Raw genomic sequence first — 56636 nt, 5'->3', positions numbered from 1 at the left:
CCTGATACGCACCGCAATTCAGGCCATGCAGATAGTCTCTTTGCGCAACCGTCTCCACCCCTTCAGCCACCACCGTCAGCTTCAGCGCATGGGCCATGGCAATGGTGGCACTGACGATGGCACGGTCGCTTTCGTCTTCGGGTAATCCGGTAACAAAAGACCGGTCAATTTTGAGTTTGGAGATGGGAAACTTCTTCAAATACGACAGGCTGGAGTAGCCCGTGCCAAAGTCGTCAATCGCCAAGCGCACGCCCAACTGGTGCAATGCAAACAAGCGGGGCAAAGCCTCATTGGCATCGTGTACCAGAATGGATTCGGTCAGCTCCAACTCCAGCAAGTCTGCATCCAGCGCCGCTGCAGCCAGGCACTGCGCCACTTGCTCCACAAAGTCCACCTGCTGAAACTGCAACGCCGACACATTCACGGACACGCACAGGCGCAAACCCATCTGCTGCCAAAGGACTGCCTGCGCTACGGCGGTTTCCATCACCCAGCGGCCAATGGGCACGATCAGGCCGGTTTCCTCGGCGAGGGGAATGAACTCTGCGGGCGACACCGTACCCAACGCGGGGTCCGTCCAGCGCAACAAGGCCTCCGCACCGACCATACGGCCGTCGGACAACGCAACCTGCGGCTGGTAGTGCAGCCGAAACAGACCCTGCTCCAAGGCGCGGCGCATCGCGTGGTCCATCCGCATGCGAGAGAGCAAATCCACATTCATTTGCGGCTGGTAGAAGCGGAAATTGCCCCGCCCCCGCTCTTTGACACGGTACATGGCGGTATCCGCGCACTTGATCAAATCATCCAGTGTGCGGCCGTCATCCGGGTACAGCGCAATGCCGATACTGCAACCCAGCACCAAAGGAATGTTGTCCAGCGCATACGGCTGGGCCAGCCCAGCCAGAATGCGGCGCGCGGCTGTCTCTGCGCCCGCGGCATCGGCGTCCTGCACGAAGGCAACAAATTCGTCGCCCCCCAAGCGGCACAGCGTATCTACATCGCGCATGCCGTTGCCGATGCGTTCGGCAACCTCCATCAACACACGGTCGCCGAACGAATGCCCCAATGAATCGTTGATGTTTTTGAAACGATCGAGGTCCAAAAACATGATGGCAAACCGCCCGTGGTTGCGCTCCGCCAGGCGCAAGGCGAACTCCACACGCTGGCCTAGAAGGGTGCGGTTGGGAAGCCCCGTGAGTACATCGCGAAACGCGAGTCGCTCAATATGGCTCTGCGCTTCCAGGCGCGCCGTCATGTCACTAAAGTGCCCTACGGTATGGGCAATACGCCCCTGCGCATCCTGCAACGCCACCCAGGACACCTCCACGGCCATGGGAATGGCTCCCAGCTTGCACCAGACCTCGCCGGACCAGTGCCCTTGCGCGACGAGCGCCATTTCAATGTCCGCAAACAGTTCAGGCCGCTGCGGGTCGTAAAACAAAGCGGCAGCGGTCTGGCCGTGCAAGAGGTCCGAGGTATCGCCGCTGCCCCAGCCCGTCAGCGTGTGAAACCTCGGATTCACCTGCACGACCCTATATGCAGCGTCGGTGATAAATACGGCGTCAGGGCTGGACTCAAACACCTTGGCTGCAAGCCGCAAAGCCGCTTGGTCGGCCAGATGACGGCTGATATCGCGAAACGTATGCACCTGCCCACAAACCCGGTGGCGGCTGATTTGGGGCACGGTGCGGTGCTCCAAGACCCGCCCGCTATGCAATGTGACCATGCCCGGGGGTAGCTCATCGGGCGCACCATGTTGGCTGCTAGCGGCAGAAGTCCACATCGAGTGAAAAGCGTCGGGATGTTGCACCTGGGCCTCCATGGCGGTCAATAAACCCGCAAACCCGTTAGCCTCCAAAGCAGGTACATCCAAAGACCACAGCTGCGTAAACACATGGTTCACATGACGCACACGGCCCTCCAAGTCGAGCACCAGAATGCCATCGGCCGAGGACTCCAATGTGGCGCGCATCTCGGCCATGCGGGCCTCTAGCTCATCGGCAGCGGCACTTGCAGCCCGCAAGTCTTTCAGGGCCACCAAGTACACAGGAGCCTGCTCATCAAGCACCACACGACTCACCTTGCGCTCTACCGGCACGGCGTCGCCATCGGCACTGCGCAAAAGGGTGTGGGAGTGGATGGAGTCCGCCAGCCCCGCTGCCACGTCCTCCCAAAAAAACATGTCTTCCGGCGTTGCGGTGAGCTCAATGGCGGGCAGCCCGACCAAGGCATCGCGCGCTAAACCGGTGAGCGCGCACGCCGCCGTGTTGACCCCCACGATACGCAAGCTCAACGGGTCCACCAACCACACCGCCTCCAGCAGCCCTTCCAAGCAGCCGCTTAGCGCATCCAGCGTCATGCAGCAGGCTCTGCGGGCCACTCGGGTTCAATGGCTTGCTCAAAAAAGTAGGCAATCCGCTGGCGTGGTGCCAGATAGTCCAGCGCAGCCGGCGGCAGATTGACCGGCTTGAGGCTGCGGCGTATGCCCAATTGCGGTGCTTTTTCCAGGTCGAGAATCAAGGCCTCGTACTTCGGGATGGCCGGGTCGTGCACCACGACCTTGGGCTTCAAGGGGCGCGAGGAGTTGACGGACACCACCATGGCATACCGGTCGTCAATCAGCTGCACCACCGAGCCGGGCGGGTACACCCCCATCATGCGAATGAAGGCGCTCAAGGTCGCAGAGTCAAATCGGGATTTGAGCTGCGCAAAAATAAGCGACAAGGCCTCGTGCGGCGTCAGCGCCGAGCCCGGGCGGCTCGGGTTGCAGAGGTTGTCGTAGCGATTGACCAGCGACAAAATACGCCCCCCCACCCCGCTGGCATCTCCTTTGAGCCGGGCCGGGAAGCCACTGCCATCCGCCAGCTCATGGTGCTGTTGCATGGCCACCACCGCAGGTGCCTGCAGCTCCATGGCCTTGGCAATCGTGACGCCCTCTGCCACATGGTCTTGGTACATGCGGAACTCGGCCGACGAAAAGCTGTCTTCCATCCACCGCACCCGGTCCGGCAGCTTGACTTTGCCGATGTCGTGCAGATAAGCCGCCATGCCCAGATCGTGCAGATCGCTGCGCGACAAGCCCATGGCCTTCCCCAACAAGAGCGCAATGATGGTGACATTGACCGGATGCATGGACGACTTGTCCCCCGCAGCCTCCGACAACAGGCGGATCGAGGCTTCGCCTTTGTCCAGCATGTCGTTCACATACGTGGTCACCATGGCGCCGCAGGGGCCTGCGGCTTGCTTGGGCTGGGTTTGCACCAGCTCCATGGTTTTGCGGTACAGCCGCACCGACTCGGCAAATCGGCGCTCACAGGCCACCAAACTGCGCTCCTGCGCGGCCAGCATCGACGCACGCAGCTGCCGCTGCTCCCGCTCACGCGCCTGTGCCAGCAAGAGCGCCTGCTGGGCGGTGGATTGCGCGTTGTCCTGAGGGGTCTCGGGTGGCGCGTCATCGGGCAGCGCATCACTCTTGCCGGGCACGTAGCGGACCTGCTCACGCCCCAGCCCCCGGATGACTTCGACTTGCTTGTGTGTGCTGATTTTGAAACTACTGGTGGGAAACGGATGCGCCATCCACCCCACGTCCAACTCAACGTAATGCCCTACCCGCAACAGTGCTACATCAATCCAAACGGAGTCTTCAGATTTCATACTTTAAAGGTGGCTCGTGCCACCGGAATGCCGCGCCGTGAGCGGCGGGTGTCGTGAAGAGTTAACACAAGTCAAAAAACAGAAGATCAAGAATACCCCAGCCGCCAGGCCCTCCAGCCAAACCACCGACGGTTTGTGCATATCTGCAACAGCCACCACACAAATAAAAAAGCCCGCTTTAAGCGGGCTCCATGTCATAGACCAGCGAGGCTTAGCCCATGTGCAAGCCGCCGTTAACCGAGAAGTCCGCGCCAGTGGCGTAGCCGCCTTCGTCAGATGCCAACCAAGCAATGATGGACGCGATTTCCGAAGGTTCACCCAGGCGTTTGACGGGCACCGTCGCCACGATCTTGGCCAGCACGTCTTCACGGATGGCTTTCACCATGTCGGTACCGATGTAACCAGGGCTCACGGTGTTGACCGTCACGCCCTTGGTAGCCAGCTCCTGGGCCAAAGCCATGGAGAAACCGTGCATACCGGCTTTGGCAGCCGAATAGTTGGTCTGACCCGCCTGACCTTTTTCACCGTTCACGCTGGAGATGTTGATAATGCGGCCCCAACCTTTTTCCACCATGTCCGGCACCACTTGCTTGGTGACGTTGAACATGGAGTCCAGGTTGGTGCTCATCACCGCTTGCCAGTCTTCGCGGCTCATCTTCAGGAACATGCGGTCACGGGTGATACCGGCGTTGTTCACCAGCACGTCGATGCTGCCGTGCTCGGCCTTGGTCTTGCTGAAGGCTTCGACGGTGGAATCCCAATCACCCACGTTGCCCACGGAGGCATAAAAGGTATAGCCCAGCTCTTTTTGCTCGGCCAGCCACTTGGCGTGGTCGCGGGTGGGGCCGCAACCGGCAATCACCTTGAAACCATCTTTGTGCAAACGCTGGCAAATGGCGGTCCCGATGCCACCCATACCACCGGTCACGTACGCTACTTTTTGACTCATATTGTTTCCTCTTTTTTAAAACTCGATTGCTATCAAATAGATAGCTGCTTGCGCACATTCTGTAAGCGCTAGCAGCCTAAAACACTTACAAATTAACGCTCCACCGCCAGCGCCACGCCCATGCCGCCGCCGATGCAGAGCGAGGCCACGCCCTTCTTGGCACCACTGCGCTGCATTTCGTGCAACAAGGTCACCAAGATGCGGGCACCGGACGCACCGATGGGGTGGCCGATGGCGATGGCGCCACCGTTCACGTTCACCTTGGCGGGGTCAATGTCCAGCAGCTTGTTCACGGCGCAAGCTTGCGCGGCAAAGGCTTCGTTCAGTTCGAACAAGTCCACATCCTGCGCCTTCCAGCCGGCACGTGCCAAAGCACGTTGTGTAGCAGACACAGGGCCCAAACCCATGATGGCGGGGTCCAGGCCGGTGGTGCCGAAGCTGGCAATGCGGGCCAAAGGCGTCAAGCCCAAGGCGGCAGCCTTCTTGGCGGTCATGACCACCACGCCGGCGGCGCCATCGTTGATGCCGGAGGCGTTGCCCGCAGTCACGCTGCCGGCCTTGTCGAAGGCGGGGCGCAGGCCAGCCAAGGCTTCTGCGTTGGTTTTCTTGTTGATGAACTCATCGGTATCAAACACGATGGGGTCACCCTTGCGCTGGGGAATGCTCACCGGCACGATTTCAGCCTTGAACTTACCGGCATCCTGCGCCGCAGACGCCTTTTGCTGGCTGGCCAGCGCTAAGGCGTCTTGCATGTCGCGGGTAATGCCGTTGGCCTTAGCCACGTTTTCAGCGGTAATGCCCATGTGGTACTGGTTGTACACATCCCACAGGCCGTCGGTGATCATGGTGTCCGCCATCTTCCACTCGCCCATGCGCTGGCCATCTCGGCTGCCAAGCAGCACGTGGGGGGAGGCGCTCATGTTTTCCTGGCCGCCGGCGATCACGATGTCGCTATCGCCCCAAGCCACAGCTTGCGCTGCCAGCATCACAGCCTTCAGGCCGGAGCCGCACACGGCGTTGATGGTCAGTGCGGGGGTTTCTTTGGCCAGACCAGCCTTCATCACTGCTTGGCGTGCGGGGTTTTGGCCCACGCCAGCTGCCAGCACCTGGCCCAGAATGACTTCGCCCACGGCGTCTACCGGTAGCCCGCTGCGTTCCAGCAGGCTCTTGATCACAATGCTTCCCAGCTCGGTTGCGGGGGTTTTGGCCAAAGAGCCACCGAATTTTCCAACTGCAGTACGGGCCGCAGCAACGATCACGATCTCTTCCATCAGGTGTCTCCTTCTCAATGAATCAAAAAATCAAGCTTTCGCCTGTACGTAGCGCCCTGGAGCCGCCTCTATAGCTTTGTATTTCCCCTTGCCATAGCCTTTGGGGGCAGCAATCTGCTTGCCAGCGTGGCCCTTGAGCCACGCGGCCCAATCCGTCCACCAGCTGCCCGGATGTTCGACCGCCCCCTCCAGCCACTGCGCATGCGTTTTGGGCAATTTGCCGTCTGCACGGATCCAGTGGCTGCGTTTGTTTTTGGCTGGCGGATTGATCACGCCTGCAATGTGGCCGGAGGCGCCCTGCACAAAGCGTTTTTTGCCCGGCAGCACTTGGGTGGAGGCATAAGCCCCCCCGATGGGCACGATGTGGTCTTCCCGCGAGCCGTAGATGTAAACCGGAATGTCCACAGCGCTCAAGTCCAGCTTTTCACCACACACGGTGAGCTTGCCGGGCTTTTTGAGGTTGTTTTCCAGATAGGTGTTGCGCAAGTACCAGGCGTAATAGGGGCCAGGCAGATTGGTGCTGTCGCTGTTCCAGTACAGCAGATCAAACGGCGGCGGGGTTTCGCCCTTGAGGTAGTTGCCCACCACGTAGTTCCACACCAAATCGTTAGGGCGCAAAAAGCTGAAGGTGCTGGCCAAGTCCTGGCCCTTCATCAGCCCGCCCTTGCCCAGCTCAGCCTCGCGGTACTTGACCATGGCTTCGTCGATGAACACATCGAGAATGCCGGTGTCCGAAAAATCGAGGAAGGTGGTGAGGAAGGTGGCACTGTCCACCGGCTGCTCACCCCGCGCGGCCAATACACCCAGCGCGGTGCCCAGCATGGTGCCGCCTACGCAGAAGCCCAGTGCATTGATGGTGGGCGAGCCACTGATGTCTTGGGTAACGCCAATGGCCTTGATGACGGCGTCCTGGATGTAGTCGTCCCACGTCTTGTGGGCCAAAGACTGGTCGGGGTTGCGCCAGCTCACCACAAACGTGCGGTGGCCCTGCTCTACCGCGTAGCGGATGAGCGAGTTGTCCGGCTGCAAATCGAGGATGTAAAACTTGTTGATGCACGGTGGCACCAACAAAAACGGCTTCTCGTAAACCTTGGCGGTGAGCGGCTTGTATTCGATGAGCTGGAACAGCTCGTTCTCAAACACCACCGCGCCTTCGGTAGTCGCCACGTTTTTGCCAACTTCAAACAGGCTTTCGTCCGTCATGGACACATGGCCTTGCTGCAGGTCGTGCACCAGGTTTTTCACACCCTTGGCAATGCTCTCGCCCTTGGTTTCAATCGCTTTTTTCTGCGCTTCAGCGTTCAGCGCCAGGAAGTTGCTGGGAGACGCAGCCGCCATCCATTGCTCTACCGCAAAGCGGATGCGGTTTTTGGTCTTGGCATCGGTCTCTACCGCCTCGGCCAAGCCCATCATGGTGCGGGCATTGAGCAAATAGGCTGCGGCTGCATAGGCCGCCACCGGGTTGTCGTGCCAGGCAGGGGCGGCAAACCGGCGGTCCGACAAGCTGGGCGCTTGCGTCATGCCCTGGGTGAAGAGCTCGAGGGCTTCGTCGGTATACGACTTTTGCAGGGCCTCCAACCGCTCGGGCGCAAACCGGATTTCGGGCAGCGCCTCCGGCAAAGCAGGAAATCCGGCCCCCGCACCGCCGACATCCAGCCCCTTGAAGGACTCCAGTGCCTTGGAAAAGCTTTGGGTGAATGCCTGTTGAAACTGCTCAGCCGCTTGGGCCATAAAGTCAGAAGAGGGTTGCGTCACGCCATCACCTTGAAATTTAGTGGGTCTAGTCTAACTGCCAAGTATGGCAGGCTTATGCTGCGATATCCTGACACGACTACCCCTCCGAAACCCTGATGTACATCATTCCCATTGCTTGGCTTTACGTGGCGCTCATGATGAGCGTGGCCGAGGCCACCAACACCACCGGCACTGTGCTGGGCGCCATCTTTACGTTTGTGCTTTACGGGCTGCTCCCTGTGGCGTTGATGATGTATTTCATGGGCACGCCGGGCCGCAAGCGCGCGCTGCGGGCCCAAGAAATGGCCGAGCGCGAAGCCGCCATTGCCGCCCACCAAGCCGCTGCGCAGGCTGCCACAGAGGCGGCCAACCCCAGCGTCAACTCACTCCAGCCAAATGCAAGCCGCCTGCCGGCCGCTGACCCGATCGCGCCGGTGGCTGAAAAACCGTAGCGGGTTGCCCACGGTACACCACGCGGTGCTGCCGTCGTTACCCCAAATGCTGCTCACACCGGCGGCCTGTAGCCGCTGACGCGCCAAACCCGGCAAATTCGCCAGCCACTTGCCATCCGGCTGAGGTGTAAAAAATTCTGCAGCTGCCGGCAGCGCCGCCACAAAAGCGCTGCGCACCTCCGCCCCCACTTCAAAGGCTTGCGGGCAGATGCATGGCCCGAGCCACGCTATGATTTCAGGAGCTGCTTGCGCATACTCCACGGGCGCTAGAGCCCTCAAAAACTCCAAAGTGGCTTCCAACACCCCGCGACCGCCCTCACCCACCAAACCGCGCCATCCGGCGTGGGCTGCAGCGACCTGGCGACCATCCGCCGTGGTCAGCAACACCGGCAAACAGTCCGCCACCATGATGGTGCAGACCACGCCGGGTGCGGTGGCGGTGCAGGCGTCCGCCACTGCGCCATCAGGGGTGTGAGCGTCCAACGCCAGGCAGTGGCTGCCATGCACCTGGTTCAAAAACACCGGGCGCCCGCCGACCGCATCCGCCAAGCGCTGGCGGTTGAGGTGCACCAAAGCGGCATCGTCTGCCACATGCAAGCCGAGGTTCAGGCTGTCGTAGGGGCTCGGGGATACACCACCTTGGCGCGTCGTGCATAAGGCCCGCACATTGCCGGGCGCGGGCCACGCGGGCACGATCCAGTCGGGGTGCGGGCTCCGGGCCTGCATCTCAGGCTTGGGCATCGGGGCAGGCCTCCGGCCGGGCGGCTTGGAAGGCGGGTAGTGCCATGCAAGCATCGAATGCCGACATGGTGCGAGGCAACCCATCCAGTGGCACGGCAAAACGCTGCGCATTGAAGATCAGCGGCACGAGGCAGCAATCTGCCAGCGTGGGAGCTGCGCCAAAGCAAAAGGTCTGCGGTGCATCCCCGCCGCGCTGGCGATGCCAGGCGTCAAGTGCCAGCAGTTGGTGCTCAAAGCTCTCCAGCCCGCTGCGCGTCCAGTGGTGGTACCAGCCGTTCTTGGCCGCCTCGTCTACGCCCAAGGGCCCGACCAGGTAGCGCAACACCCGCAGGTTGTTGAGCGGGTGAATCTCGCAAGCGATGGATTGGGCCAGCGCGCGCACCTTGGCGCGGGCCAGGGCGTCGCCCGGCAACAGGGGCGCTTGACGGTGGGTTTCGTCCAAATACTCCATGATGGCCATGGACTGGGTCAGCACCTCACCGGCATCCTCCGAAGCGGGCACCAAGCCATCCGGATTCAGGGTGCGGTAGTCCGGCTGCAATTGCTCGCCACGCACCAGGTGTACGGCGGCATAGTCGTAGGGCAGGCCCTTGAGTGCGAGTGCAATGCGCACCCGGAAGGCGGCGGAAGATCGAAAGTAGCTGTACAACTTCATGCCGCCGAGGATAAACCGATGCCGTTACCATTCCACCATTCAACCCCGATTTGGAGACACCATGATTCTTGAGCTTGCCGACATCCGCATCCAACCCGGCCAGAACGCCGCTTTTGACGAAGCCATTGCCCGTGGCCTGCGCGACGTGATCTCCAAGGCCAAGGGTTTTCAGGGCTACAAGGTCAACAAGGGCATTGAGAGCCCCGAGCGCTACATCCTGCAAATCTTTTGGGACACGCTGGAAGACCACACCGTGGGCTTTCGCGAGAGCGATCTGTTCACCCAATGGCGCGCCATCGTGGGGCCCTTCTTTGCGCAACCACCCGTGGTCGAACACTTTGACCTGGTGGTGAAATCGGTCTGAGCCCCGGCTTCGCCTACCGCGCTGTTTCTCTGCCCTTGCCTACCGGAGTTTGTTCATGAGCTTTGTCATTCCCCAGCCTGCCCCCGCCAGCGTCGCCGTTGTCGGCCAGGAGGCACGTTTTCCGGTGCACCGCATCTACTGCGTGGGCCGCAATTACGAAGATCACGCCAAAGAAATGGGCCACACCGGCCGTGAGGCTCCGTTCTTTTTCATGAAGCCGGCCGATGCGGTGCTGGCTGCAGCGCCGGGCGCGACAGTAGACATGCCCTACCCCACCCTCACTGCCAACCTGCACCACGAAGTGGAGCTGGTCGTGGCCATTGGCAAGGGCGGTAGCCATATCCGGGCGGCAGATGCCCACCAGCACATTTACGGTTACGCCGTGGGCTTGGACATGACGCGCCGCGACCTGCAAAACGACATGAAGAAACAGGGCCGCCCCTGGTGCATCGGCAAGGGTTTTGAGCACTCGGCCCCCATTGGCCCCATCACCCCGGCGGCGCAGGCCCCCGGCGCAGAGTCGGCGGCTATTGCGCTGCAAGTCAATGGCGCAGATCGCCAGCGCAGCACCGTGTCCAAGCTGATTTGGAACATTGCCGAAACCATCGAGCAACTCTCCGCCGCTTGGACCTTGCAGCCCGGCGACCTGATTTACACCGGCACCCCCGAAGGCGTAGGCGCTGTGGTGCGCGGCGATGTGTTGCATGGCACCGTGGAGGGCCTGGCGCCGCTCACGGTGCGGATCGTCTGACTCATGCAACGCGCCCCCATCAAACACTGCAAAGAATGCGGCACTGCCGTCGAATACCGGGTGCCGGACGACGGCGACACCAAGCCCCGCGCCGTTTGCCCCGCGTGCCACACCATCCATTACGAGAACCCGCTCAATGTGGTGGGTACCGTGCCGCATTGGGGCGACAAAGTGCTGCTCTGCAAACGCAATATTGAGCCGCGCTTTGGCAAATGGACGCTGCCCGCCGGCTTCATGGAGCTGAGCGAGACCACCGCCGAAGGTGCCGCCCGTGAAACCGATGAAGAGGCCGGCGCACAGTTCGAAATGGAAGGCCTGTTCACACTGCTCAACGTGGCGCGTGTAGGTCAGGTCCATTTGTTTTACCGGGCGCGGCTCACCAGCGACCAGTTCAACCCGGGCACCGAAACCATCGAGGCCAGGCTCTTCAGCGAAGAAGAAATTCCTTGGGACGAGATTGCCTTTCGCACCGTCAAGGAAACGCTGGAGCACTACTTTGCCGACCGCCGCAGCGGGCACTACGGCATTCACACCATCGACATCGCGTGAGCACCGCCCTACTGCCCAGCTATGTGGTGCTGGACCTGGAAACCACCGGTGGCAACGCTACCCTGGACCGAATCACCGAAATTGCGGCAGTACGTATCGACAACGGGGTAGAGACCGCACGCTGGTCCACGCTGGTGAACCCGGGTGTGCGCATTCCCCCCTTCATCCAGAGCCTCACCGGGATTACCGATGCGATGGTGGAAGACGCCCCCACCTTTGCCGAAGTGGCCAAGCCCCTGCTGGAGCTGCTGGATGGTGCGGTGTTCGTGGCCCACAACGTGCGTTTTGACCATGGTTTTGTGCTGAATGAGCTGGCGCGGCTGGAGAAACCGCTCAAGGTCAAAACCCTGTGCACCGTGCGCCTGTCGCGCCGCTTGTACCCGCAGCACAAAGGTCATGGGCTGGATGCCATCCTGCAACGCCATGGCCTGCAGACCCAAGCGCGCCACCGTGCAATGGGCGATGTGGATGTCGTGCTCGCGTGGCTGGACATAGCCACCCGCGAGCTTGGGACTGAGGCCGTACAGCGCGAGGCCCTGGGCCTGTTGCAAGGCAGCGCCGCCCTGCCCCCGCAACTGGAAACCGATGTGTCTGAGATTCCCGACACACCGGGGGTGTACCTGTTTTATGGCGAAGGCAGCATCCCGCTGTATGTGGGCAAAAGCGTCACCCTGCGCACAAGGGTGATGTCGCATTTCCAAGCCTCCAGCAAGGTGGCGCGCGAGATGCGCATCCTGCAGGAAATCCGCCGTGTCGAGTGGCGTGAAACCGCGGGCGAACTGGGTGCGCTGCTGCTGGAGTCCCGCCTGGTCAAAGAGCTGCAGCCCATCCATAACCGCCTGCTGCGCAAAGAAAAGCAGCTCATGGCTTGGAAGTTGCACGAAGACCCCACGGCCCGCCCCCAGTTGCAACTGGTGCGCATGGACGAAGTCAACGCTGCCGACATGGGGCAGTTGTATGGCGCCTACCGCTCCAAACGCCAGGCCCTGGACAGCCTTCGCGCCCTGGCCGATACCCACCTGCTCTGCCCTTTCGCGCTGGGCCTGGAGTCCGGCAAAGGCGCCTGCTTTGCCTGCCAGATCGGCCGCTGCAAAGGCGTGTGCGCCGGGCGTGAAACCCCTGCCTTGCACCGGGTGCGCTTGCAATTGGCGCTCACCGAGCATCAACTCCACGCGTGGCCCCATGCAGGTCGCATGGGCATCCGCGAGCACAACCCTCTCACGGGCCGCACGGATATTCATGTCTTCGACCAGTGGTGCCACGTGGCTACCGCGCACGACGAGGAAGGCTTGCAAGACGCCGTTTCTGCCCGCCAGCCCTTGGCGTTTGACCTGGACACTTACCGCCTGCTGGTCAAGCGGCTCACCGGCGCAGGCCTGCATTCGCGTGAAGTGATTCACCTCGGTGCTGCCCGGAGTAGCCATGAACACGCCAGCTAGCCCACTGCGGGTGCAACTGGCCAGCGCGCTGCTGGACCTGGTGGTGCACGTGCCCGAGAGCCATGAGGCGGAGCGACAAGACACCGCCCTCCGCGCCCATGCGATTGCCCGCAAGGCCGCCCGACAGGCCAGCATGGTGGCGGCTACCCTGTCTCTCCCGCCTGGATGGATGGGCTGGCTCACGGTGCTGCCCGAGATGGTCAGTGTGTGGAGGATTCAGGCCCAGATGGTGGCCGACATTGCTGCCCTCCATGGCCAACGCAGCAGCCTGGGCCAAGAGCAGATGCTGTATTGCCTGTTCAAACATGTGTCTGCCCAGCTGTTCCGCGACTTTGCAGTGCGGGCGGGCGAGCGGGTGGTGGTGCGCTCCAGCGGCCTGAAAGCACTGGAGACCCTGGCCCTGCAAATCAGCGGCAAGCTGCTGGGCTCAGCATTGAAAAAAGGCGCCTCGCGCTGGATTCCGCTGGCCGGCGCAGTGGGCGTGGGCGCGTATGCGTATTACGACACGCTGCAAGTGGCCAAAAACGCGCAGCAACTGTTCGCCACTCGGCCACAATAAGCCCCTTTTTTCTTTTCACTGCTGCAGGCGCTATGGCCAAACTCTTTTTCCGCTATTCGGCCATGAACGCCGGCAAATCCACCTCGCTGCTTCAAATTGCCTACAACTACGAAGAACAAGGCCAGCGGGTGCAACTCTTTACCGCCCGCATTGACGACCGCAGCGGCGTAGGCAGCATTGCCTCCCGCTTGGGGTTACATCGCCCAGCCGACATTTTTGAAGATCGCACCGACTTCGAGGCCCTGCTGCGCACCCAAGCGGGCCTGGCCTGTGTGCTGATCGACGAGGCGCAGTTCCTGACCCCCGCCCAAGTGGAGCAGCTGCACCGCATTGCCCACCTGCGCAATATTCCGGTGATTTGTTTTGGCCTGCGCTCCGACTTTCAGGGGAAGCCCTTCCCCGGTGCAGCCTATTTGCTGACCCTAGCCGATGACATGGAAGAAATCAAAACCATCTGCGCCTGCGGCCGCAAAGCGACCATGAACGTGCGCATTGACGACCAAGGCCAGCGAGTGCGCGAGGGCGAGCAAGTGCTGATCGGCGGCAACAGCCGCTACCAGCAAACCTGTGCGCGCTGCTTTTACGAAAATGGCGCTACGCCATCCGCTTAAAAAGTACTCAACAACTTTTGCACGAGGCCAGCGCCGCCTTCAGCTCGGGAATCATCTTGAGCATGGCTTGGCGGCCGGCTTCAATCGCGCGTTTGCGGGCACCGAAGTCGGCACTGCTTACGCCCTGTAAGGCGGGGCGAACCACCACATCGGCCTCGCGCAACTCAAAGCGGTTGATGCTTTTGCCCATGATGGAGAAGGTCTGCAGCAGAATATCGAGCGTGCCACCGGTCAGGCTTCCCTCGGGCGGTGTGGAAATATCCACCGCAATCACAAAGTCGGCACCCATGCGCCGCGCCGCAGCGACAGGCACCGGTGAGACCAATCCACCATCCACATACTCCCGCCCGGAAATCTTGACCGGCTGAAATACTGCGGGCACCGAGCTGGACGCCCTCACGGCAGTGCCTGTATCGCCACGCTGGAACAGCACGTCGTTACCGGTATTGAGGTCTGTGGCAACAATACCCAAGGGCATGGGCAGCTCTTCAATGAGCTTGGAGCCCACCTGCCAATTCACGTATTTGGCCAGCGCATCACCACGCAACATGCCGCGGCTGAAAATTGGCAGCGTCCAGTCGGCAATCGCAGCCTCCTCCATCGTTTCTGCGACGCGCTGGAGCTGCGCGCCGTTTTTACCACTGGCATAAATGGCGGCTACGAGGCTACCGGCAGAGGTGCCAGTGACTAGATTAGGTTTGATGCCGTTTTCTTCCAGCACCTGGATCACGCCCACGTGGGCAAAGCCCCGCGCGGCGCCACCGCCTAATGCCAGCCCGATTTTGGGTGGTGGCTTGGGCACCATGCCTACGGGTGCGGTCACATCCGGGCCACTCGCCACACTGCCTTTGGGCCCGGTTGGCCCTGTAGCGCACGCCGCCAACACCAGCACCGGCAATAACGCCAAGTAAACGCGGGCATGTTTCAACATATTCACTCTTCCACCTTCCTGCACTTCATTGATCTACCATCTGCACCATGCAACACCCCTCGCAAGGAGCGCTCGTGAAAACCCTTTGGTTCATTGGCTTGGTCGCCATCGTACTGCCCACACTGGTCTTTTTTGCCGGTCAATTCGGCTTTCTGAGCGGCAGGCCACCACAGGACCTAGGCGTCAAAGACGGCCGGCTCAAACCACCATCCGTGACGCCCAACAGCGTCAGCAGCCAAGCCAAGCTATACCCGGACCATCCGCAGCGAGGTTACGCAGACATTGCCCCATTCAGCTACAGCGGCGACGGAGCCGTGGCACTTCGCAAAGTGGACCAAATCTTGCGCAACACACCTAAAACCACCGTAGTGACCGAGACGGCCGACTACCTCTATGCACAGAGCACAACACCACTGTTGAAGTTCACCGACGATGTGGAGTTTTGGCTCAGCCCGGAAGAACATGTGATTCATGTGCGCTCAGCCAGCCGCCTAGGGCGCAAAGACTTTGCGGTGAACCGGACCCGGGTAGAAAACATAAGGGCCCAGTTTTTACAAAACTGAGCCCTTCAAGAAAAATGCGGTGCGCATTGCGCATTGCGCATTGCGCACCGCACACCAACACGCCATCAGCCAGCCGTAGCTTCCTCGGGCTTGGACTTGCCCTCTTTCTTGGGCAGGGGCTGAATGTCGAGAAGCACTTCGTCTTTCTCATCCAGATCCACCGTCAAGCGACCTCCATCCACCAAGCGACCAAACAGCAACTCATCAGCCAAGGCACGGCGAATTGTGTCTTGAATCAGGCGCTGCATGGGGCGCGCGCCCATCAAGGGATCGAAACCCTTCTTGCCCAAATGCTTGCGCAACTTGTCGGTGAAGGTGACATCCACCTTCTTCTCAGCCAGCTGGGTTTCCAGTTGCAGCAAAAACTTGTCGACCACGCGCAAGATCACCACCTCATCCAGCGCCTTGAAGCCCACGATGGCATCCAAGCGGTTGCGGAACTCGGGAGTGAAGAAGCGCTTGATGTCCATCATTTCATCGCCCGCTTCACGCGGGTTGGTGAAGCCGATGGTGGCCTTGTTCATAGTCTCGGCACCCGCGTTGGTGGTCATGATGATGATCACGTTACGGAAATCCGCTTTGCGGCCATTGTTGTCCGTCAGCGAGCCGTGGTCCATCACCTGCAACAGCACGTTGAAGATGTCAGGATGGGCTTTTTCGATCTCATCCAACAAGAGCACCGCGTGCGGCTTCTTGGTGATGGCCTCGGTCAGCAAACCGCCTTGGTCAAAGCCTACATAGCCGGGAGGCGCACCGATCAAACGGCTCACGGCATGGCGCTCCATGTATTCGCTCATGTCGAAGCGAATGAGGTCAATACCCATGATGTAAGCCAGCTGCTTGGCTGCTTCTGTTTTACCCACGCCCGTGGGGCCGCTGAACAGGAAAGAGCCAATCGGCTTGTCGCCCTTGCCCAAGCCCGACCGGGCCATCTTGACCGCGGAGGCCAACACGTCCAGTGCCTTGTCTTGACCAAACACCACACTCTTGAGGTCGCGCTCCAGAGTCTTGAGTTTGCTGCGATCGTCGTTGGACACATTCGCGGGGGGAATACGAGCGATTTTCGCCACAATTTCTTCCACCTCGGTCTTGCTAATGGTCTTCTTGCGCTTGCTCGGCGCCAGGATACGCTGAGCCGCACCGGCCTCGTCGATCACGTCGATCGCCTTGTCAGGCAAGTGGCGGTCGTTGATGTATTTGGCACTCAACTCTGCAGCGGCCTGCAATGCGGCCACGGCGTACTTGACGTTGTGGTGCTCTTCAAAGCGGGATTTGAGTCCCTTGAGAATTTCCACCGTCTGGTCGATGGTGGGCTCTACCACGTCGACCTTCTGGAAGCGACGGGAGAGCGCTGCGTCTTTCTCAAAAATGCCGCGGTATTCGGTGAAGGTGGTAGCGCCAATGCACTTGAGTTGACCGGAGCTGAGGCTGGGCTTCAAAAGGTTGGACGCATCCAGAGTGCCGCCAGAGGCTGCACCGGCGCCAATCAAGGTGTGAATTTCGTCAATAAACAAAACCGCATTGGGCTTTTCTTTCAAAGACTTCAACACTGCCTTGAGGCGTTGCTCAAAATCGCCGCGGTATTTGGTGCCCGCGAGCAAGGCGCCCATGTCCAATGAATACACCACCGAGTCGGCCAAGATTTCGGGCACATCGTTTTGCGAGATGCGCCATGCCAAGCCCTCGGCAATGGCCGTTTTGCCCACACCGGCCTCACCCACCAACAGGGGGTTGTTTTTACGGCGGCGGCACAGAATCTGGATCACCCGCTCGACCTCGTAGTCTCGGCCGATCAGCGGATCGATCTTGCCGTCTTTGGCCATCTGGTTCAGGTTTTGGGTGTACTGCTCCAAGGGCGAGGCTTTTTCGCTCTTCTCACTTACGCCCTCTTCACTTTCTTGCGGGCTCTCGCTGGCCTTGCTGGCCTCGGGCGGGTCGGACTTTTTGATGCCGTGGGCGATGAAGTTCACCACGTCCAAGCGGGTCACGCCCTGCTGGTGGAGGTAGTACACCGCATGGGAGTCTTTCTCGCCAAAAATGGCTACCAGCACATTGGCGCCAGTGACTTCTTTTTTGCCACTGCCGGTGCTTTGCACATGCATGATGGCCCGCTGAATCACGCGCTGAAAGCCAAGCGTGGGCTGGGTGTCCACCTCATCAGTACCCGCGACTTGTGGCGTGTTGTCTTTGATGAAATTGGTGAGCGATTTGCGTAAATCGTCAATATTTGCGGCACAGGCGCGCAGCACTTCTGCGGCGCTGGGGTTGTCCAAAAGGGCCAACAACAAGTGCTCTACGGTGATGAATTCATGGCGCTGCTGGCGGGCTTCCACGAACGCCATGTGCAGGCTGACTTCCAGTTCTTGGGCAATCATATGAATTCCTTTTTTGCCTTGGTGTTGATTAACTGTAATCCGATTTAGGGACCGTCTGCGCGAACTTCTCGCTTTCCCCTACAGATCTACGGGCTCGCTGATGCATTTCAATGGGTGGCCTGCCTTGTGCGCGGCATCAAGCACCTGATCGACCTTGGTGGCAGCAATATCTTTGGGGTACACACCACACGCGCCACGCCCATCCAGATGGATTTTCAGCATGATTTGGGTAGCGGCCTCCAGGTCTTTGCCGAAAAACTCCTGAATGACCACCACCACAAACTCCATGGGGGTGTAGTCATCGTTAAGCATGACCACCTGGTACATCGACGGGGGTTGCACCCGCTGCGACAGGCGTTCGAGAACAACAGTGGCGTCGTCACCGCCCGCGGGGGGCGGTTTGACGGCCGGTGGTTTGGGGATGTTAGTTGCCATGAAATGATTCTATCGGGCGACTCACATCGCTGCAGGGTACAGCGGACTTGGCGCCGCTTTCTGGGATTTCAATGCCCTTGCCATAAAAAAACCGTACCCGGCGGCGCCTGGGTACGGTTTGCATCTTGAGGCACACGAGGTGCCGTGCTCACATGTTGTCGATCATGACTTGGCCGAAACCGGAGCAGCTAACTTGCTTGGCGCCGTCCATGAGACGAGCAAAGTCATAGGTCACTTTTTTACTCAGGATGGATTTTTCCAGCGAGCGAATGATGAGGTCTGCCGCCTCTTTCCAGCCCATGTGGCGCAGCATCATTTCGGCAGACAAGATTTCGGAACCGGGGTTCACATAGTCTTTGCCGGCGTATTTGGGCGCAGTGCCGTGGGTGGCTTCGAACATGGCCACGGTATCGGACAGGTTGGCTCCCGGCGCAATGCCGATGCCCCCCACTTGGGCAGCCAGCGCATCGGAGATGTAGTCACCATTGAGGTTCAGGGTGGCAACCACGCTGTACTCCACCGGGCGCAGCAGAATTTGCTGCAAAAAGGCGTCGGCAATGCTGTCTTTGATGATGATGTCGCGTCCGGTGTGTGGGTTTTTGAAACGGCACCAGGGGCCACCGTCAATCAACTGCGCGCCGAATTCGTTTTGCGCCACCGCGTAAGCCCAGTCACGGAAGCTGCCTTCAGTGAACTTCATGATGTTGCCCTTGTGCACGATGGTCACATTGGGCTTGTCGTTGTCGATGGCGTATTGGATGGCCTTGCGCACCAAGCGCTCGGTGCCTTCCCGAGAAACGGGTTTGATGCCCAGGCCGGACGTCTCCGGGAAGCGGATTTTGTGGATGCCGAAATCGTCTTGCAAGAATTTGATCAGGCGCTGGGCTTTGTCGGAGCCGGCTTCGAACTCGATGCCGGCGTAGATGTCTTCCGAGTTTTCGCGAAAGACCACCATATTGGTTTTTTCAGGCTCTTTGAGCGGGCTGGGCACGCCCTTGAAATATTGGATGGGGCGCAGGCAGACATACAAATCCAGCTCCTGCCGCAAGGCCACGTTCAAGGAGCGGATGCCACCACCCACGGGGGTTGTTAACGGCCCCTTGATGGAGACCAGATAGTCACGCACCACATCCAGGGTTTCCTGGGGCAGCCACACATCGGGGCCATAGACGCGGGTGGATTTTTCACCCGCATAAATTTCCATCCAATGGATCTTGCGCTGGCCACCGTAGGCTTTTTCTACGGCTGCGTCGACCACCTTGAGCATCACCGGCGTGATGTCTACGCCGATACCGTCTCCCTCGATGAAAGGGATGATGGGCTGATCAGGCACATTCAAGGTCTTGTCGGGGTTAGCGGTGATTTTCTGGCCTTGTGCAGGCACCTGGATGTGCTGGTACATAAAAACGGGACTCCGGTTTCCTTGGGTCAATGCCGAACGATTCTAGTTGTAAAGTCTAGGCACTCCGCGTTGCGCAGCAGTGCAAACCGCGCCCCTGTTGGCCTCCTACCCTCCTCGCCCATGAAACGATTGAACACCCTTCTTGCTTCCGCCCTGTGTGCCTTGTCATTTGCGGCTGCGGCACAAGACTCCCCGCAAATGAACCTACCCCGCGTGACCTTGGGGGCCGGCATGTACCAGATTGATGCGCAAGTGGCCCAGACACCCGACCAGCGCAGCACGGGGCTGATGTACCGCAAAGACATGCCCCAGCACGAGGGCATGTTGTTCGTCTTCGAGCAGCCTTCAGGCTTGTGCTTCTGGATGAAGAACACCGTACTCCCCCTGACTGCCGCCTTTGTGGCTGACGATGGCACCATCGTGAACTTGGCCGACATGAAACCCCAAACCACCGACTCTCACTGTGCAGCCAAGCCGGTACGCTTTGTGCTGGAAATGAACCAGGGCTGGTTTGCCAAGCGGGGCATGAAAGCCGGCAGCAAATTAAGCGGATCGCCCTTTAGCGCCCATTGAGCTTGCGCAAGCAGCTATAAAAAAAGGAGCGAAGACAAAGTCTGCACTCCTTTTTTGATGAAAACGGCAAGCAGACTGCTTGCCGTTTTTTTATGCTGCGACGGACGCCAGCACGGCGTTCAGGGTGGCGCTGGGGCGCATCACCTGGTCCAGCTTGGCGGGGTCAGGCAAGTAGTAGCCACCAATGTCGGCAGGCTGGCCTTGCACTGCGGCCAACTCGGCAACGATGACTTGCTCCTTGGCGGTCAACTCTTTGGCCAAGGGAGCAAACAGCGCGGCCAACGCCGTGTCTTCAGTTTGCGCAGCCAACTCTTGCGCCCAGTACAAGGACAGGTAGAACTGGCTGCCACGGTTGTCCAACTGACCTGTCTTGGGAGACGGGTTCTTGTTGTTGTCGAGTAGTTTGCCAGTAGCAGCATCCAGCGTTTTGGACAAAATTTTGGCCTTGCTGTTGCCAGTTTTCAGACCCAGGTCTTCCAACGACACGGCCAACGCCAGGAACTCGCCCAGCGAATCCCAGCGCAGGTGGTTTTCTTCCACCAGTTGCTGCACGTGCTTGGGGGCCGAGCCGCCGGCGCCGGTTTCGTACATGCCGCCGCCGGCCATCAAAGGCACGATGGACAACATCTTGGCGGAGGTGCCCAGCTCCATGATGGGGAACAGGTCAGTCAGGTAGTCGCGCAGGATGTTACCGGTGGCGCTGATGGTGTCCAGGCCACGGATCACGCGCTCCAGGGTGTAACGCATGGCACGCACTTGGCTCATGATCTGGATGTCCAGACCCGTGGTGTCGTGCTCGTGCAGGTACATCTTGACCTTGGTGATCAGCTGGGCTTCGTGCGGACGGTAAGAGTCCAACCAGAACACCACAGGCATGCCAGAGTTGCGGGCACGGTTGACGGCCAGTTTGACCCAGTCGCGAATCGCAGCGTCCTTCACCTGGCACATGCGCCAGATGTCGCCGGCTTCCACGTTCTGGCTCAGCAGCACTTCGCCGGTAGCCAGGTCGGTGATGTTGGCCACGCCGTCTTCCGCGATTTCAAAGGTCTTGTCGTGCGAGCCGTATTCTTCGGCCTGCTGCGCCATCAAGCCCACGTTGGGCACGGTGCCCATGGTCTTGGGGTCAAACGCGCCGTGCCATTTGCAGAAATTGATGATTTCCTGGTAGATACGGGCGAAGGTCGATTCGGGCATCACAGCCTTGACGTCCTTCAGACGGCCATTGGCGTCCCACATCTTGCCGCCGTTGCGGATCATGGCGGGCATGGAGGCGTCCACGATGATGTCGTTGGGCGAGTGGAAGTTGGTGATGCCCTTGGCAGAGTCCACCATGGCCAGCTCGGGGCGGTGCTCGTGGCACGCGTGCAGGTCGCGCTTGATTTCGTCTTGCTTGCTTTGTGGCAGTGTGGCAATCTTGCCGTACAGGTCGGCCATGCCGTTGTTCACGTTCACGCCAAGTTCCTTGAACAGGGCGCCGTGTTTCTCGAACGCTTCCTTGTAGAAAATCTTGACGCAGTGGCCGAACACGATGGGGTGGGACACCTTCATCATTGTGGCCTTCACGTGCAGGGAGAACATCACGCCTGTCTTGCGAGCGTCTTCAATTTCTTTTTCGTAGAACTCGAGCAAGGCTTTTTTGCTCATGAACATGCTGTCAATCACTTCGCGGTCCAGCAACGACACCTTGGGCTTGAGCACAATGGTCTGGCCGCTCTTGGTGATGAGCTCCATCTTCACGTCGCGAGCGCGGTCCAGCGTCAGCGACTTTTCGCCATGGTAGAAGTCGCCATGATGCATGTGGGACACGTGGGAGCGCGATGCCTGGCTCCACTCGGCCATGCTGTGGGGGTTCTTGCGAGCGTATTCCTTAACGGCCTTGGGCGCGCGGCGGTCAGAGTTGCCTTCACGCAGCACGGGGTTCACCGCGCTGCCAGTGCACTTGGCGTAGCGGGCGCGGATGGCTTTTTCTTCATCCGTTTTGGGGGACTCGGGGTAGTCCGGCAGTGCGTAGCCTTTGCTTTGCAGCTCTTTGATGCAGGCTTGCAGCTGGCCTACGGAAGCGCTGATGTTGGGCAGCTTGATGATGTTGGCATCGGCTTGCAGGGTTTTCTTGCCCAACTCGGCCAGGGTGTTGGGGACTTTTTGATCGTCCTTCAAGAAATCCGAGAACTCGCCCAGCACACGGGCTGCGACAGAAATATCAGACTCCACCACATTGATGCCGGCGGGCGCGGTGAAAGAACGGATCAGGGGCAGAAAGGAAGCAGTGGCCAGACGGGGGGCTTCGTCGGTCAGCGTGTAGATGATGGTCGGTTGCTGGGTGCTCATCTCTTATCTCCAAAAAATGATGTGTTATCGCCGCCAGAAGGTTTCGCAACAGACAGCAGGCGGCGGATAGTGCGTGATTGTGCTTTCAGTGGTCTGACCGGAATTGCAATTTTTGCAATGCATTACCGCAATGCGAAATTTGAATCCACTTCAAGGAAATTTTTTTAGTGTGCACTGCAGCACAAACGTAAAAAAGGCCCGGAGGTTGCCCTCCGAGCCCGTTTTTGGCGCGTGCGCGTTTCAGCCGAAGTTTTTGGCTGCGAAGTCCCAGTTCACCAACTTATCGAGGAAGGTCTCCACGAACTTGGGGCGCATGTTGCGGTAGTCGATGTAGTAAGCGTGTTCCCACACGTCCACGGTCAACAATGCGGTGTCTGCAGTGGTCAGGGGGGTGCCGGCAGCGCCCGTGTTGACGATGTCCACAGAGCCGTCCGCCTTCTTGACCAACCAAGTCCAGCCAGAGCCAAAGTTGCCAACGGCAGACTTCACAAAGGCTTCTTTGAACGCTGCGTAAGAACCCCACTTGGCGTTGATAGCTGCTGCCAACGCGCCGGTGGGTTCGCCGCCGCCTTGGGGCTTCATGCAGTTCCAGAAGAAAGTGTGGTTCCAGATTTGGGCTGCATTGTTGTAGATGCCGCCGCTGGACTTTTTGATGATTTCTTCCAGGCTCAGGTTCTCGAACTCGGTGCCTTTTTGCAGGTTGTTCAGGTTCACCACGTACGCGTTGTGGTGCTTGCCGTGGTGGAACTCCAGGGTCTCTTGGGAGTAAGCAGGTGCCAAGGCATCAATCGCGTAGGGCAGCGGGGGCAGGGTATGTTCCATGAATTCCTCGTGGTGAGTGGTTGAAAACAAAGCGGATTGTAGAAACTAATTGCGATGCACCGCTTGCACCGAAAGATCAACCGTACCGTCTGACAGGGTTGCTTGCAGCGCCTGCCCGGCCTGCACATCGTGCGCGCTCGTGAGCGCTGTGCCATTGGCGTCGGACAGCCACGCATACCCGCGCTGGAGCACCAGGGACGGGTCCAGCAGCCCCAAGCGCAACTCCGCGCGCTGCAAGCGATCCGCCTGCACCGCCAGACTGCGTTGAACCAGGCCCGGCCATTGGCTCGCACGGGTCTGCCGGGCCACGCCCAAGGCTTGCAGCTGCATTTTTGCAGCGCCCTGCAGCTGGTGCGACAAGGCCTGCAAGCGCAAGGTGTGCCCGGCCATCAGGCTCGATGGCCGGCCCGCGCGGGCGCCCACCCGGTCCAGGCGCTGCGCTTCTGTATCCAGCAGGCGCCAGGCGGCGGACGACAAGCGGTCTTGCAGCACCTGCGCCGCACCGAGGCAGACGGCTGCAGGGGTGGCGACCAGCTCGGCGGCAGCCGTCGGCGTCGGAGCCCGTACATCGGCCACGAAATCGGCAATCGTGAAGTCGGTTTCATGCCCTACCCCGCTCACCACCGGCACCGGACTGCGGCTGATGGCCAAGGCCAACTGCTCGTCATTGAAAGCCCATAAGTCTTCCAACGAACCACCACCACGCACCAGGAGAATCACGTCAAGCGGGGTTCCGGCACCGTCGATATCGTTTGCACGGCTTGTCAATTGCGCTAGCGCTGCGACCAGCTCGGCAGGAGCGCCCGCCCCTTGCACAGAGGCTGGCGCCAACACCACGGGTATGTGAGGCACCCTGCGCCGCAATGCGGTGGCCACATCATGCAAGGCAGCGGCGCCCAGCGAAGTCACCAGCCCGATACTGCGGGGCATGAGCGGCAGCTCGCGCTTGCGGGCGGGATCGAATAAGCCCTGGGCCTCCAGCCGCGCTTTCAGCCGCAAGAATTCCTCAAACAAACTGCCCTGCCCTTGCCGCCGCATGCCCTCCACGATCAGCTGCAAATCGCCGCGCGGGCCGTAAATATCCAGGCGGCCGGAGACTTCAACCAGCTCTCCGTCGCGCGGCGCAAAGTCGAGCCCCACCGCAGCGCGCTTGAACATGGCGCAGCGAATTTGCGCGTCCTGGTCTTTGAGCGAGAAATAGCAGTGTCCGCTGGCGGCCCGGGAGAAGCCGGAAATTTCTCCACTCACCCGGACCGGGTTGAAGCGGGCATTCAAGGTGTCGGCCAGCGCGCGGCACAAAGCGTCTACCCGCCATACACGCGGGGTGGGGGTGGCGTTAGGGCTGTCCAGCATGCGCGGCACTCCCTGAAAACAAGGCTTGGGTCATAGGGCGCAGAGTATGCCTCGGGCAGCTCGCATGCCTGTGCGGGCGGCAAGCGCACTGCGCCATAATCCAGCAGCTTTTTAACTGTGCGGAGTACGCCTTTTGTTTTCCATCATTCAAGCCGCCGGCTGGCCGATCTGGCCCCTGATTGCCTGTTCCATTCTGGCTCTGGCCATTGTGATCGAGCGTTTCATCAGCCTGAAAACCGCCAAAGTGGCTCCGCCCAAGCTGCTCGAAGAGGTGCTGAGCGTGACCAAGACCTCCGTGCCTGCGCCGGATGTGGTGAGCCAATTGGAAAAGAATTCCGCTCTGGGTGAAGTGCTGGCCTCGGGCTTGCGCGCGCTCAACAAAGACCCCCACTGCAGCGAAGACGACCTGCGTGCCACCATGGAGGGCGTAGGCCGGGTGGTGGCCCAGCGCCTGGAGCACTACCTGAGCGCCCTGGCCACGATTGCGTCTGCCGCGCCACTGATGGGCTTGTTCGGCACGGTGGTGGGCATGATTGAAATTTTCGGCTCCCAGGCGCCCGGTGGATCCACCGGTGGCAACCCGGCGCAGCTGGCACACGGAATTTCGATTGCGCTGTACAACACGGCTTTCGGGCTGGTGGTGGCGATTCCGTCCTTGATTTTCTGGCGCTATTTCCGCGGCCGGGTGGATGCCTACTTGCTAACGCTGGAACTGGCTTCCGAGCATCTGGTGCGCCACCTCAAGGCCTTGCGCAAATAAGGCTGGCCATGAACTTCCGCCAACGCCGCCACGAAGAGCCGGAAATCAACCTGATTCCGTTCATTGATGTGCTGCTGGTGGTGCTCATCTTTTTGATGTTGTCCACCACCTACAGCAAGTTCACCGAGCTGCAGCTCAAGTTGCCGGTGGCCGATGCCGATGCCCAGCGGGACTACCCCAAGGAGCTGATCGTGTCCGTCAGCGCAGAGGGCGCCTACAGCATCAACAAACAGCTTCTGGCAGGCCGCAGTACCGAGAGCCTGTCGATCGCGCTTACCGAAAACGCCAAAGCCGGCAAAGACACCGTGATCATCATCAGCGCAGACGCCAGCGCGCGCCACCAGGCGGTGGTCACTGTGATGGAAGCCGCCCGCCGCGCCGGTTTGAACCAGATCACCTTCGCCACCCAGTCCTCCGGCACGGCCGGCAAGTAAGCCATGAGCCCTCGTGTGCAGTCTGCCCTGACGAGCGCATGGGTGGAGCGCGGCCTGCTCAGCCACACGCTGCTGCCGGTGGCGTGGCTCTATGGCGCACTCACAGCATTGCACCGCGCCACCTACCGGCTGGGCTTGGCCAAGAGCCACTCCGTGGCGGTGCCGGTGATTGTGGTGGGCAATGTGATCGCCGGTGGTGCCGGTAAAACACCCACTGTGCTGGGCATCGTGGAGCACCTGCGAGCACAGGGGGCGCGGCCCGGCATCGTGTCGCGCGGATTCGGCGGGCAGCATGTGGCGCCTGTAGAAGTTACCCCTGCCAGCGAAGCCCGCGTCGTCGGCGATGAGCCCTTGCTATTGCAACGGGCTTCGGGGGTACCAGTGGTGGTGGGGCGGGACCGCGTGGCCGCGTGCCACGGGCTGCTGGAGCGACACCCCGAGCTGACCCACATTGTGTGTGACGACGGCATGCAACACTACCGCCTGCACCGCGATGTGGAAGTGTGCGTGTTTGACTCGCGGGGTTTGGGCAACCAGCGCCTGCTGCCCGCGGGCATGCTGCGCCAGCACTGGCCGGTGGCGGATGTAGCTGCGGCGGGCCAATCCGCCCGGCAGCGCCTGGTGCTGCGCACGGGCCCTTGCGACCTGCCCGGCTTTAGCGCAACACGAACGCTCGCCCCCCATGCGGTCAACGGCCATGGAGAAATGCAGCCGCTGTCTGCACTGGCCCACAGCGGGCGCCCTTTGCTGGCTCTGGCCGGCATTGCGCAACCTGAGAACTTTTTTGCCATGTTGCGCGCGGCCGGGGTGCCGCTTGAGCGCACGCTGGCCCTGCCGGATCACTATGATTTTGATAGCTACTCCCGCACAGAACACGAGCGCTACACCCTGATTTGCACCGGAAAAGACGCCACCAAACTCTGGCGGGTCGAGCCGGAGGCCTGGTGCGCACCCTTGATACAAACCTTGCCTCCAGACTTTCTCTCCGCCCTGGATGCCGCGCTGCACCGCGCATCTCCCCCACTATCATCCCCCCATGGACACACGACTCATTGAACTCTTGGTTTGCCCCGTTACCAAAGGGCCTTTGGAATTTGACCGCGACAAGCAGGAGCTGATTTCGCGCAGCGCCCGGCTGGCCTACCCGGTGCGCGATGGCATTCCGGTATTGCTGGAAAACGAAGCCCGCGTGCTCACCGATGCTGAGTTGGACGCTGCGGCATGAGCTTTACCGTGCTGATTCCGGCCCGACTGGCCTCTACCCGGCTGCCGAACAAACCGCTGGTGGACATCGGTGGCCTGCCCATGGTGGTGCGGGTGGCCAAACGGGTGACGGCCGGCATGCAAGGCCCCGTTCGCGTGGTGGTGGCGGCCGACGATGCGTCCATCGTCGAGGCGTGCCAAGCCCACCAGATTGAATGCCTGCTCACCCGCACCGACCATCCCTCCGGCAGTGACCGCCTGGCAGAAGCTTGTGCGCTTCTGGGCTTGGCGGACGAAGACATTGTGGTGAACGTGCAGGGCGATGAACCTCTCATCGACACCGGCTTGGTGCAAGCCGTGGCCGACCTGCTGGCCCAGCATCCGCAGGCCGCCATGGGTACCGCAGCCCATGCGATTCACGACGTGGCGGAGTTCCGCAACCCGAATGTCGTGAAAGTGGTGACAGACGCCGCGGGCATGGCGCTGTACTTCAGCCGCGCACCGATCGCCTGGTGGCGGGATGGTTTTGCCGAGGGTGTGAACAGCCTGCCAACGCCTGCGCCTTTGCGCCACGTCGGCATTTACTCGTATCGCGTTGGCTTTTTGCGGCAATTCCCTCAGTTGCCGCAAGCACCGGTAGAGGTGACCGAGGCCCTGGAGCAGTTGCGCGCCTTGTGGCACGGCCACCGGATTGCGGTGCACATCAGCCCCGATGCGCCCGGCCCCGGTGTGGACACGCCCGAAGATTTGGCCAAAGTCCGTGCCCTGGTGGGCCGCGCCTGAGGCCAAGAGCAGGTGCGTCTGTAAGTTAGCAGGCGGTGAGGGCGTGATATTCTCTAGCGCTACATGCCCGTCATAAGAAGCGCTCGCTCGAAGCGCTCACGGAGACGCGCCGGCTTTCCTTTCAATTTGAGGTATTCATGAGACTGATTCTGTTGGGCGCACCAGGCGCTGGCAAAGGCACGCAAGCCACTTTCATCTGCCAAAAGTATGGGATTCCACAAATCTCTACCGGCGACATGCTGCGTGCAGCCGTCAAGGCGGGCACGCCTCTGGGCTTGCAGGCACAGGCCGTGATGGCGTCCGGTGGTTTGGTCAGCGATGAACTCATCATCAACCTGGTGAAAGAGCGCCTGACCCAAGCCGATTGCGCCAACGGCTTCCTGTTTGACGGTTTTCCACGCACCATTCCCCAGGCAGATGCCATGAAGGCTGCCGGCGTGGCTCTGGACTACGTGGTGGAGATTGATGTGCCTTTTGAAGCCATCATCGAACGCATGAGCGGCCGCCGCTCACACCCGGCTTCCGGCCGAACCTACCACGTCAAATTCAACCCGCCCAAGGTCGAAGGCGTGGATGACGTGACCGGCGAACCCTTGATCCAGCGCGATGACGACAAGGAAGAAACGGTCAAGAAACGCCTGGAGGTGTACAGCGCCCAAACCCGTCCGTTGGTGGAGTACTACTCCCAATGGGCGAGCCAAGAGCCCGCCAGTGCCCCCCGCTACCGCGCCATCAGCGGTATGGGTGATGTGAATGACATCACTGCCCGCGTGTTTGAAGCCTTGTCCCGCTAAGCGCCCCTCTGCGCAATGAAAAGCCGCTGAAATCCAGCGGCTTTTTTTATGCCGCGAGCTCCAGCATCAAGCGCACCCGCGCCTTCACGGCCGATAGCCCGGGGTAATGGGCGAATGGCGACTCTCCAATTGCCGAGCGCACCACACCGCCCAATGCGCAACGGCTGGCCAGCACCACGCGCACGCCCTGCTCCACCGCCTTGAGCAGAGACTGTTGCATGGCGTCGTTCACGGTACCGTTGCCCGTGCCGGCCACCACGATGCCCTGCACTTGTGAACCGTTTGCCTGCGCTTCGAGCAAGGCCTCCACCACGTAAGCCCCTGCACTCGCGTAGTTCATCACCATGTCCACGCGCGGCGCCTGCAACCAACGTGGGGCCGCCACGGCAATATGCTCAGCACCGGCTGGCGGCAATGCATGGCACCAGCGAACCTGCCCCTCTTCCACCCATCCCAGAGGGCCGGCATCGCCGGAGTCAAAGGCATCGACCCGGTAGCTACAGCGCTTTTGCACGTGGGTCGCCGCGTGCACCGCGCCCGCGCAGACCACCATCACGCCGTGGCTGGCAGGATGCAGGGCGACAGAGATAGCATCCAACACGTTCTGAGGGCCATCAGGCGTCAAGGCCGTCGCAGGCCGCATGGCGCAGGTGAGCACCACCGGCTTGCGCAGTGCCTTCGCGGTCAACGCCAAATGCAGAAGGTAGGCGGTTTCCTCCAGGGTGTCCGTGCCATGGGTGACCAGCACGGCGGCTACGTCGGCATCCGCCAGATGCGCTTCACAGCGCTGCACCAACTGGCCCCACACCGCCCAATCCATATCTTTGCTGTCGATTTGGGCAACCTGCTCCGCAACAAGTTGTGTGCCCTGCAAACGCTCTTGGATACCCGGAATAGACGCCAGCAAATCCGCCACACCGACTTCACCCGCTTTGTAGCCCACGTTGTCGCTGCCGCTTTGTGCGCGGCCCGCAATAGTGCCCCCTGTTCCCAGAACTACAACTTTTTTCATGCGCCTTGCCCTCTTGCTTGCAAAAAATAAAAAACTGGCTGAAAATACAGTTACTGGATAAGAAAACAGTGTGTATGGACACACAGCCTTCTGTCCAAAAAAGGAGTCAGTATGCTCGAAAGCCCGAAACTCACTGCCCGCCAGCAGCAAATTTTTGATTTGATTCAAAGCGCTATTGCACGCACGGGCGCACCGCCCACCCGCGCAGAAATCGCGAGTGAACTCGGCTTTAAGTCTGCCAATGCGGCAGAAGAGCATTTGCAGGCCTTGGCCCGCAAAGGAGTGATTGAGCTGGTCAGCGGCACCTCCCGTGGCATTCGCCTCAAAAGTGATGCACTACGGTCCATCCAGGAGTCGCGACTCAAGCACTTCTCGCTGCCGTTGCCGGGCATGGCACAGCTCGCTTTGCCCTTGATCGGCCGCGTGGCAGCAGGCTCGCCCATCCTGGCCCAAGAGCACGTAGACCAAACCTACTATGTAGAAAACAGCCTCTTCCAGCGCCAGCCGGACTATCTGCTCAAAGTCCGCGGCATGTCTATGCGGGATGCGGGCATCATGGATGGCGACTTGCTGGCCGTGCAGGCGACCAAGGATGCCAAAAACGGCCAAATCATTGTGGCCCGCTTGGGTGAAGAAGTGACCGTCAAGCGCTTTCGCCGCAACAAGCACCTGATTGAGCTGCACCCGGAAAACCCGGATTACCAAACCATTGTGGTCGAGCCCGGTGAGCCTTTCGAAATCGAAGGTCTGGCAGTGGGCCTGATTCGTAACACCATGATGATGTAAACCGGAGCACGCCATGACCATCACCACCTACCTCTTGAGCAAGCTGGATTTCAGTGCCCCCAAACGCTGGTTGGCAGGCAAATCCGCAGCCCCGTTGGCACAGTACCCCTCACGCACAAAACACGAATCAACGCGCCTTGGAAATGCTATGTTTTCCATAGCACCTCCCGCAGATTCGGCGAGTGCTACAGCCCGAAAGTTGCCTGTATCCAAGCCACTGAGGGTAGTGCGCGTGGTGGAGCAGGGTCAGGCGCGTCACCATGTAGGACGCATGGTCATCTCCGGCAGCATGGCGGATGTTTGTGCGGAACTGGACCGGCTCGCAGCCTTCGAACCAGCCTGACCTGTTGATGGCGCACTGACAACGGGTGCTTTGTGCAAGGCACAATGGCGCCTATGAACATAGTGATCCTCGACGACTACCAGGACGCGGTCCGCAAGCTGCAATGCGCCTCTAAACTGGACGCCTACCAGGCCAAGGTGTACACCAACACGGTCAAGGGAATCGGGCAACTCTCCGTTCGCCTGAAAGATGCCGATGTCATCGTACTGGTCCGCGAACGCACGCAAATCACACGCGCACTGATTGAAAAGCTGCCACGTCTGAAGCTGATCGCACAAACTGGCCGGGTGGGCTCCCATTTGGATGTGCAGGCCTGTACCGAGCGAGGAATCGCCGTTGCAGAAGGTGTGGGTTCCCCGATTGCACCTGCAGAATTAACGTGGGCACTCATCATGGCCGCTATGCGCCGGTTGCCCCAGTACATCGGCAACCTCAAGCATGGTGCGTGGCAGCAGTCCGGGCTCAAAGCGGGCTCCATGCCGGCGAATTTCGGTCTGGGCAGTGTGCTGCGGGGCAAAACCCTTGGCATTTGGGGCTACGGCCGTATCGGTCAAATTGTGGCCGGATACGGCAAGGCCTTCGGCATGCAAGTGGTGGTCTGGGGAAGCGAATCGTCGCGCGCCAAGGCCGTGGCGGACGGTTATGAAGCTGCAGCGGACCGGGAGAGCTTTTTCTCCAGCAGCGATGTACTCAGCCTGCATTTGCGACTTGCGGATGCCACCAAACATCTGGTCACTGCCGCAGACCTCGCCTGCATGAAGAGCACCGCCTTGCTGGTGAACACATCCAGAGCCGAACTCATTGAGCCGGATGCCTTGATTGGCGGTTTGAACCGATGCCACCCGGGCATGGCCGCCATCGATGTTTTTGAGGCGGAACCTATCATGCAAGGCCATGCCTTGCTGCGGCTGGAAAACTGTATTTGCACCCCCCACATCGGCTATGTGGAGCAGGACAGCTATGAGATGTATTTCGGCGCAGCGTTTGACAACGTGATCAATTACATCAAAGGTACGCCGTCCAACATCATCAACCCCGGCGCGCTACAGGTACGGCGCTGACTGAGCCCGCTTGCGGCGCTGCACCTTTTAACCGGGGTGCTTGTCTTTGGTTGCGCTGAACGTGAGCCCGGATGGATCAAAGTCGATCAGGTTATCCACGGAAGCGGGAACCGGCGGCTCAGGCAGGTCGAGAGAAATATCCAGCTCGAAATCGACTTCGGCAGGCGCGGAGGTGCTCACGGGCAAGGAAACATCCAGAGGACTCGGGCCGGTATGGAAGGCAGGCGCCACGGGCGCCACCGGCCTGCTGGCGCTGAAAGAGACCGGCGCACCGTCCAATGCCTCAACCAGGCGCGTAGCCACGCCGTGTAGCAGCAATAGCTCTTTGAATGCTTCCAGCTCGAACAGCATCGTGGCTGCCGCATTGGCATTGCGCACCAAGCAACCCTCAATGAAATGCAGGGCTTCGCGGGACGGCCACAGCTTGCTCAGGTGTGCGCACAGCTCCGGGTAGACCTCCAAGCCTTCGCTGGGCTTGGAGAAGTCTTTGTACTCCGCGACCTGGCCCGTAAAGATGGCATTGAACTCGGCACGGTAGCTATCGAACTCATCCTTGCGGCTCAAGGTATGCAGAATTCTCAACAGGTCGAGGTAGACCAACGGATTGGCCTCCGTCGCATCAGCAATATGCCCCTGCAGCAGCGAAAGAGCGTCGTCGTATTGCCCCAGCGTAACGAAGAACTCCGCCTGCTGCCGGATGTCCAGCATTTCCTGGGTGTTCATAGACCGCAAACTGCCCGACATGCTGTGTGAAAACTCACGCAACTCCATCGTGCGAGATGGGAGCGCCACGCTCGCCGGCACGGGCGTGTTTCGCACCTGCTTCGTTTGGCTGGCCGCCGCACCCACTGCCGACACGGGCTCCAGATGCAGGTCGATATCAACATCGGCCAAAGGCTGCTGCACGAGCGTAGCCATCGCACCACCAGTGGAAGATACCGGAGGCGCTGTAGCAATAGAGAGGTCGATATCCGGAACGTCTGCATGCACCGCATCGGCCAACTCTGGTGACAGTGCTGACTCAGCATCCGGCTGCCACCAAGCGGAATTGCTGCTGCCCGACTGCTGCCGACGGATCAACCACACACCACCGGCAAGAAGCAACAGAATCGCTCCGCCCAAGCCCCAGACCACGGAATTGCTATATCGCTCGCGGCCCGACTGCTCCAGAGCCCCCTTGAGGGCTTGCATTTGTTGCTGATTGGACTTGCTGATGCTGCTCAGCTCGCGGACTGTGGCCTCCAGCCCTTGCAAACGCGCAGCATCCCGCATCACATCTTCAGGCGTAAGGTTCAAGGCGCGCCATAGCGCAATGGCTTCGCCACGCTTTTGATTGTCTTCGGTCGGGGTAGACAGCAGCTCCGGCGTGCTCTGGAGCGCAGGATCACGCTCTACCGACAAATCCAGTGGTGCTAGCTTGAGGCGGGACTTAGATGACGCGCCACTTTTGCTTGACGAAGCAGTGCGATTAGAAGCAAACGTTGGCTTCTCGGGCAGTTCGCGCTCCCGCTTGCGTTTGGCATCTGGCGCACGGTTATCGGCAGCCCCACCCACCACAGACGCTGCATTTTTACCGCCGGCATCCACCACCGGTTTGCCGGTTGCAGGCACGGAGGTAACCGGTGAGGCAAGCACCGACGGGAGAGCCGGCGTGGCAGAAACGCTATCCGTGGCTACATCGGCCAAGAGCACATAGCGACGAGACGCTTTGGCGGAGCAAGTGGATCGCAGGTAGACCGTGACCACAGGCTCATCAACAGGCAGCCGGCTACTGATTCGCACAGACCACGTCTGTCCGGCGGTGGCCGTATCGGCACTCACCGTGACCCGGCTACCGTCTACCCTGCTTTCGCCGTAGAACACGTCCGCCTCAAAGCACACATCACTCACATCTTCATCTGCATTTGCAGACACTGCGATGGAAACATTCAAAGGCTGGGCCACGATGGCCGCCCCACGCGCGCGACCCAAAGTGAGTGCATGACTGCCGACAGAGAAAGCCAGCAAAGCTGCCGCTATTGCGCAAGAAGTGAGTCTGAAAGCAGGGTTCATTGTTACAAATGATTCTCGCATAAGTCCAAGCATGCTTCGTGCCGGTACCCACAAGACACACAGGGGACAGCTCCGAGCGCATGCCCGGGTCTCCGGGGTGACAATTCTCCCAGAAGCCCTTTGTTTTCAGTCACCCAAAAGACAGACCATGGACGAACCCATTCTTACCATCGACGAACGATCTGCCATCAACGCTGGCCGGTGGTTTTCAACCCTTTCGCCCTCCCTGAAACACGACATTCTCCGATGTGCCTACGTCAAGCGATACAAAGACGGCGACCTGATCGCAGCGCGCGGCGAGCCGCCGGAGGAGTGGATTGCCTGCGCCAAAGGAGCCGTGCGGGTGAGCTCCACCTCCATCTCAGGCAAGCAAATTACCTTGACCTACGTGGAGCCGGGAATCTGGTTTGGCGATGTGGCCATTTTCGATGGGGATCGCCGCACCCACGATGCGTATGCCCACGGGGACAGCACCGTGCTGTGCGTGGCCAAAGCCGATTTCAAAAAAATCCTCGCTACCCATGTGGAGTTGTACGAAGCCATGTTGCGCTTGCATGCGCGGCGTATCCGCCAGCTTTACGGATTGGTAGAAGACTTGAACACCCTGCCCCTGCGAGCCCGCCTGGCCAAACAACTACTGCACTTGGTGCGCAGCTACGGCATCCCCTCGCTGAGCAACGGCAACGAGGTGCGCATCGGCCTGCAGCTCGCCCAAGAGGAATTGGCACAGTTGCTGGGCGCGTCTCGGCAGCGGGTCAACCAGGAACTCAAAGCCATGGAGCGGGAGGAAACGATTCGCATCGAACCCGGCGGCCTGGTCATCCGGGACCGCGCAGCACTGATGCGGGTGATCGAGTCCGAAAACTGAACCCCGCCCCTTCAACCCCTTACCCCCCCTTCATCGCATGAGTGAATTCGATCATTTCGTCGGCACGCGCAGTGTGAGCGCCCAACACATGCTGAATCTGGAAGCCCTGGACCTCTGGCTACAGAAGCATCTGCCCGGCTACGAAGGTCCTTTGAGCTTGGAGATGTTCAAAGGTGGGCAATCCAACCCCACCTACAAACTGAACACGCCCCGGTGCAGCTATGTGATGCGCACCAAGCCGGGGCCGGTTGCCAAATTGCTGCCCTCCGCGCATGCGATCGAGCGGGAATACGCGGTCATGCAGGGCTTGGCGGAAAGCGAAGTGCCGGTGCCGGCCATGCTCTGCCTGTGCGAGGACGAAAGCGTCATTGGCCGCGCGTTTTATGTCATGGAGTACAAACAAGGCCGGGTGCTGTGGGACCAGTCACTGCCGGGCATGACGCCTGCGGAGCGGCGCAACATCTACCTGGAAATGAACCGGGTGATTGCAGCGCTGCACACCGTGCGCTTTGCAGACAAAGGCTTGGCGGGCTACGGCAAGCCAGGCAACTATTTTGAGCGGCAGATCAGCCGCTGGAGCAAGCAGTACACCGCATCTGTGACCGAAGCGATTCCGGAAATGGACCAGCTCATGGCCTGGCTGCCCGCAAATATTCCGGCCATGGCGCGAGACGACTCCATGGTGAGCATCGTCCACGGGGATTACCGGCTGGATAACCTGATGTTTGCAGCCGATGCGCCCCGCATCACTGCGGTGCTTGATTGGGAGCTATCCACCCTAGGTCATCCGCTGGCGGACTTCAGCTACCACTGCATGGCGTGGCACATCCCACCGGGGGCGTTTCGCGGTATTGGCGGCCTGGATCATGCAGCCTTGGGCATCCCCTCGGAGCAAGAGTACATCCAGCTCTACTGCAAGCGCACGGGCCTGGCAACGCCCGAACAACTGCGGGCCGACTGGAACTTTTATATGGCCTACAACATGTTCCGCATCGCCGCCATCTTGCAAGGCATTGCAAAGCGGGTGGAAGCCGGCACCGCTTCGAGTGCGCAAGCGGTCAGCTCTGCAGCAGGCGCCCGCCCTCTCGCCCAACTGGCATGGAGCTTTGCCAACAAGGCTTGAACGGCCACCCTTATTGCTTGAATCAACGGAGACACCATGGACTTTGACTATTCCCCCAAAACCAAAGAACTGCAGGCCCGCCTGCTCAAGTTCATGGACGAGCACGTCTACCCGGCCGAGAGCGCTTACCACGCAGAGATTGCCGCCAACACGCAAGCCGGTAAACGCTGGACACCCCTGCAAACCATTGAAAACCTGAAACCCAAAGCGCAGGCCGCCGGGCTGTGGAACTTGTTTCTTCCCGTGGACAGCGCAGAGGCTGCCGGCTTTCATGGCGCAGGGCTGACCAACCAGGAATACGCGCCACTGGCAGAAATCATGGGGCGGGTCATGTGGTCCAGCGAGGTGTTCAACTGCTCAGCACCCGATACCGGAAATATGGAAACCATTGCCCGCTACGGCTCTGAAGAGAGCAAACAACGCTGGCTCAAGCCCCTGATGGCCGGAAAGATCCGCTCTGCCTTTGCCATGACCGAGCCAGCTGTGGCATCCAGCGATGCCACCAATATTGAGACACGCATTGAACGCCAGGGCGACGAATACGTGATCAACGGCCGCAAATGGTGGATTTCAGGTGCCGGGGACCCACGCTGTGCGATCTACATCACCATGGGCAAAACTGACCCGGAAGCGCCCCGCCACTCGCAGCAAAGCATGGTGCTGGTTCCGGCAGACACACCGGGCATCACCATCGTGCGCCCATTGAATGTGTTCGGCTACGACGATGCGCCCCACGGCCACATGGAAATGACGTTTGAAAACGTCCGCGTTCCCATCAACAACATTTTGCTGGGTGAAGGGCGTGGCTTCGAAATTGCACAAGGCCGCCTGGGCCCCGGCCGCATTCACCATTGCATGCGCTTGATTGGGTTGGCCGAGCGCGCGCTAGAGCTGATGTGCAAGCGTGCATCCAGCCGGGTGGCATTCGGCAAGCCCGTCTCTGCACAAACCGTAACCCAGGAACGGATTGCCGAGGCACGTTGCAAGATCGACATGGCCCGGCTGCTAACGCTCAAGGCCGCCTGGATGATGGATATTGCCGGCAACAAATTTGCCAAGAACGAGATTGCCATGATCAAAGTGGTGGCACCCAACATGGCCTGCGAAGTCATCGACTGGGCCATTCAGGCCCACGGTGGTGGGGGCATGTGCGACGACTTTCCCTTGGCCTACGCCTACACCTGCGCGCGCACGCTGCGCTTTGCTGACGGACCGGATGAAGTGCACCGCAACGCGATTGCCAAACTGGAGCTCGGCAAATATGCGCTGAACCCCAAGCCGGTAGAAATGCCCATTACCCGGGGTTGCTAACGCAAAAAGGAGTTCTTCCGGCTAAGGAGAACTCCTTTTTTGATAGCAGCACCCGCACGCATAGCGGGCGCTAGAGGCCAATAGCGCGTATTACCAGGGGTGGCCAGAGATACCGGACCACAGCTCGTTCAGATCGGCAAACTTCCATTTGGCGGGATCCTCCCGGCTGAGAATCTTTTCAGTGGTGCCGGGGCGAGACAAGTCAATGACCTCCGGAACGATGCGCATATTCGACTTGGTGGAGTAAAACACTTTCACTCTCGGTGTAGTCAAAGACTTGCTCGTCTGCTCCACCACCACCCCCAGGCGCCCCGAGCTGAGCTGAACCAAGGAGCCAATCGGGTAAATCCCCAAGCTCTTCACAAAAGCTTGAAATACTTTGCCATCGAAGTGGCCGCTGGCCCATTCGGCCATTTTGCGCAGCGACTCTGCAGGGTCCCAGCCGGACTTGTAGGGCCTGTTAGAGGTAATCGCGTCGTACACGTCACACACCGCCCCCATCTTGGCAAAAAGACTGATTTCATCGCCCTTGAGTCCCTTGGGGTAGCCAGACCCGTCCACCTTCTCATGGTGATACAGACACACATCCAGCACCATAGGATCCACATTGGCGCCCGACTGCAGCAACTTGTAACCCTCTTCGGGATGGGTCTTGATGATGGAAAACTCTGCGTCTGTGAGTTTGCCGGGCTTGTTCAACACATCCATCGGCATCGCCGCTTTGCCCAAATCGTGCATCAAACCCGCTATACCCGCAGAACGGGTTTGCTCCTCGCTCAAACCCAATTGCTTGGCCAGTGCCACCATCATGGCGCACACGGCAACCGAATGCATGTAGGTGTAATCGTCTGCAGTTTTCAAGCGAGCCAGGCTGATCAGCGCCCCCGGGTTGCGGGAAACCGAGTCGGTAATTTCTTCCACCAACTGTTTGGCGCTACCCGTATCCACGGTCTTGCCCATGCGGGCCTCGCTGAACATGGACATCACCGCCTGCTTGGACTGATAACAAATTTTGGCGGCGCGCTCTATCTCTGCCTGCACGGAAACGGGAGCCACCTCCCGCCTCGCTGACACAGCTTCACGCAGCTCGGCTTCCACTTGTGCATCAGACTCAGATTCGGAAACTGCTGCCTGCCCTTCAGGCACATCCAAACCCTTGCTGCAGTCAATCCAAACTTCGCGGATCGCACTGGCCCGGATCGTGACCAAGTCTTTCGGGTCCGTAATCACGAAGCCGGAGCGCCAGAAAGGATGTTCCATCCAGGAGCCACAAAACTCCTTCAGATGCATTCCGAGAACGAGTTGCTCAACTGCAATTTTCTTCAGCATAAAGCCCTGCTATTTGCACCAACGGTGTGCGCGGATGAGCGTGATGGAAACGACCAAATCAGCAAGAAACCAGTATAGGCTTTGGCACGGAAAACCGCATCAATGCGGGCGGTGCTCAGTGCAAATGGCGTGGCTTGCGCCCACCATGCCCGCCGCCGGAACCGCCTGATCCGCGGGGTGGTTTGCCGATTTCCAACGAATTCACCAAGTCGTCGAAGCGCTGAGCGAACAGCTTGTCAATCTCCGCAACCACGCCGCCCAATTCTGCGCCGTCAAAATGACGCTCCAGTAAATTGATCGTGTCCTGCACCAGAATATCACGCTGTACCTGCATGATGGCAGCAGGATCAGGCCCCACAAAAGCCATTACAAAGTCATCACGCGATTGGGTTCCCGGCGCGGCCTCTTCCTCGTCAAACTCTGTGTCGTAAAAGGTCACTTCAATCGCAGCGCCAGCGCTTGCCAACTCATTGAGGCTCATGCAAACCTCATCCAGCACTTGACGAAAATCTTCGTCACCAGGAACCGTCCAGCACATGCGCAATGCGTGTTCATGGGCATCCATCTGAATGCCAGGCTCGTCCTCGTAGCTGCTCTTGGCGCCGTCAGCCAACGACTTGGCACCGGCATACCGCCAAATGGGCTTTAGCGCATCTTGAAGCTGGGAGTAAGTAACGTCCGGCCGGAGGAGCACTTGGCCATGAACGTGGATTTCGAACGAGGCGTTGAAGCGTGACATGAGACGGCTACTAGTAAATGGTGCCCGAGACCGGAATCGAACCGGTACGCCCGTTATTCACGAAGCGGCGGATTTTAAGTCCGATGTGTCTACCAATTTCACCACTCGGGCATGAGTGTCTATTGTCAAACAAAATGCCCTATCAACTGGAGTTGACAGGGCATCTGGACCAGATAAATCTGGAGGCGCGGTCCGGAGTCGAACCGGACTAACCGGATTTGCAATCCGGGGCATAACCGCTTTGCTACCGCGCCATTTAAAAAGGGAAGCATGCGCTTCCCTTTTTGGAATTGGAGCGGGAAAAGAGTCTCGAACTCTCGACCTCAACCTTGGCAAGGTTGCGCTCTACCAACTGAGCTATTCCCGCGTTTCAAGCCTCAAATTATAGCGTGCTTTTCTCCAGTTTTATCCAAAGCACGTATTTTTTCAAAGCCAATGTGAAATTTCAATGTTTGATCACAGCCGATGCGTCGGGCACCAGCGCAGGCGCAACCCCAGTCGCTACCTCTTCATCCGCCAGTGGTACAGGCAGCGACTCGAGAGCTAACTCCAGGACTTTGTCGATCCAGCGCACAGGGACGATTTCAAGTCCGTTTTTGACATTCTCCGGAATATCCTGCAAGTCCTTGGCATTCTGCTCAGGAATCAACACCGTTTTGATGCCGCCACGCAGCGCCGCAAGCAGCTTTTCCTTGAGCCCACCAATCTCCGTGATTTCCCCGCGCAAGGTGATCTCACCCGTCATGGCGACATCACCACGCACAGGAATACCGGTCAATGCAGACACAAATGCGGTAGCCATTGCGGCGCCCGCACTCGGACCATCTTTGGGTGTAGCGCCATCCGGCACGTGAATGTGAATGTCCTTTTTATCAAACACCTCATCCTTGATTCCCAATCGGCGAGCCCGGCTTCGCACCACGGTACGAGCAGCCTCTACCGACTCCTTCATCACGTCGCCCAAAGAGCCTGTGCGCGTAATCACGCCTTTACCAGGAGTCAATGCCGCTTCAATAGTGAGCAGATCGCCGCCAACCTCTGTCCACGCCAAGCCGACGACTTGCCCTACTTGGTTTTGCTCTTCAGCGCGGCCATAGGTGTAACGGCGTACGCCCAAAAAGTCGTTCAAGTTATCCGCAGTGACCACCACCTGTGCAGTCATCTTCTTCAGCAACAGTCCCTTGACCACCTTACGGCAAATCTTGGACAACTCGCGCTCCAAAGAACGTACTCCCGCCTCTCGCGTGTAATACCGAACAATGTCTCGCACAGCATCATCGGAAACCGATAACTCCGACTCCTTCACGCCGTTGTTCTTCATCTGCTTGGGCAACAGATAAGTAATGGCAATGTTGGTTTTTTCGTCTTCGGTGTAGCCCGACAACCGAATCACTTCCATACGGTCCAGCAATGCCGGAGGAATATTCATCGAGTTGGAGGTCGCCACAAACATCACATCGCTGAGGTCATAGTCCACCTCGACATAGTGGTCGCCAAATTTGTTGTTTTGCTCGGGGTCCAAAACCTCCAAAAGGGCGCTGCTCGGGTCACCCCGGAAGTCGGTTCCCAATTTGTCGATTTCATCCAGCAGGAACAGCGGGTTACGCGTTCCGACCTTTGACAAACTTTGGAGCACCTTGCCCGGCATCGCACCGATGTAGGTTCTGCGATGCCCGCGAATTTCCGCCTCATCGCGCATGCCGCCCAAGGCCATTCGCACGTACTTGCGACCCGTTGCTTTGGCAATACTCTGTCCCAAAGATGTCTTACCCACACCAGGAGGCCCCACCAGGCACAGAATGGGAGCCTTGACTTTGTCCACTCGCTGTTGAACTGCAAGATATTCCAAAATGCGGTCTTTGACCTTGTCCAGGCCGTAGTGGTCTTGGTTTAGAACATTTTCCGCGTTGAGCAAGTTGTGTTTGATCTTGGTCTTCGCTGTCCAAGGCAGGCCAGTGAGTACCTCGATGTAGTTCCGCACCACTGTCGCTTCAGCGGACATAGGGGACATCAGTTTCAACTTCTTGAGTTCTGCCTCGGCCTTCTTCAAGGCCTCTTTAGGCATCTTGGCGGACTTGATCTTTTTCTCGATCTCTTCAATGTCGGCGCCATCTTCGCCCTCACCCAGCTCTTTCTGAATAGCTTTGACCTGTTCATTCAGGTAGAAGTCACGCTGGTTCTTCTCCATCTGGCGCTTGACGCGCCCGCGGATCTTCTTATCCACGTTGAGAATGTCCACTTCATGCTCAATTTGTTCGAACAGATTTTCCAAACGCCCCTTCACATCAGGCAGGCTCAATACCGCTTGCTTGCTATCGAGCTTCAAGGGCAAATGGGCGGCAATCGTATCCGCCAGCCGACCAGCATCATCGATGCTGGAGATGGAGGTCAAAATTTCCGGGGGAATTTTTTTGTTCAGTTTGACGTATTGGTCAAACTGCTGCATCACCGCACGGCGCAGCGCCTCGACTTCGCTCCCCGACTTACGGTCTACCTCTGAACCTTCCGCTGGAATTTCAATGGGCGTGACATTGGCAGTGAAATGCGATTCACCTTCCGCAATTTCATTGACTTTTGCACGCTGATGCCCTTCCACCAGCACCTTCACCGTGCCGTCAGGAAGTTTCAACATTTGCAGAATGGTTGAGACGCAACCGACATCAAACATATCGGACACCACAGGATCATCTTTGGCGGCCGCCTTTTGGGCCACCAACATGATGCGGCGCTCGGCCTCCATGGCTGCTTCCAAGGCCTTGATGCTCTTGGGGCGCCCCACAAACAAGGGAATGACCATGTGCGGAAACACCACGACATCCCGCAAGGGAAGCAGCGGAAGTTCGAGTGGGGTTGCAGGCAGGGGAATATGACCGGACATAGGAAAACCTTTAGTTACCTGTTGAATATGGACTGCAAAGCCCGGATTTCAAGGATGGCTCCATTATCAAAAACTGAGCCATCCCCCAAGTGAGATTGAATGCCCTAAAAAGCCGCGTTAATTCAGCTCTTGAGGCGGCACTGTTACGCCTTCTTGGCAGATTCGCGGTACACCAGCAGCGGAGGTTTGTTTTCCTCGATGGTGGACTCATCCACCACCACTTTTTCCACATTACCCGCATTGGGCAACTCATACATGGTATCGATCAGGGATTGCTCCAAAATCGAGCGTAATCCGCGGGCGCCCGTTTTGCGCACCAAAGCCCGTTTAGCAATCGCTTGCAGGGCGGCAGGCCGAATTTCGAGCTCCGCACCTTCCATGGCCAGCAACTTGGCATATTGCTTCACCAGGGCATTCTTGGGCTCTGTCAGGATTTGCACCAAAGCATCCTCTGTCAACTCCGCCAAGGTTGCCACTACCGGCATACGCCCGACAAGCTCAGGAATCAAACCGAATTTGATCAAGTCCTCAGGCTCAACCTCTTTGAACACTTCCGTCAACGCACGTTGCTGCTTGCTCTTGACGGCAGCACCAAAGCCAATGCCGGAAGATTCAGTACGGTTTTCAATCACCTTTTCCAAACCGGCAAACGCACCGCCGCAAATAAACAGAATGTTCGTCGTGTCTATTTGGACGAAATCCTGGTTGGGGTGCTTGCGCCCACCTTGCGGAGGTACGCTGGCCATGGTGCCCTCGATCAACTTCAGCAAGGCCTGCTGCACACCTTCGCCAGAGACATCGCGGGTGATGGAAGGGTTGTCCGATTTACGGGAAATTTTGTCGATCTCGTCGATGTAAACAATCCCGCGCTGTGCACGCTCCACATCGTAATTGCAGCTCTGCAAGAGCTTCAGCACGATGTTTTCCACGTCTTCACCGACGTAACCCGCTTCGGTCAAGGTGGTGGCATCAGCCATCACAAAAGGCACATCCAGCATGCGCGCCAGTGTTTGCGCCAACAATGTTTTGCCGGAGCCGGTGGGGCCAATCAACAAGATGTTGCTCTTGGCGAGCTCCACATCGTCTTTCTTGGCTTTTTCTTTGTGCTTGAGGCGCTTGTAGTGGTTGTAGACCGCCACCGCTAGTGTGCGCTTGGCAGGCTCCTGGCCGATGACGTAATTGTCGAGATTCGCCTTGATGTCCGCCGGTGTGGGCAAATCACTGCGGGCGTCCTTGTTCTCGGTGGTTGCCGGTAACTCGTCGCGGATGATTTCGTTGCACAAATCGATGCATTCATCGCACACAAAGACGGACGGACCAGCGATCAGTTTCTTGACCTCGTGCTGGCTCTTGCCGCAGAAGGAGCAGTACAGGGTTTTTTCGCTGGTTGAGCCTTTTTTTTCGGCCATGGATGTCTGCCTTTTTCGCTAAGTTAAGCAATGATAACCAAATGAAAACGGTGCCTATCCGAGGGAGAGGCACCGTTCGGGAGGGCCCAAGCAGCCCGCCGGAATCAGGGGCGCTTGGCGATCACCTGATCCACCAAGCCATACTCCTTGGCCTCGTCTGCGGAGAGGTAATAGTCGCGCTCGGTATCGCGCTCAATCTTCTCTAGAGGCTGGCCAGTACGCTCTGCCAGGATCTTGTTCAGTTGCTCACGTGTTTTCAGGATTTCACGGGCATGGATTTCAATTTCCGTAGCCTGACCCTGTGTGCCGCCGAGCGGTTGGTGAATCATGACCTTGGAATTGGGCAAGGAAAAACGCTTGCCCTTGGCGCCTGCTGCCAACAGGAATGCTCCCATGCTGGCGGCCATGCCGGTGCACAGCGTAGACACATCGGGCTTGATGAAGTTCATGGTGTCGTAAATCGCCATGCCTGCACTCACCGAACCACCAGGGGAGTTGATGTAGAACGAGATGTCCTTGTCTGGATTTTCGCTTTCCAAGAACAGCAATTGCGCGACCACCAGGTTGGCCGTCTGGTCATTCACCGGCCCCACCAGAAAAATCACCCGCTCTTTCAACAAGCGGGAGTAAATGTCGTAGGAGCGCTCGCCACGTCCCGATTGCTCGATCACCATGGGCACCATTCCCAAGGCTTGGGTTTCCATGGCGCCGGACATTCCGTATTTGACGTTCATAAGCTCTCCAAAATATAGGGTGTAACTGTACCGAAAAAGTCAAGTCAAAAAGCAAATGGGGCTTAAACGCAGGACTGCAAGTCCCGCGCAAGCCCCATTTCGCTACGACGCAAAGTTTGCGCCTGCGCTTTGCTTTAGTTCTGACCCATCAATTCATCAAAGGACACGGACTTGTCAGTCACTTTGACCTTGGACAGGATGTACTCAGTCACATTGTTCTCGATGACTACCGCTTCCACTTCGGCCATGCGGCGGTTGTCGCCGTAGTACCAACGGATCACGTCAGCAGGCTTCTCATAGCTGGCAGCCAACTCTTCCACGTGGGCTTTGATCTGCTCAGGCTTGGCAGCCAGATCGTTGGAGCGAACCAGCTCAGCCACAACCAAGCCCAAACGCACGCGGCGCTCAGCTTGGGGGCGGAAGATGTCGTCAGGGATCGGGGCCTTGTCGGCATCTTTGATGCCGCGTTGCTTCAGGTCTGCACGGGCGCTTTCGACCATGCGGTCGAGCTCGGCTTGTACGCTGGACTTGGGTAAGTCCAACTCAGCCTTGGCCACCAACGCGTCCATGGCAGCTTGCTTGTTGCGTGCCAACAGACGGTGCTTGACTTCACGCTCCAAATTCTTGCGGATGTCTGCACGCAAGGCTTCCACGGTGCCATCAGCAATACCCAAGGACTTGGCCAATGCGCCATCCACTTCAGGCAGGTTGGCAGCTTCGAGCTTCTTCAAAGTCACCAGGAAGTCAGCAGTCTTGCCGGCCACGTCTTTACCGTGGTAGTCAGCGGGGAATGCCAGGGGGAAGGTCTTGCTTTCGCCGGACTTCATGCCACGGGTTGCATCTTCAAATTCCTTGAGCATCTGGCCATCGCCCAAGATGAACTGGAAGTCAGAAGCTTTGCCACCAGCAAAGGGTTCGCCATCGATCTTGCCTTCGAAGTCCACAGTCACGCGATCGGTGTCTTGGGCAGCGGTGTCTTGAGCGCGCTGGGCGAAAGTGCGACGTTGCTTGCGCAGGATTTCGATAGTCTTGTCGATGGCTTCGTCGGTCACATCCGCGGTCAACTTCTCGACTTCGGCACCTGCCAAGTCAGCAATTTTGACTTCGGGAAACACTTCGAAAATCGCATCGAACGCCACTTGGCCTTCGGGCGCAGTTTCGTTCTCAGAAATCTTGGGCTGACCTGCTACGCGCAACTTGGCTTCGTTGGCAGCTTGGGAGAAAGCTTCGCCCACTTTGTCGTTCATCACTTCGTAGTGCACCGAATAGCCGTAACGCTGGGCCACCACATTCATGGGCACCTTGCCGGGACGGAAACCGTCCATCTTCACGGTACGAGCCAGCTTGCGCAGACGGCTGTCAACTTCGGTCTGGATCACGCCCACGGGCAGTGTCAACGTAATCTTGCGCTCCAGCTTTTCCAGAGTTTCTACAGTAACGGCCATCGTTTACTCCTAATATTGATTTGGCAGGAATTTCACCTGCGGCATCGCTGGGATGCCTTCGTAGGTTGGTGCGCGGGGGGGGACTCGAACCCCCACAGTGTTGCCACCGTCAGGACCTAAACCTGGTGCGTCTACCAATTTCGCCACCCGCGCTAAAACAAAACACGGGAGCCGGGCACGCCACAGAACCAGTCTGCGCAGCCCCAACTTCCCGTTTGAAATCGGTCAACCCGCTATTTTAGCCTGTAAGCGGGCACCTTCTTTTCAAGTTGCGGCAGGAATCTCGCGTTTGACCCGGAACCAGGCGGCATACATCGCCGGCAGAGCCAGCAAAGTCAGCACGGTAGCCACAATCAGCCCGCCCATGATGGCCACAGCCATGGGCCCCCAAAACACGGAGCGCGACAGCGGAATCATCGCCAGCACGGCAGCGGCAGCCGTCAGCACAATCGGGCGCAAACGGCGCACCGCCGACTCCACAATCGCATCCCAGGCAGGAATGCCGGCAGCACGGTCCTGCTCAATCTGGTCGATCAGGATCACCGAGTTGCGCTGGATCATGCCCATCAAGGCAATGACGCCTAGCAACGCAACGAAGCCGAAAGGGCGCCCCAACACCAGCAAAGCCCCCGCCACACCGGCAATGCCCAAAGGCCCGGTGATGAACACCAGCAACGAGCGACTGAAGCTTTGCAACTGCAGCATGAGCAGCGTAAAGGTCAGGAACAGCATGATGGGTACCCCCGCCACGATGGACGACGAGCCCTTGGAGCTCTCCTCCACCGCACCCGCCACCTCAATCCGGTAACCCGACAAGCCTTTGGCCGCCCACTGGGCTTGCAGCTCCTTCATTTGGGGCTGCAGCTCGGCCGTGACGGTGGCGCCCTGCAGGCCTTCCACGATGTCGCTTTGCACTGTGATGGCGTAGTCGCGGTTTTCGCGCCACATCACGCCCGGCTCCCAGGTGAACACCGGCTTGGCGATCTGGGTAATCGGAATAGACTTGCCACTGCTGGTGGGCAAATTGGCATTCGCAATATCGGTGATGGCGTTGCGCTCGTCCAGGGGCTGGCGCAACACGATGTCGATGAGCTTGTCCCCTTCGCGGTATTGGCCAACGGTGGAGCCCAGCGAAATCGTCTTGGCCGCTTGCGCAATGCTTTGGCTGCTCACACCGAGGGCGCGGGCTTTATCCTGATCCACCTCCAGGCGCAGCACCTTCACGGACTCGTTCCAGTTGTCATTCACACCACGGGTATTGGTGCTGCGGCGCATGACGGCCTTAACCTCATCGGCGCGCTCGCGCAACACCAGCGGGTCGGTGCCCACCACGCGGAACTGCACCGGATACGGCACCGGCGGGCCATTGGGCAGCAGCTTGACGCGACCCCGCACTTCTGGGAACTCACTGGCCAACAGCGCCGGCAGCTTCACCCGCAGGGCTTCGCGCACCTTGAGGTCCACCGGCATGATGATGAACTGCGACACGTTGGTCTGCGGGAACACCTGGTCCAGCGGCAAATAGAAGCGCGGCACCCCGGAGCCGATCCAGGTGCTCACGGCGGACACGCCGGGCTCCTGCATCAGGCGGGCTTCCACCCGCTGCGTAACGGCTTGGTTGTTGGCAAACGACGTGCCCTCGGGGAACCAGATGTCCACCAGCACCTCAGGGCGGCTGGAGTCCGGGAAGAACTGCTGCTGCACCTTGCCCATGCCCACGATACCCAGTGCGAACACCAGGATGGTGGCGCCTATCGTCATCCAGCGGTACTGCACGCACCAGTTCACCACGCGACGGAAGGTGTTGTAGAAAGGCGTGTCAAAGTGCTCCTGGTGCACCGATTCGCCCGCATGGTGAGGCTGGCTCTTGAGCAACCAGTTACCCAGGTAAGGCACAAAGTACACCGATACAAACCAGCTCAAAATCAGCGCCAGCACTGTCACCGCAAAGATGGCGTAGGTGTACTCACCCGTGGTGGACTTGGCCAGGCCAATAGGCAAAAAGCCCACCGCTGTAATCAGCGTACCGGTCAACATGGGCATGGCCGTGACTTCGTAGGCAAAGGTGGCGGCACGCACCTTGTCGTAGCCCTCCTCCATCTTGCGCACCATCATTTCCACCGCAATGATGGCGTCATCCACCAGCAAGCCCAGCGCAATGATGAGCGAGCCCAGCGAAATCTTGTGCAGGCCGATGCCCCAGTAGTACATGCCCAAAAAGGTCACGGCCAGCACCAATGGAATGGTGATGCCCACCACCAGGCCGGGGCGCATATCCAGCGTCCAACGGCGCCACAAGGGGTTGTTGCCAGGGCGCTTGTGCAGGCCCAGCGAGATAAAGCTCACCGCCAGCACAATCACTACCGCCTCAATCAGCACCTTCACAAACTCGTTCACCGAGGTGGTGACGGACTTGGGCTGGTCCTGCAACTGCACCAGCTTGATGCCCGCGGGCAGGCCTTTTTCAATGCCTGCAAATGCCTTTTCCAGCGCATGGCCCAACGCGATGATGTCGCCGCCCTTGGTCATGGACACGCCCAGCGCAATCACCTCTTTGCCCTGGTGGCGCACCTTGACGGATGGCGGATCAACATAGCCCTTGCCGATGGTGGCAATGTCTTTCAAGCGGAACTGGTTGCCTGTGGCACCGCGAACTGGCATGTCGGCCAACTCTTCCACGCGGTTGAACTGGCCGCCCACACGCACCTGCACCACGTCCAGCGGTGTTTGCACCGCACCGGCCGACTCCACCGCGTTTTGCTGACCGAGCTGGGCCAGCACTTGGTTGAAGTCCAAGCCGAGCTGCGACAGGCGCTTTTGCGAAATTTCGATGTACAGCTTCTCGTCCTGCGCGCCAAACAGCTCCACCTTGGCCACATCAGGCACGCGCAGCAGGCGCTGGCGCACGTCGTCGGCAAAGGTCTTGAGCTCGGCGTAGTTGAAGCCATCGGCCTCCAGCGCGTAGATCACGCCATACACATCGCCGAAATCGTCATTGAAGAAAGGACCGACTACCCCCGCCGGCAAGGTGCCACGGATATCGCCGATTTTTTTGCGCACGCTGTACCAGACGTTCGGCACATCCGCGGGCTTGCTGGAGTCCTTGATCTGGAAAATGATTTGCGACTCGCCGGGCTTGGAGTAGCTGCGGATCTTGTCGGCATAGGGCACCTCTTGCAGGGTGCGCTCCAGCTTGTCAGTGACTTGCTCGGCCACCTGCTGCGAGGTGGCGCCCGGCCAGTAGGTGCGCACCACCATGGCCCGGAAGGTGAACGGCGGGTCTTCGTCCTGCCCCAGTTGGAAGTAGGCGGCCGCGCCCAAGAGCATCAGCACAATCATCAGGTACCGGGTGAGCGCGGAATGGTCCAGCGCCCACTTGGACAGGTTGAAGCCTTTTTTCGGTTCGTCGAGGTTCATGCGCGCCTCACTTTGCCGATGCACTGGCGGGTGCGCTGGCCGTTGCCGCTGGAACCGCTACGGAATCCATAGCAGCTTGCGCAGGTTCTGCGGGCACTACCGCGCCTTTTTGCTTGTAAACCGTAACCTTCTGGCCCGGCGACAACACATGCACGCCAGCCACCACCACCTGCATGCCGGGGGTCAGGCCCTGGGTAATCACAGCATCGTTGCCGTCGGCAGTCGCCACGGTCACTTGCTGAGGCTTCACCGTCATGCTGGCGCTGTCCAGCACCCACACCTGAGAAGCGCCACCCGCTTGCAGCAGAGCGCTGGTGGGGAGTTTGATGACTTGCGTCGCGCTGCGGTCCAGCGCTTTGGGCACCACGGCCACAGTCGTTCCCAGCGGCAAGGCGTCTTGCGCCTGCAATGCCACTTTCACCACAAAGGTGCGTGTCACCGGGTCGGCACTGGCAGCCACCTCGCGCACGGTGCCTTCCACCTGGGTTTTGCTGGCCCAGACGCGCACATCCACCTTGGAGCCAACCTTGATCAGGGCCACCTTGTCTTCGGGCACGGCAAACACCACGTCACGCGGGCCGTCTTGTGCAATTTGCACCACCGGGCTGCCGGCGGCCACCACCTGGCCGACTTCGGCCGTGACCGCGGTCACCACACCAGACACATCGGCCACCAGCGTGGTGTAACCCGCCTGGTTACCCTGGCTGTTGAGCTGGGCCTGAGCCTGCTCCAGTTGGGCCTGGGCCGCTTTGAGGGCCGTGTCGCGGCGCTCCAGCTCGGCGCCGCTGATGAAGTTCTGGTCGCGCAGCTCTTTGTAGCGCTTGTAGTCCGCTGCGGCCAGATCGCGGTTGGTCTGGGCGGCAGCTACTTGGGCGCGTGCTGCGTCGGCGGCGAGCTTGTAGTCTTGCGGGTCCAGCTGAGCAATCACCTGACCGGCCTTGACGGTTTGGCCCAGCTCCACGGCGCGGCGCACCAGCTTGCCGCCCACCCGGAAACCGAGGCGGGACTCGACACGGGGCCGCACATCGGCTGCGAACTCCAGGCTCGACTGGATATTGCCCACACCCACCGTCATGAGCTTGACCGCGCGCACCGGCTCCTCGGGCGGCGCCGGCTTGGAGCAAGCAGCAAGAAGTACAGCACTGAGCAGCACCGGCACGGCGACAAGAAGTTTCTGAGGAGACATAAGTGCGGGGTAGTGAAATAAGTTAATGACCAGTTGGTTAGTAATTTAAGCGGCGCACTGATCTTTGTCAAGCAGCGTGCCCCACCACCCTTCAGGTTCTGGACGGCAGGCACAATGCCGGCCATGTCTTCCCCGCCCGAACGCCACGCAGCCCACGCCCATCCGGCACCGCCCGCAGACGCCCCGCCCATCACGCATTACGAGAACTTTCCGGTGGCCTCGATGCTGTGCCCGCCGCACTTGCGGGCACCCATCACGGCCATCTACCACTTTGCCCGCACCGCCGATGACATTGCCGACGAGGGCGACGCCACCGCCGACCAGCGCTTGGTCGAGCTGGCCCTGTACCGCAGCGGGCTAGAGGGCGCCCCTGAGGCACTGGCCCGCTGGCCCCAAGTGTTCGGCCCGCTGAGTGCGCAGCGCGAGGCCCACGCTTTGCCGGTGCATCTGCTGCATGCCTTGCTGGACGCCTTTGTGCAGGACACCGAGAAAACCCGCGACGGCACCGGCTACCGCACCCACGCCGAGCTGTTGGACTATTGCAGCCGCTCCGCCGACCCCGTAGGTCGCCTGCTGCTGCACCTCTATGGCGTGCACGATGCCGAGTCGCTGGCAATGAGCGACGCCATCTGCTCCGCTCTGCAGCTCATCAACTTCTGGCAGGACCTAAGTGTGGACATTCCCCGTGGCCGCTTCTACCTGCCGCAGGAAGACTGCGAGCGTTTTGGTGTGAGCCAGGCGGACATTCTGGCGCGCAAGCAAACCGAAAACGCTACTAAATTGATAGCTACCTGCGCACAGCGGGCAAGCGCTAGCATGCAAAAAGGTGCTCCTTTGGTACACCGCCTGCCCGGCCGCGCCGGCTGGGAGCTGCGCCTGGTGGTGCAAGGTGGCCTGCGCATTCTGGACAAGATCGCCGCCATGGACTACCGCACCCTGGAGCGCCGGCCCAAGCTGTATGCGTGGGATTACGGGGTCATGATGTGGCGGGCTTTGTGGATGTGAACGCAAGGCACTGCTGCAGTTACTGACTAACCCCAGTGAGCACCGGCCACGCTGACAAGAGGCGGACTGTGCGTTTTGCGTAGGTCAAGGAGGAGCCCGCGCAGCGGGCGGGGGACACGGAGCAAAGCGTACAGCCCGCCTCTTGTCTGCGCCACCACATCCGCCTGAGAAGGGCACTCGACGCGTCCAAAAGTTTGCGCTCTGCCTCAACGACAATACCGCCCATGACTCCAGAGCAATACGTCCAGGAAAAAGCCGCTGCGTCCGGCAGCAGCTTTTACTACGCCTTTCTTTTCTTGCCCGCCCCCCGCCGCGCCGCCATCACCGCCTTTTATGCCTTCTGCCGCGAGGTGGACGATGTGGTGGACGACATGGTCGACGCCGGAGTGGCAGCCACCAAACTCGCCTGGTGGCGCACCGAGGTGCAGCAGTCCTTCAACGGCACCGCCACCCACCCGGTGATGAAGGCCCTGATGCCGCACACCACCAGCTACAAGATTGAAGCCCGCCACCTGCTGGCCGTGATTGATGGCTGCCAGATGGACCTGGAGCAAACCCGCTACCTCGACTACCCCGGCCTGCAACGCTATTGCCACCTAGTGGCCGGCGTGGTGGGGGAAGTGGCGGCCGGCATCTTCGGCCAGACCGACCCGCAAACCACCCAGTACGCCCACAAACTGGGCCAGGCCCTGCAGCTCACCAACATCCTGCGCGATGTGGGCGAAGACGCCATGCGCGGGCGCATCTACCTGCCGGTCAATGAGCTGCAGCAGTTCGATGTGAAGGCGCACGAAATCCTCAAACGCACCTACTCCGACCGCTTTGTGGCGCTGATGAAGTTCCAGGCCCAACGCGCCCAAGGTTTGTACGACGAGGCCCTGGCCCTGCTGCCCGCCGCCGACCGGCGCGCCCAGAAGCCCGGCCTGATGATGGCCAGCATCTACCGCGCCCTGCTCACTGAAATTGAGCGCGACAACTTCCAGGTGCTGCACCAGCGCGTCAGCCTGACTCCGCTGCGCAAGCTCTGGCTGGCGTGGAAGGTGCAGGCACTGGGTCGTCTGTGAACGTAGCGATCGTCGGCGCCGGCTGGGCCGGCATGGCGGCTGCGGTGACAGCGACACTTGCCGGGCACCGCGCTATCGTTTTTGAAGCAGCCCGCGCAGTCGGCGGGCGGGCCAGAGCCCTGAATGGCACTTTGCCGGACGGCACACCCGTGGTGCTGGACAACGGCCAGCACATCCTGATTGGCGCCTACACCCGCACCCTGGAGCTGATGCGCATCGTGGGTGCAGACCCTGCCACCCACCTGAAACGCCTGCCGCTGGACCTGCGCTTTGCCGATGGCAAAGGCTTGGCCCTGCCGCTGTGGCCCAGCCCACTGGATGCGCTGGCCGGCATCGCCACCGCGCGGGGCTGGACCTGGGGCGACCGCTGGAGCCTGCTGCGTGCCTCGGTGGGCTGGCAGCTAGCGGGTTTTCGCTGCGCGCCGGGCACCAGCGTGGCCCACCTCTGCCGCACGCTGAGCCCCACCATCAACGCCACGCTGATCGACCCGCTGTGTGTCTCAGCCCTCAACACCCCCGCCGAGCGGGCCTGCGGGCAGGTGTTTTTGACGGTGCTGCGCGACTCACTGTTCGGCGGGCGCGGCAGCTCCAATCTGTTGCTGCCCACGCAAGACCTGGGCACCCTGTTCCCCACCACCGCCGCGCAGTGGCTGGTGGCCCATGGGGGCGAGCTGCGCACCGGTGCGCGGGTGCACGATATGCAGGCACTCCCCCGCGAAAGCGCCTCGACCGGCACACGCTGGCAGGTGAACGGCGAGGTGTTTGACGCCGTGATCTGGGCCACTTCATCGTCCAATGCGGCTCTGGCGCTTATGGAATCTGCGCAAGCAGCTCCTGAAACCATAGCAAATCAGTTGCAAACCTGGGCTGCCACGGCTGCCTCCTTGCAGTTTGAAGCGATTGCCACCGTCTACGCCCACGCCGCCGGTGCCACCCTGCCGCGCCCCATGGTGGCGCTGCGCCACAGCCCCGACTGCCCGGCGCAGTTCGTGTTTGACCGCGGCCAGCTCGATAGCACACAGGGCCTGCTGGCCTTTGTGGTGAGTGCCAGCGAGGGCGACAAAGACACGCTGGAGCGCCAGGTGCTGGCGCAGGCCCGCAGCCAGCTCGGCCTCACGCTGCAAGCCGTGCAAACCGTGATTGAAAAGCGCGCCACCTTCGCCTGCACGCCGGCCCTGCAACGCCCCCCGCAAGCCATCGCGCCCGGCCTGTGGGCCTGTGGCGACTACGTGGCCGGCGCCTACCCCGCCACGCTGGAGGGTGCCATCCGCAGTGGCATCAGTGCCGCAGAGCAGTTCAACGCGTTTATGCGCGCTTCCACCTAGGCGACAACCCGGCTGCGCGCCATGCTTTTCGCGCGCTAGACTGCGCTTCATAGTTGGGGAGACTGATTGTGAAACTGGCATTGAAACTGGTGGGCCTGCTGCTGGCCTTGCTCTTGCTGGCCCTGGGTGGGCTGGCGGGCTGGTATGTGTATTCCAAACAACCCGTGCGCAGCGGCACGGTGGAGCTACGCGCCCTGGGCGACAAAGTCACGGTGCGCTACGACGAGCGCGGTGTGCCCCACATCAGCGCCCAAAACGAGGCCGACCTCTACCGCGCGCTGGGTTATGTGCATGCGCAAGACCGCCTGTTCCAGATGGAGATGGTGCGCCGCCTGGCCAACGGCGAGTTGGCCGAGGTACTGGGCCCCAAGCTGCTGGAAGTGGACAAGCTCTTTCGCACCCTGGGCTTGCGCGAACACGCCAAACAAGCCGTGGCCCGCATGGACCGCAACACCCCTACCAGCCAGGCCGTGCTGAACTACATCGATGGCATCAACCAGTACCAGGACCACCACCGGGCTCCGCTGGAGTTTGATGTGCTGGGCATCCCCCAGCACCCATTCACCGTGGAAGACACCTACGCCGTCTCGGGCTACCTAGCCTACAGCTTTGCGGTGGCCTTTCGCACCGAGCCGCTGATGACCTTCATCCGCGACAAGCTAGGCCCGGATTACCTGCGTGCCTTCGACACCGAATGGCACCCCGAAGGCGTGATGGCCCCGCTCACCGCCGCCCACACCCGCCTCAACACCCACGACTGGGCAAGCTTGGACCGCATCGCTACGGCCAGCCTGCAGGCCACCGAACTCGGAGGCGTGCCCCTGCTCGAAGGCAGCAACGCCTGGGCCATTGCAGGCCGGCGCACCGAGTCAGGCAAGCCCCTGCTGACGGGGGATCCGCACATCGCCTTCTCGGCGCCGGCCGTGTGGTACGAGGCGCACCTGAGCAGCCCGGGGTTTGAGCTGTTCGGGCACTTTCAAGCTCTGAACCCCATGGCGCTGCTGGGCCACAACATGGACTTCGGCTGGAGCCTGACCATGTTCCAGAACGACGACATGGACCTGATTGCCGAAAAGATCAACCCCGACAACCCCCGACAAGTCTGGCACCAGGGCCAGTGGGTGGACATGGGCGAGCGCTCGGAGCTGATTCAGGTGAAAGGCGCAGAGCCAGTGCGCATCCGCCTGCGCAGCACGCCCAACGGCCCGGTAATTAACGATGCCTTCAAGGACAGCTTGGGGGAAGACACCACCCCGATATCCATGTGGTGGGCGTTTCTGGCCACGGAGAACCCGGTGCAGCAGGCTTTTTACGAGCTCAACCGCGCAGACACGCTGGAGAAGGCCCGCAACGCCGCCAGCAAAATCTACGCCCCGGGCCTGAACGTGATGTGGGCCAACGCCACCGGTGACATCGGGTGGTGGGCCGCCGGCCTGCTGCCCCAGCGCCCGGTGGGGGTGAACCCGATGTTCATTCTCGATGCCGCCAAAGGCGAGGCCGAAAAGCCGGGGTTTTATGCCTTCCAGTTCAACCCGCAGGACGAGAACCCGGCCAAGGGCTACCTCATGTCAGCCAACCACCAGCCCAGCCCCAAGAGCGGTGTGCCGGTGCCCGGCTACTACAACCTGCCAGACCGCGCCCAGCGCCTCGACGCCCTGTTGAACACGCCCAAGATGAAGTGGAACAGTGCCGAGGCCCGCAAGCTCCAGCTCGATGTGGCCAACAACTACGGCCCGCGCATTCTGCGTAACCTGCTGCCGGTCATGATGGCCGTGGTGACCGACGAAAACGACAAAGCCTTCATGGAGCCCCTCACCAAGTGGGATGGCGCCTACACCGAAGACAGCATTGCCGCCACCCTGTTCACCCAGATGATGTATGAGCTGGCCAAGGCCACCTTTGAAGACGAGCTGGGACCGGAGCGTTTTCAAAACCTGCTGCGCACCCGGGCCCTTGACTTTGCCCTGCCCCTGCTGGTGGCTGAGCCACTGTCCCCGTGGTGGGACGATGTGAACACCAAGGCCAAGGAAAGCCATTTCGAAACGGTGCGCATTGCCTGGGCGAACACCCTGCAGCACCTGCGCGGCCTGTACGGCACCAGCCTGCTCGACTGGCGCTGGGGCAGCGCCCACACCCTGACGCACGGCCATCCGCTGGGTCGCCAGAAACCGCTGAACAAGCTGTTTGATGTGGGGCCGTTTGCCGTGCCCGGCGGGCGCGAAACCCCCAACAACTTGTCAGGCTCCCTGGGGCCTGCGCCTTGGGCCGTGAACTACGGCCCGTCCACCCGCCGGGTGATTGACTTTGCGGATGCCAGCAAGGCCGTGGGCATCAACCCCGTGGGACAAAGCGGTGTCTGGCCGGACAAGCACTACGCCGACCAGGCGGAGCAGTACGTCAAGGGCGAGTATGTGCGCATGTGGTTGCGCGACAGCGATGTTGCGGCCCACACCGAGAGCACCCTGGTGCTGCGCCCGGCGCGTTAAGCCACAAGGCTCAGTGGCTGCTGCCGTTGAGCAAGTCTTGCAGCTCCTGCAGGCTGCCCACGGTGGCGTGCGGGTACTGGTCGTAGGTCCAGACATGCTCTTCGCGGTTCACCCACACGGTCTGCATGCCCACGCCCAGAGCACCCAACACATCGAGCGCAGCATCGTCGCCAATGTGCAGCACCTGTGAAGGCTGCACACCCACAACCTCGCAGGCAGCGTGGAAGATTCTCGGGTCGGGCTTGCCCACGCCCGCATCCCGCGCGCTCACGCTGGCGGCAAAGTAGCGGCCTATGCCCACGCGGTGCACATCCGCATTGCCATTGGACACCGCTACGACCGGCCAGCGGGCGGCCATGGCCTCCAGCAAGGCGATGGCGTCGTCAAACAGCTCCACCTGCATGCGCGCATCGAAAAACACGTCAAAGGCGGGCTCCGCCAGCGCAGTGTAGGCGGATTCAACCGGTCGTCGCAACACCTTCAATCAGGAGGTGTTTATGGGGCGACCCGCAGGATGGATGAAGCAATTGACAGGGAGAGACGCGATGCGCTCTCCGGGGGCTCCTTCGCTTCGGCGA

The 56636-nt window shown here is 60.1% G+C and carries 50 protein-coding genes and 4 tRNA genes (1 of these 54 running past the window's edge); 25 read left to right on the top strand and 29 right to left on the bottom strand.

Annotation, left to right across the window (positions count from 1 at the left end):
* The 5 genes from FDM28_RS11320 to FDM28_RS11300 all read right to left on the bottom strand — a co-directional run.
* Nucleotides 1-2359, bottom strand: the 5' portion of a protein-coding gene (locus FDM28_RS11320; protein WP_138515296.1) for a sensor domain-containing protein. The gene continues 101 nt to the left of window position 1, outside the view; only the first 2359 of its 2460 coding nucleotides appear in the window; its start codon is at nt 2357-2359; the stop codon falls past the left edge of the window.
* Complete coding sequence (locus FDM28_RS11315) at nt 2356-3654, bottom strand: cyclic di-GMP phosphodiesterase (RefSeq protein ID WP_138515295.1); 1299 nt, start codon at nt 3652-3654, stop codon at nt 2356-2358. The genes FDM28_RS11320 and FDM28_RS11315 overlap by 4 nt, the downstream gene beginning before the upstream one ends.
* A 211-nt stretch (nt 3655-3865) precedes the next feature.
* Nucleotides 3866-4603 (bottom strand): acetoacetyl-CoA reductase, encoded by a 738-nt coding sequence (gene phbB / locus FDM28_RS11310; RefSeq protein WP_138515294.1) that lies wholly within the window; start codon nt 4601-4603, stop codon nt 3866-3868.
* A gap of 92 nt (nt 4604-4695) precedes the next feature.
* The gene (locus FDM28_RS11305; RefSeq protein WP_138515293.1) at nt 4696-5874 is read right to left on the bottom strand and encodes an acetyl-CoA C-acetyltransferase; all 1179 of its coding nucleotides are present in this window, start codon (nt 5872-5874) and stop codon (nt 4696-4698) included.
* Nucleotides 5875-5904: 30 nt separating this feature from the next.
* Entirely contained in the window at nt 5905-7605 is a 1701-nt protein-coding gene (locus FDM28_RS11300; protein WP_138516258.1) for a PHA/PHB synthase family protein, read from the bottom strand.
* Between the two features lie 119 nt (nt 7606-7724).
* On the opposite strand from FDM28_RS11300, the gene FDM28_RS11295 reads away from it, so the two are divergent.
* Nucleotides 7725-8060 carry a hypothetical protein gene (locus tag FDM28_RS11295; RefSeq protein WP_138515292.1) on the top strand — a complete coding sequence of 112 codons (336 nt, stop codon included), beginning with the start codon at nt 7725-7727 and terminating at the stop codon, nt 8058-8060.
* On the opposite strand, the gene pgeF is transcribed toward FDM28_RS11295, so the two are convergent.
* Together pgeF and maiA are read right to left on the bottom strand one after the other, a co-directional pair.
* Complete coding sequence (gene pgeF, locus FDM28_RS11290; RefSeq protein WP_138516256.1) at nt 7992-8786, bottom strand: peptidoglycan editing factor PgeF; 795 nt, start codon at nt 8784-8786, stop codon at nt 7992-7994. The two genes, FDM28_RS11295 and pgeF, sit on opposite strands and share 69 nt — an antisense overlap.
* A 1-nt stretch (nt 8787) precedes the next feature.
* A complete protein-coding gene (gene maiA / locus FDM28_RS11285; protein ID WP_138515291.1) occupies nt 8788-9456 on the bottom strand; it encodes a maleylacetoacetate isomerase in 669 nt (222 codons plus the stop codon).
* A 61-nt stretch (nt 9457-9517) separates the two neighbouring features.
* Between maiA and FDM28_RS11280 the strand changes: the two genes are divergently transcribed.
* The 6 genes from FDM28_RS11280 to FDM28_RS11255 are packed head-to-tail and all read left to right on the top strand — an operon-like array spanning nt 9518 to nt 13729.
* Nucleotides 9518-9820, top strand: coding sequence for an antibiotic biosynthesis monooxygenase family protein (locus FDM28_RS11280; protein WP_138515290.1), 303 nt, complete (start codon nt 9518-9520; stop codon nt 9818-9820).
* A gap of 55 nt (nt 9821-9875) precedes the next feature.
* The gene (locus tag FDM28_RS11275; RefSeq protein ID WP_138515289.1) at nt 9876-10571 is read left to right on the top strand and encodes a fumarylacetoacetate hydrolase family protein; all 696 of its coding nucleotides are present in this window, start codon (nt 9876-9878) and stop codon (nt 10569-10571) included.
* A 3-nt stretch (nt 10572-10574) separates the two neighbouring features.
* Nucleotides 10575-11120, top strand: coding sequence for an NUDIX hydrolase (locus FDM28_RS11270; RefSeq protein WP_138515288.1), 546 nt, complete (start codon nt 10575-10577; stop codon nt 11118-11120).
* Nucleotides 11117-12559, top strand: coding sequence for an exonuclease domain-containing protein (locus FDM28_RS11265; protein ID WP_138515287.1), 1443 nt, complete (start codon nt 11117-11119; stop codon nt 12557-12559). The genes FDM28_RS11270 and FDM28_RS11265 overlap by 4 nt, the downstream gene beginning before the upstream one ends.
* Nucleotides 12543-13118, top strand: a complete 576-nt coding sequence (locus FDM28_RS11260) for a hypothetical protein (protein WP_138515286.1) — start codon at nt 12543-12545, stop codon at nt 13116-13118. Before FDM28_RS11265 ends, FDM28_RS11260 begins: the two co-directional genes overlap by 17 nt.
* Before the next feature lie 32 nt (nt 13119-13150).
* Nucleotides 13151-13729: a thymidine kinase gene (locus tag FDM28_RS11255; protein WP_138515285.1), complete on the top strand. Its 579-nt coding sequence runs from the start codon at nt 13151-13153 to the stop codon at nt 13727-13729.
* A 7-nt stretch (nt 13730-13736) separates the two neighbouring features.
* Here FDM28_RS11255 and FDM28_RS11250 read toward each other — a convergent pair whose 3' ends face one another.
* A complete protein-coding gene (locus FDM28_RS11250; RefSeq protein WP_138515284.1) occupies nt 13737-14660 on the bottom strand; it encodes a patatin-like phospholipase family protein in 924 nt (307 codons plus the stop codon).
* A 74-nt stretch (nt 14661-14734) separates the two neighbouring features.
* Here FDM28_RS11250 and FDM28_RS11245 point away from each other — a divergent pair, with 74 nt between their 5' ends.
* Nucleotides 14735-15223 (top strand): DUF1499 domain-containing protein, encoded by a 489-nt coding sequence (locus FDM28_RS11245; protein ID WP_240791988.1) that lies wholly within the window; start codon nt 14735-14737, stop codon nt 15221-15223.
* 65 nt (nt 15224-15288) lie between these two features.
* Here FDM28_RS11245 and clpA read toward each other — a convergent pair whose 3' ends face one another.
* From clpA to icd, 3 genes are all read right to left on the bottom strand, one after another.
* The gene (clpA, locus tag FDM28_RS11240; protein WP_138515282.1) at nt 15289-17598 is read right to left on the bottom strand and encodes an ATP-dependent Clp protease ATP-binding subunit ClpA; all 2310 of its coding nucleotides are present in this window, start codon (nt 17596-17598) and stop codon (nt 15289-15291) included.
* Between the two features lie 78 nt (nt 17599-17676).
* Complete coding sequence (clpS, locus tag FDM28_RS11235) at nt 17677-18033, bottom strand: ATP-dependent Clp protease adapter ClpS (RefSeq protein ID WP_138515281.1); 357 nt, start codon at nt 18031-18033, stop codon at nt 17677-17679.
* Between the two features lie 148 nt (nt 18034-18181).
* On the bottom strand, nt 18182-19435 hold the full coding sequence (gene icd, locus FDM28_RS11230) for an NADP-dependent isocitrate dehydrogenase (RefSeq protein WP_138515280.1): 1254 nt from the start codon (nt 19433-19435) through the stop codon (nt 18182-18184).
* Nucleotides 19436-19555: 120 nt separating this feature from the next.
* Here icd and FDM28_RS11225 point away from each other — a divergent pair, with 120 nt between their 5' ends.
* Nucleotides 19556-20008 carry a DUF192 domain-containing protein gene (locus tag FDM28_RS11225; RefSeq protein WP_138515279.1) on the top strand — a complete coding sequence of 151 codons (453 nt, stop codon included), beginning with the start codon at nt 19556-19558 and terminating at the stop codon, nt 20006-20008.
* A gap of 90 nt (nt 20009-20098) precedes the next feature.
* On the opposite strand, the gene FDM28_RS11220 is transcribed toward FDM28_RS11225, so the two are convergent.
* The 3 genes from FDM28_RS11220 to xseA form a co-directional block, all read right to left on the bottom strand.
* Complete coding sequence (locus FDM28_RS11220) at nt 20099-22336, bottom strand: NADP-dependent isocitrate dehydrogenase (protein WP_138515278.1); 2238 nt, start codon at nt 22334-22336, stop codon at nt 20099-20101.
* Between the two features lie 240 nt (nt 22337-22576).
* Nucleotides 22577-23158 (bottom strand): superoxide dismutase, encoded by a 582-nt coding sequence (locus FDM28_RS11215; protein ID WP_138515277.1) that lies wholly within the window; start codon nt 23156-23158, stop codon nt 22577-22579.
* A 45-nt stretch (nt 23159-23203) separates the two neighbouring features.
* The gene (xseA, locus tag FDM28_RS11210; protein ID WP_138515276.1) at nt 23204-24511 is read right to left on the bottom strand and encodes an exodeoxyribonuclease VII large subunit; all 1308 of its coding nucleotides are present in this window, start codon (nt 24509-24511) and stop codon (nt 23204-23206) included.
* Between the two features lie 133 nt (nt 24512-24644).
* On the opposite strand from xseA, the gene FDM28_RS11205 reads away from it, so the two are divergent.
* The 6 genes from FDM28_RS11205 (at nt 24645) to adk (ending at nt 28485) form a co-directional block, all read left to right on the top strand.
* Nucleotides 24645-25271 carry a MotA/TolQ/ExbB proton channel family protein gene (locus FDM28_RS11205; protein ID WP_138515275.1) on the top strand — a complete coding sequence of 209 codons (627 nt, stop codon included), beginning with the start codon at nt 24645-24647 and terminating at the stop codon, nt 25269-25271.
* An 8-nt stretch (nt 25272-25279) separates the two neighbouring features.
* The gene (locus FDM28_RS11200) at nt 25280-25705 is read left to right on the top strand and encodes an ExbD/TolR family protein (RefSeq protein WP_138515274.1); all 426 of its coding nucleotides are present in this window, start codon (nt 25280-25282) and stop codon (nt 25703-25705) included.
* 3 nt (nt 25706-25708) lie between these two features.
* A complete protein-coding gene (gene lpxK, locus FDM28_RS11195) occupies nt 25709-26761 on the top strand; it encodes a tetraacyldisaccharide 4'-kinase (RefSeq protein ID WP_138515273.1) in 1053 nt (350 codons plus the stop codon).
* Nucleotides 26742-26930 carry a Trm112 family protein gene (locus FDM28_RS11190; protein ID WP_138515272.1) on the top strand — a complete coding sequence of 63 codons (189 nt, stop codon included), beginning with the start codon at nt 26742-26744 and terminating at the stop codon, nt 26928-26930. Before lpxK ends, FDM28_RS11190 begins: the two co-directional genes overlap by 20 nt.
* Nucleotides 26927-27691: a 3-deoxy-manno-octulosonate cytidylyltransferase gene (gene kdsB, locus FDM28_RS11185; RefSeq protein WP_138515271.1), complete on the top strand. Its 765-nt coding sequence runs from the start codon at nt 26927-26929 to the stop codon at nt 27689-27691. Before FDM28_RS11190 ends, kdsB begins: the two co-directional genes overlap by 4 nt.
* Nucleotides 27692-27828: 137 nt before the next feature.
* The gene (adk, locus tag FDM28_RS11180) at nt 27829-28485 is read left to right on the top strand and encodes an adenylate kinase (RefSeq protein WP_138515270.1); all 657 of its coding nucleotides are present in this window, start codon (nt 27829-27831) and stop codon (nt 28483-28485) included.
* A gap of 46 nt (nt 28486-28531) precedes the next feature.
* Here adk and FDM28_RS11175 read toward each other — a convergent pair whose 3' ends face one another.
* The gene (locus FDM28_RS11175; protein WP_138515269.1) at nt 28532-29497 is read right to left on the bottom strand and encodes an asparaginase; all 966 of its coding nucleotides are present in this window, start codon (nt 29495-29497) and stop codon (nt 28532-28534) included.
* Between the two features lie 111 nt (nt 29498-29608).
* Between FDM28_RS11175 and lexA the strand changes: the two genes are divergently transcribed.
* The 3 genes from lexA to FDM28_RS11160 are packed head-to-tail and all read left to right on the top strand — an operon-like array spanning nt 29609 to nt 31687.
* Complete coding sequence (gene lexA, locus FDM28_RS11170) at nt 29609-30283, top strand: transcriptional repressor LexA (protein ID WP_138515268.1); 675 nt, start codon at nt 29609-29611, stop codon at nt 30281-30283.
* 13 nt (nt 30284-30296) lie between these two features.
* Nucleotides 30297-30626: a hypothetical protein gene (locus FDM28_RS11165; RefSeq protein WP_138515267.1), complete on the top strand. Its 330-nt coding sequence runs from the start codon at nt 30297-30299 to the stop codon at nt 30624-30626.
* A 53-nt stretch (nt 30627-30679) separates the two neighbouring features.
* Complete coding sequence (locus tag FDM28_RS11160) at nt 30680-31687, top strand: D-2-hydroxyacid dehydrogenase family protein (RefSeq protein ID WP_138515266.1); 1008 nt, start codon at nt 30680-30682, stop codon at nt 31685-31687.
* 27 nt (nt 31688-31714) lie between these two features.
* On the opposite strand, the gene FDM28_RS11155 is transcribed toward FDM28_RS11160, so the two are convergent.
* A complete protein-coding gene (locus FDM28_RS11155; RefSeq protein WP_170211723.1) occupies nt 31715-33694 on the bottom strand; it encodes a type IV pilus assembly protein FimV in 1980 nt (659 codons plus the stop codon).
* A gap of 193 nt (nt 33695-33887) precedes the next feature.
* Here FDM28_RS11155 and FDM28_RS11150 point away from each other — a divergent pair, with 193 nt between their 5' ends.
* The 3 genes from FDM28_RS11150 to FDM28_RS11140 are packed head-to-tail and all read left to right on the top strand — an operon-like array spanning nt 33888 to nt 37041.
* Nucleotides 33888-34607, top strand: a complete 720-nt coding sequence (locus tag FDM28_RS11150; protein ID WP_138515264.1) for a Crp/Fnr family transcriptional regulator — start codon at nt 33888-33890, stop codon at nt 34605-34607.
* Nucleotides 34608-34644: 37 nt separating this feature from the next.
* Nucleotides 34645-35730, top strand: coding sequence for a phosphotransferase family protein (locus FDM28_RS11145; RefSeq protein WP_138515263.1), 1086 nt, complete (start codon nt 34645-34647; stop codon nt 35728-35730).
* A gap of 36 nt (nt 35731-35766) precedes the next feature.
* Nucleotides 35767-37041: an acyl-CoA dehydrogenase family protein gene (locus tag FDM28_RS11140; RefSeq protein ID WP_138515262.1), complete on the top strand. Its 1275-nt coding sequence runs from the start codon at nt 35767-35769 to the stop codon at nt 37039-37041.
* 90 nt (nt 37042-37131) lie between these two features.
* Here the strand turns inward: FDM28_RS11140 and FDM28_RS11135 are convergent, their stop codons facing one another.
* From FDM28_RS11135 to FDM28_RS11080, 12 genes are all read right to left on the bottom strand, one after another.
* The gene (locus tag FDM28_RS11135) at nt 37132-38370 is read right to left on the bottom strand and encodes an HD-GYP domain-containing protein (protein WP_138515261.1); all 1239 of its coding nucleotides are present in this window, start codon (nt 38368-38370) and stop codon (nt 37132-37134) included.
* Nucleotides 38371-38485: 115 nt separating this feature from the next.
* Entirely contained in the window at nt 38486-39109 is a 624-nt protein-coding gene (locus FDM28_RS11130; protein WP_138515260.1) for a DUF6806 family protein, read from the bottom strand.
* A gap of 18 nt (nt 39110-39127) precedes the next feature.
* Nucleotides 39128-39220: transfer RNA gene (locus FDM28_RS11125), tRNA-Leu, on the bottom strand.
* 69 nt (nt 39221-39289) lie between these two features.
* Nucleotides 39290-39363 (bottom strand) — tRNA-Cys (locus FDM28_RS11120).
* A 37-nt stretch (nt 39364-39400) separates the two neighbouring features.
* Nucleotides 39401-39476 (bottom strand) — tRNA-Gly (locus FDM28_RS11115).
* A 78-nt stretch (nt 39477-39554) separates the two neighbouring features.
* Nucleotides 39555-41987, bottom strand: coding sequence for an endopeptidase La (gene lon, locus FDM28_RS11110; protein ID WP_138515259.1), 2433 nt, complete (start codon nt 41985-41987; stop codon nt 39555-39557).
* Nucleotides 41988-42130: 143 nt separating this feature from the next.
* Complete coding sequence (gene clpX / locus FDM28_RS11105; RefSeq protein ID WP_138515258.1) at nt 42131-43396, bottom strand: ATP-dependent Clp protease ATP-binding subunit ClpX; 1266 nt, start codon at nt 43394-43396, stop codon at nt 42131-42133.
* 104 nt (nt 43397-43500) lie between these two features.
* Nucleotides 43501-44130 carry an ATP-dependent Clp endopeptidase proteolytic subunit ClpP gene (gene clpP / locus FDM28_RS11100; protein ID WP_255413700.1) on the bottom strand — a complete coding sequence of 210 codons (630 nt, stop codon included), beginning with the start codon at nt 44128-44130 and terminating at the stop codon, nt 43501-43503.
* 134 nt (nt 44131-44264) lie between these two features.
* On the bottom strand, nt 44265-45575 hold the full coding sequence (gene tig, locus FDM28_RS11095) for a trigger factor (protein ID WP_138515257.1): 1311 nt from the start codon (nt 45573-45575) through the stop codon (nt 44265-44267).
* A gap of 66 nt (nt 45576-45641) precedes the next feature.
* A tRNA-Leu gene (locus FDM28_RS11090) sits at nt 45642-45728 on the bottom strand.
* Nucleotides 45729-45839: 111 nt separating this feature from the next.
* Nucleotides 45840-48992: an efflux RND transporter permease subunit gene (locus tag FDM28_RS11085; protein ID WP_138515256.1), complete on the bottom strand. Its 3153-nt coding sequence runs from the start codon at nt 48990-48992 to the stop codon at nt 45840-45842.
* Between the two features lie 7 nt (nt 48993-48999).
* Complete coding sequence (locus FDM28_RS11080; protein ID WP_138515255.1) at nt 49000-50178, bottom strand: efflux RND transporter periplasmic adaptor subunit; 1179 nt, start codon at nt 50176-50178, stop codon at nt 49000-49002.
* 123 nt (nt 50179-50301) lie between these two features.
* Here FDM28_RS11080 and hpnC point away from each other — a divergent pair, with 123 nt between their 5' ends.
* The 4 genes from hpnC to FDM28_RS11060 all read left to right on the top strand — a co-directional run bounded on the left by hpnC (nt 50302) and on the right by FDM28_RS11060 (nt 56058).
* Entirely contained in the window at nt 50302-51183 is an 882-nt protein-coding gene (gene hpnC, locus FDM28_RS11075) for a squalene synthase HpnC (RefSeq protein ID WP_138515254.1), read from the top strand.
* Nucleotides 51184-51407: 224 nt separating this feature from the next.
* Nucleotides 51408-52247: a presqualene diphosphate synthase HpnD gene (hpnD, locus tag FDM28_RS11070; RefSeq protein WP_138515253.1), complete on the top strand. Its 840-nt coding sequence runs from the start codon at nt 51408-51410 to the stop codon at nt 52245-52247.
* The gene (gene hpnE, locus FDM28_RS11065) at nt 52244-53572 is read left to right on the top strand and encodes a hydroxysqualene dehydroxylase HpnE (protein WP_138515252.1); all 1329 of its coding nucleotides are present in this window, start codon (nt 52244-52246) and stop codon (nt 53570-53572) included. The genes hpnD and hpnE overlap by 4 nt, the downstream gene beginning before the upstream one ends.
* 68 nt (nt 53573-53640) lie before the next feature.
* The gene (locus tag FDM28_RS11060; protein WP_276611902.1) at nt 53641-56058 is read left to right on the top strand and encodes a penicillin acylase family protein; all 2418 of its coding nucleotides are present in this window, start codon (nt 53641-53643) and stop codon (nt 56056-56058) included.
* Between the two features lie 10 nt (nt 56059-56068).
* Here FDM28_RS11060 and FDM28_RS11055 read toward each other — a convergent pair whose 3' ends face one another.
* Nucleotides 56069-56533, bottom strand: coding sequence for an HAD family hydrolase (locus FDM28_RS11055; protein WP_338110186.1), 465 nt, complete (start codon nt 56531-56533; stop codon nt 56069-56071).
* Nucleotides 56534-56636 lie beyond the last annotated feature (103 nt).

This window comes from Rhodoferax bucti (genome assembly GCF_005876985.1).
In the GTDB taxonomy this organism is placed as follows: Bacteria; Pseudomonadota; Gammaproteobacteria; order Burkholderiales; family Burkholderiaceae_C; genus Allorhodoferax; species Allorhodoferax bucti.
Note: the sequence above shows the minus strand (reverse complement) of the source record. Positions and strands in the feature narration are given on the sequence as shown.

Excerpts from the sequence above, each read along its gene's own strand:
- FDM28_RS11315 (WP_138515295.1), bottom strand. The coding sequence starts at position 3,654 with ATGAAATCTGAAGACTCCGTTTGGATTGATGTAGCACTGTTGCGGGTA.
- phbB (WP_138515294.1), bottom strand. The coding sequence starts at position 4,603 with ATGAGTCAAAAAGTAGCGTACGTGACCGGTGGTATGGGTGGCATCGGG.
- FDM28_RS11305 (WP_138515293.1), bottom strand. The coding sequence starts at position 5,874 with ATGGAAGAGATCGTGATCGTTGCTGCGGCCCGTACTGCAGTTGGAAAA.
- FDM28_RS11300 (WP_138516258.1), bottom strand. The coding sequence starts at position 7,605 with ATGGCCCAAGCGGCTGAGCAGTTTCAACAGGCATTCACCCAAAGCTTT.
- FDM28_RS11295 (WP_138515292.1), top strand. The coding sequence starts at position 7,725 with ATGTACATCATTCCCATTGCTTGGCTTTACGTGGCGCTCATGATGAGC.
- pgeF (WP_138516256.1), bottom strand. The coding sequence starts at position 8,786 with ATGCAGGCCCGGAGCCCGCACCCCGACTGGATCGTGCCCGCGTGGCCC.
- maiA (WP_138515291.1), bottom strand. The coding sequence starts at position 9,456 with ATGAAGTTGTACAGCTACTTTCGATCTTCCGCCGCCTTCCGGGTGCGC.
- FDM28_RS11280 (WP_138515290.1), top strand. The coding sequence starts at position 9,518 with ATGATTCTTGAGCTTGCCGACATCCGCATCCAACCCGGCCAGAACGCC.
- FDM28_RS11275 (WP_138515289.1), top strand. The coding sequence starts at position 9,876 with ATGAGCTTTGTCATTCCCCAGCCTGCCCCCGCCAGCGTCGCCGTTGTC.
- FDM28_RS11270 (WP_138515288.1), top strand. The coding sequence starts at position 10,575 with ATGCAACGCGCCCCCATCAAACACTGCAAAGAATGCGGCACTGCCGTC.
- FDM28_RS11260 (WP_138515286.1), top strand. The coding sequence starts at position 12,543 with ATGAACACGCCAGCTAGCCCACTGCGGGTGCAACTGGCCAGCGCGCTG.
- FDM28_RS11255 (WP_138515285.1), top strand. The coding sequence starts at position 13,151 with ATGGCCAAACTCTTTTTCCGCTATTCGGCCATGAACGCCGGCAAATCC.
- FDM28_RS11250 (WP_138515284.1), bottom strand. The coding sequence starts at position 14,660 with ATGTTGAAACATGCCCGCGTTTACTTGGCGTTATTGCCGGTGCTGGTG.
- clpA (WP_138515282.1), bottom strand. The coding sequence starts at position 17,598 with ATGATTGCCCAAGAACTGGAAGTCAGCCTGCACATGGCGTTCGTGGAA.
- clpS (WP_138515281.1), bottom strand. The coding sequence starts at position 18,033 with ATGGCAACTAACATCCCCAAACCACCGGCCGTCAAACCGCCCCCCGCG.
- icd (WP_138515280.1), bottom strand. The coding sequence starts at position 19,435 with ATGTACCAGCACATCCAGGTGCCTGCACAAGGCCAGAAAATCACCGCT.
- FDM28_RS11225 (WP_138515279.1), top strand. The coding sequence starts at position 19,556 with ATGAAACGATTGAACACCCTTCTTGCTTCCGCCCTGTGTGCCTTGTCA.
- FDM28_RS11220 (WP_138515278.1), bottom strand. The coding sequence starts at position 22,336 with ATGAGCACCCAGCAACCGACCATCATCTACACGCTGACCGACGAAGCC.
- FDM28_RS11215 (WP_138515277.1), bottom strand. The coding sequence starts at position 23,158 with ATGGAACATACCCTGCCCCCGCTGCCCTACGCGATTGATGCCTTGGCA.
- xseA (WP_138515276.1), bottom strand. The coding sequence starts at position 24,511 with ATGCTGGACAGCCCTAACGCCACCCCCACCCCGCGTGTATGGCGGGTA.
- FDM28_RS11200 (WP_138515274.1), top strand. The coding sequence starts at position 25,280 with ATGAACTTCCGCCAACGCCGCCACGAAGAGCCGGAAATCAACCTGATT.
- lpxK (WP_138515273.1), top strand. The coding sequence starts at position 25,709 with ATGAGCCCTCGTGTGCAGTCTGCCCTGACGAGCGCATGGGTGGAGCGC.
- FDM28_RS11190 (WP_138515272.1), top strand. The coding sequence starts at position 26,742 with ATGGACACACGACTCATTGAACTCTTGGTTTGCCCCGTTACCAAAGGG.
- kdsB (WP_138515271.1), top strand. The coding sequence starts at position 26,927 with ATGAGCTTTACCGTGCTGATTCCGGCCCGACTGGCCTCTACCCGGCTG.
- adk (WP_138515270.1), top strand. The coding sequence starts at position 27,829 with ATGAGACTGATTCTGTTGGGCGCACCAGGCGCTGGCAAAGGCACGCAA.
- FDM28_RS11175 (WP_138515269.1), bottom strand. The coding sequence starts at position 29,497 with ATGAAAAAAGTTGTAGTTCTGGGAACAGGGGGCACTATTGCGGGCCGC.
- lexA (WP_138515268.1), top strand. The coding sequence starts at position 29,609 with ATGCTCGAAAGCCCGAAACTCACTGCCCGCCAGCAGCAAATTTTTGAT.
- FDM28_RS11165 (WP_138515267.1), top strand. The coding sequence starts at position 30,297 with ATGACCATCACCACCTACCTCTTGAGCAAGCTGGATTTCAGTGCCCCC.
- FDM28_RS11160 (WP_138515266.1), top strand. The coding sequence starts at position 30,680 with ATGAACATAGTGATCCTCGACGACTACCAGGACGCGGTCCGCAAGCTG.
- FDM28_RS11150 (WP_138515264.1), top strand. The coding sequence starts at position 33,888 with ATGGACGAACCCATTCTTACCATCGACGAACGATCTGCCATCAACGCT.
- FDM28_RS11145 (WP_138515263.1), top strand. The coding sequence starts at position 34,645 with ATGAGTGAATTCGATCATTTCGTCGGCACGCGCAGTGTGAGCGCCCAA.
- FDM28_RS11140 (WP_138515262.1), top strand. The coding sequence starts at position 35,767 with ATGGACTTTGACTATTCCCCCAAAACCAAAGAACTGCAGGCCCGCCTG.
- FDM28_RS11135 (WP_138515261.1), bottom strand. The coding sequence starts at position 38,370 with ATGCTGAAGAAAATTGCAGTTGAGCAACTCGTTCTCGGAATGCATCTG.
- FDM28_RS11130 (WP_138515260.1), bottom strand. The coding sequence starts at position 39,109 with ATGTCACGCTTCAACGCCTCGTTCGAAATCCACGTTCATGGCCAAGTG.
- lon (WP_138515259.1), bottom strand. The coding sequence starts at position 41,987 with ATGTCCGGTCATATTCCCCTGCCTGCAACCCCACTCGAACTTCCGCTG.
- clpX (WP_138515258.1), bottom strand. The coding sequence starts at position 43,396 with ATGGCCGAAAAAAAAGGCTCAACCAGCGAAAAAACCCTGTACTGCTCC.
- clpP (WP_255413700.1), bottom strand. The coding sequence starts at position 44,130 with ATGAACGTCAAATACGGAATGTCCGGCGCCATGGAAACCCAAGCCTTG.
- tig (WP_138515257.1), bottom strand. The coding sequence starts at position 45,575 with ATGGCCGTTACTGTAGAAACTCTGGAAAAGCTGGAGCGCAAGATTACG.
- FDM28_RS11085 (WP_138515256.1), bottom strand. The coding sequence starts at position 48,992 with ATGAACCTCGACGAACCGAAAAAAGGCTTCAACCTGTCCAAGTGGGCG.
- FDM28_RS11080 (WP_138515255.1), bottom strand. The coding sequence starts at position 50,178 with ATGTCTCCTCAGAAACTTCTTGTCGCCGTGCCGGTGCTGCTCAGTGCT.
- hpnC (WP_138515254.1), top strand. The coding sequence starts at position 50,302 with ATGTCTTCCCCGCCCGAACGCCACGCAGCCCACGCCCATCCGGCACCG.
- hpnD (WP_138515253.1), top strand. The coding sequence starts at position 51,408 with ATGACTCCAGAGCAATACGTCCAGGAAAAAGCCGCTGCGTCCGGCAGC.